Genomic DNA, 56731 nt, shown 5'->3' on the forward strand with positions numbered 1-56731 from the left:
CCCGATATGAAGTTTCACCTGATTGTTTCCTTTGCTAATTTGTTCGGTCGCTTCCTTCATCCGGATCAAAGGCAGCGTAATTAATCGCGATAACAGAAAAATCGTAATGATGGTCAGTGCGATTGCCACCAGACCGGCAACTAGAAATTGATTTCTTAAATGGCTGACTCTTTGTTTGATCGGTCCGGTATCGGAAAACATAAAAACATGGCCCCGATGCTCTCCTTCAATGGTGATAAGGCTATCAGTTGCGATAAATTTTTTTGCATTCCAGCTCTCTTCCGCGATTCTCCCTTTTTGTGAAGCTTCATGAAAATCGGTGTGCTGCAAAACTTCGTTCATTTCGGGTTCAATTGCATCCGAATGAGCTAGTAACTTGCCGGATCCGTCCGTAATGATGACTGTAAAACTAGAAGCCGATTCCATCATGGCTACATGATTCAAAGTTTCAGGTTCGAAACTGTCTTCCAATACGGCACTGTGTGTATTTCCTCTCGCAAGCAGATTTGCCATGACTTCATCAACTCGTTCATTGACGAACGTAATATATAAAGTTACAAATAAAACCGATTCAATAATAACGATGAACACAAAAAATAGAAGTCCAATTTTTAATGCTAACTTATTAAACATGGCATACCTCTTTACGAATTTCAGGTGAAAGCATCGATAAGATACGAGTCAGCCTTTGCATTCATCAAATTTTTCAATTTCAACTACTTTTCATCTGTTTTCTGTTAACATCTTATATCGTTACTGCAAAGATTCCCATAGTTTTCCGTGGTCGGTTGAGACGTGGATTCTGCCTTTGAATGTATAAAGGGCGAGTTCTGACTCGTCAGCGGGATTTTGCGAAATAAAAGCGATCGCGTCTTCCTGCATTTCCGGAAGAACAAGCGGCTCTGTCTCCTTATTCTCAACAGTATACTTCATAAGTGCGGCAGTAGTGCCGTAGCTGCCGAAATAAAGATGGTCTTCTGTAAAAAACACAGCCGTGCCTCTTTCATCTGTAATCCGATCAAAACTATCACCTGCGTCGCTTGAGAAAAAGACACCTTCCGAAGTTGCTGCCGCTACATAATTAGAATCTAGCGGGTGAAGCGCAAATCCAGCTATCTCTCCGATCAGCCCTACAGCTTTTACAGGTTTCCAGGTATCTCCTTTATCGCTGCTCTTAAAAAAACCTGTTTCGAGCAAAGAGTTTTTTGCCGGATTAAACAAAAAGATGTCGTGGCTATAATAGCCTACTGCCATGGCATGAAAATCCGTCTCTCCTTCAAAAGCAATTTCTTCAATTGTCTCGCCTCCGTTAAAGCTTCGCTGAATTCCAAGGGGATTGGGAAGGGCTGAATGTGCCTCCGGATGCCCTGAAGTATAAAAGCCTTTATCTACAGCGTTAAATCCCATATAGTCATGGAAATTTCCCTTTGTTTCCAACCATTCACCTTCGCGATATATTTTTAATCCGTGATGTGAAGCGAAATACAAGCCGCCGTCATTTCCAGCATAACCCATGCCGTGGACATGGCTTAACTTTCCATCAAATGGCACTTCAAATGATTCTGTTGATTCTGTTGCTTTCGTATTGTTTCTTTCATTGCTGTTGCATCCTGCCAGCAATAGACCGGCCAGCAGAATTCCTGCACTTTTTCTTCGTTTCTTCATGATTCAAACCTCCACATGCTTTTCTCATAGACATACGATTCTTGACATTGTACCAGAAAAGTTTTGATTTTTTGTGCAGAATGTTTCCTGGTACCGCACATGGTTTGTATAAAAAAAGAGTCTTATGAGCTTTCCTGCACATAATATGCAGAAATATCGAGTAAAGTAGAGTTATATCAACTTAACAGGAGGGAATAAGATGCCTAAAAGTAAGTGGAGCATGATGGTCCTGTCTCTTCTTGCAGCGCTGATGCTAGGAGCGTGCAGTACAGGCGGCGGGACAGAAGAAGGAAATCACGACATGCAGGGTTCTGAAGAAAACCAATCAAGCCACGCGCATATGGACCACTCAGGTTCCGCAGAGGTACCGGATGGTTTGGAGGAAGCTAAAGATCCAGCATTTAAAGTCGAAGACACTGCAATACTCAACGCCGATCATATGGAAGGCATGGACGGCGCTGAAGCGACAATCGTCGGTGCTTATGACACTGTTGCCTATTCCGTTACCTACACGCCAACTACTGGGGGCGAACCAGTAAAAAACCACAAATGGATTATCCATGAAGAGCTGAAAGATCCGGGTAACAAGTTATTAGAAAAGGGCGATACAGCGACTCTTGCAGCGGATCATATGGAAGGCATGAACGGTGCCGAAGCCACAATCGATTCATCTGAAAAAACGACGGTTTATATGGTGGATTTCACACCGACCAGCGGCGGCGAGAAAGTGACTAATCATAAATGGTTGACTGAAGATGAGCTGTCGCCTCAATAATCTTTGCGCTAACCCCCATTGCTGCAGAAGGCCAAAACGGAGAATCGTGTTTTGGTCTTCTGCGTTTATTTTATATCGTCCAATATTTTTCTAAGCAGTATTAATATTATGGTTAAAAACTATTGATTGGCACTGAACACCTTTCTTGTTTTTTATACTTGAAAAATTAAAAAAGTATAGTAGAATTTACAAAGTAAACTCTATATATCTTGTCTGTATAACCTTTAGAATATGGCTTAAGGGTCTCTACCAGGAACCAAAAAATCCTGATTACAGAAAACGACTTTTCGTTTTCTGTAATCAGGATTTTTTGTTTTTTTCTGAAAAATACCTTCGATTCATTTTCAATGACTTTATCAAAGAAAGGAAGAACAATCCATTATGAATTTAAAAGTTTATATCTTGGCCTTATCGACTGTGGCAGTCGGATTAGTTGAATTGATCGTAGGGGGAATTTTGCCGACAATAGCCAAAGAATTCGATATCAGTTTAGGATCTGCCGGGCAACTGATAACAGTCTTCGCGCTGGTTTATGCCATTGCCGGACCGGTCTTGCTGGTATTGACCAGCAAAGTTGAGCGCAAGAAATTATACCTTGCTTCATTATTCATTTTTTTCCTAGGCAATATTTTGACTTATTTCAGCCCGAACTTCGCTTTCATGATGGCAGCGAGAGTTTTGACCGCCATTAGTACAGCACTGATTGTCGTGCTTTCGTTGACTATTGCCGCTAAAATTGCGGCTCCGGCCTACCGGGCAAAAGCTTTGGGTCTAATCTATATGGGAGTCAGTTCCTCCCTTGTGCTGGGCGTTCCCCTTGGCATTTTGGTCTCTGACGCTTTCGGATGGAGGGTCATCTTTATCGGAATCGCTTTATTGTCCATAGGGTCTATGGTGCTGATTTCCCTATTTTTGGAACGCATCCCTGGAGAAAACTCAATTCCGCTTTCCCAGCAGGCAAAAGCAGTAGCGAGTGCAAAAATAGGCAGCGCCCACCTTGCGACAATGTTTATGCTAGCGGGGCATTATACAATTTATGCATATTTTACGCCTTTTTTGGAAACCGAACTTCATCTTGATTCTTATTGGATCAGCATCTGCTATTTGATTTTCGGCATAGCTGCAGTAAGCGGCGGCGCATTCGGCGGCACACTTTCAGATGCCATCGGCGCTCCCAAAAGCATTATCATTGTCATAAGCGCCTTCGCTATTGTGCTTTTCCTGCTGCCATTCGCCACGTTTTCATTGGCTCTATTCTTACCGGTAATGGTTGTTTGGGCCGCATTGAGTTGGAGCTTAGCTCCGCCACAACAAAGTTATTTGATCCAGACCGATCCCGCTTCCTCTGATATCCAGCAAAGCTTGAACAACTCCGCTTTGCAGATCGGCATCTCATTAGGGTCCGCAATCGGCGGCATTGTATTAAACCAAACCGGCGCTGTTTCAAGCACTGCATGGATTGGAAGCGTGATTGTTGTACTGGCTTTGCTGTGCGCTGTATTTTCCATAAGCAGGCCAGCCATAGCAAGAAGCATTACAGCTTTCCATAAATCGGCATAATGAAGTTATCAGTTGCTGCGTACAAAATACAGGAAAAAAACCGTTAATTGCATTAAGAATTAGCGGTTTTTTTATTAGCTTTAAGTGAATGCATTCTAGATCGAGAACCTAAGGAGAAAATAGGGTGGACTGTTAGCAGCAATAAATCAGTAAAACAAATGCATTTCTCAATTGCATCTTCAACAACTTGTTTAGATTTTCCGGTCTTTCTTTTCCGCTATTCTTTTGAGCGCTATTGCCCTATCAACAATAAAACGTCTCATATAATTTTCCAAGAACAATTTATCTGCCAGTTTTCCAATAATGCCAAAAGGCGACGTGTAGTCGAAGCGGTCGATCATAACCGTTCCTGAACCCTTTTCTATAAATTCATGCGTATGTGTAAAAGAACGGAAAGCTCCTTTTACCATTGTATCTGTAAACTTGAAAGGTTGTTCCATTTCGATTATTTTAGCCGTCAGCTTTTGTTTTACCCCAAGGTGTACAGCTTCCCATGTAACGCTATCCCCTTTTTCCATCAATCCCGTCATAACACCTCCAACAACTTGTTCTTTTGTCTTGGAAGTTGTTTCCGTATGAACATCTACATTTCTGGCTAAGTCAAAACAGATTTGTACAGGCGCCTCGATATATATCTTGTATGTAATAACAGGCATTGCTCTATCCCCTTTACCATTCCTAGTAGTTTCAAAAAAGAGAAGGCAGCAGATATATCCCCTCTCCGGCAAAAGCTCCATTCATTTTTCAGGCTCAAGAATAAGAACCATATAAGCTACATCTGTATCAAAATTCCAATCAAAAAAAGATTCTAGAATTTTGCGTTTTAAAACCGTTTCGAGTTTCACCGACTCGAACTCCTTTCGCTCTAAGGGGCGTTTGGCAATTCTCAATTCTTCCTCAAAACCGTTTCTAATAAGCTCCTTCTCAATTCCCACTAAAATTTTTGAGCGTTTGATCAGTACTGTCCGGTTGCTCAGCCAAAAAACTTCTGTCTCTCCCGGTACTTTTTCCACATTATTGCTCGATTTTTCGATTCTATTAATAAGGGCTTCTTTGTTTATTCCTTCCGGCCATATGTGAGATTCTTCTTGTATAGGTTGATTCACTATCGCAATGATCATTCCTGTTTCGGTGTTTAAGTTCCAGTCTTCACGTATTTCTGCTATTTCCAATCCAGTAATTTTTTTCAATTCCTCCATAAGCTCTTCCCTGATATCATTCATGAGAAAATCTCTGGTTTTTAAAACGCGTTGCTGTTCGTTTTGCTTGATCAGAACTTTTTCCATAGGTGCTAAAAATCCGCGTAAGTGAACAGTAAGAAAAGCGGAGTTAAGCGAGACGTATACAGATGTCGGCCCTTTTCCAAAATGCTCTCGCATAAGTGTAGAGATATATCCCCCTACTTCCGATTGCACCTGTTTCTCTGGATTCATCAAAAGACCTTCTTTCATTTAGTTTTTTTAAAAAGTTAAAAAATCCAGTTAGCGAATTATTCTTCTAAAATGAAAACCATATAAGCTTTGTCTCCCTTAAAATCCCAATCAACAAATAATTCGTTAAGCTTTCTGTTCAACAATTCTTGAATATTCATAGTTTCCATCATCCGATGTTCCAAAGGGCGCTTTGCCAACCGCAACTCTTCTTCAGAGCCGTTCTTTATCAACTCTTTTTCAATTTCGACCATTATACCTTTCCGTTCGATCAAAATCATGTAGTTGTTGAGCCAATAGATCTCCATCTCATCGGGTACTTTTTCTGTTTTACGGCTGATGAGGCTGATCCTTTCTTGCAGTGCACGTTTTGTTTTATCATCTGGAAACCTGGCAAGCTCAATTCCATCTTTTTCAGCCATTAAAGCAATCATCATTCCGGTTCGGTTATCAAGATTCCAATCCGCATAAACTTCTTCTACCTCTCCATCGATGATTGATGCTAGTTCCTCTTTTACTTCATCCTTCCAATCATTCATCAGTAAATCCCTTGTTTCCATGATCTGTTTTACTTCGTTGCGTTTAAGGAGGGCCGCCTCAGTAGGAAAACTGAAATCCTGTAAATGTATAACGATAAAAGGCTTTTTAATAATAACCTTTACCGATGAAAAGCTAGCATCATATTGCTGTTTTAAATTTCGAGATACAAAATGGGCGATTTCCGCCTCGTTATTTTTTTCAGATTCCATATACTTGTCCCCTTTATCTTACAATATAATTATTGTTAGCCTATATACTTCTACTCGAGTCTTATAAACACATAGGTTATTTTGTCCTTACGCCTATAACGCATGTTGTTCATTTCATACCCTAAATCTATGGATTCAATCCGGTGCATGCTTTTCTGCTCGAAGCTCAATGCTTGAAAGGAATTCGTTCATCTTTTTCCATCAAAGCCGCAGAAGGCTAAAAATCCCCTAAAGAAAAAGGAACGCTTTTTCTTTAGGGGTGCTAAAGTTCATCTCACATAAATAGTCTTCTCGATTGATAAGCTTCTGTCTTCTATGCGGTTGTGGCATTTTGAGCGAGACCACTAGTTAAAGACTTTTAACCGCTTCATCGTTCAACTTATAATTATATTGCACTTTGGCATTTATCGAATGGACTACTGTACAGTAAGTTTCACTTGATAACTTTATCGCCCGAATTACTTTTTCTTCCGGCAGATTGCCTTTAATGTGATAAGTTATAGACATTTCAGTAAATCGCTTCGGATGTTCTGTTGCACGCATACCGTCAATTTCAATAAAGAATGCATCGATGGTCAAACGCATTTTTTCCAAAACATATACGATATCCATCCCGGTACAAACCGCTGCTGCGTGTAGAAGAACTTCCGGCGGCCGCGGCCCTTTATTTTCCCCTTTGCTTTCTGGACCGGCATCCAATAAAAGCATATGTCCCGATTCTGTAAGCCCGCTAAAAGCCATTCCGCCATTCCAATTCAATGTCGCTTTCATCGTATCATTCTCCTTTTAGTTGAAGTATATGAAATAGTTCCAATAAAGATATGGTAAGTATTCCGCAGCAACCTTCTGCTTTCCTGCATCCCATTTCAAATATTAAAAATCTTGTACTGTTTTAAACAAAAAGCCTATCCGTTTTGGTTGTGCATTGATAACGCACGCCCAAATCGGATAGACACTCTACGGCTGTTTTACCACTTCTTCTTTTCCGCTTTCTTTTCTATCGCTTGATTTCAGCCAAAACTTTCTCATACATGCTTTCGATTCCGATTCCTGTTAACAAAGGCACCCCGTCAATCACTTTGTCTTTTATGTTGTTTGGTACAAGTGTAGTTGACAGGATAACATCATAGTCATCAATCCTGCCGATTTCATCGCTTACTTTAGACTGATAGATTTTTACTTCCTGGCTCAGGTTGTTTTCCTTGAGCCATTCTTCCACTTTCCCTTTGACGACGGTTGAAGTCGCAATTCCTGTCCCACACATGATCAATAATTTTTTCATTTAGCTTCCTCTCCTTCTAATCGTTCTTCTTTTTGCAACTCTCGTCTCGGTCTGATCTTGTTTTGATAAATGAGCCCCATCAGTATGATCAATCCTAAAGCGATCATTCCGTACCAGCTTAAAATTTTCGGAATCCAGACAAAGACGAAGGTTGTCCATACCGCCCCATCAATCAATGAAGAAATACTGGTATTGGCTCCCATTTCAAAATTTGCAGCTATGGCGGATTGAGTGAATAACGGAGCTATCCAGGTAGCTATATAAAGCCCTACTCCAATATAGATGGTCCCGCCGATTACCGTTCTGACAATGTTCCCTCTGAATATCGGGACCATTAAGCAAATTAAAAAAGGGATGGACGCTAAATCAGCGAACGGCAGTACCGAGTTTCCTGGCAGCAATACTGCAAGGAAAATCGTAATCGGTACAAGCAGCAGCGCGGAAGACAAGACCGCCGGATGGCCGATAGCCAGTGCGCTGTCCATGCCGATATAAAGGTCTCTACCCGGGAAACGCTTCTTGACAAACGCGCCCGCCGCTTCCGAAACAGGAACTAAACCTTCCATAAGAAGAGCAACCATTCTCGGAAGCAGCACCATGACTGCAGCTGTTTGAATTGCCAGCTGCAAAATGCCGGGAACATCATAGCCGGCTAAGATGCCGATCAAAATTCCGATCATCACACCGATTATGGTCGAATCACCCAAAATACCGAGTCTTTTTTGAATAGATTCCGGGTCGGCTTCCAGCTTATTGAACCCGGGTATCCGGTCAAAAACCCAGTTCATCGGGATGGCTACAAATGCTGATGGTGCCGACGTACCATGTGGAAATGTGATGTTCTGGAATCCATAAAACTTCTCAATATACTTCGCCAGCACATCTGCCATCAAATAAAGCAAAAGCAGGTGAACGATAATGGTCAGTACGCCCAGCCAGAAATCAGCTGTCAAGGCGTATACCAGCGAACCTGTCAAAGCCACGTGCCAAAAATTCCATATATCAACATTCAACGTTTTTGTTAAACCGAACGTCAATAACAGTACGTTGACCCCGACCCCAAGCGGTATCGCCAAACTTCCTAGTGATGTACCATAGGCAATTGCAGCAGCTGCCGGCCAACCAACATCAATTGTATTCAAGCTAAAACCGAAATTTTCGACCATCGCTTGAGCCGCCGGCCCTAAACTTTCTACAAGCAACCCAATCACCAAGTTAATCCCGACAAATCCGATACCGACGATCAATGCTGCACGCAGTGCCTTGCCCGGCTTTGTCCCAAGTATTAATGCAAAGATAAAAATTAAAATCGGCAACAAAACACTAGCGCCTAAATCAACGAACCATTGAAGAAATCCCATCATATTCCCTCCTTAATTCTTAATTTATATCTTGCACAACGAAGCCAAAAAAATATGGCTTTGCTGTCTATCCTAAGTTTGTAACCGATGTCTTCTTTTATGCAGTATCACTAATCAGTTTGTTCAGCGCATCGACATCTTTGGTTTCTGCAAGTTTCGTTACAGTTTCTGGATTTTGGAACATACCAACCAGCTTTTGAAGCATTTCTAACTGATCTTCCGGAGTTTTTAACGCGAGCATAAAAATCATTTTTACGGCAACCAGCTCATCATTTTTTCCCATCATATAAAACTTCACCGGTTCTTTCAGCAAAGCAAATGCAATTTTCGACTCATTCACCATGTCCCCATCAGTATGCGGAATAGCAACTCCAAAAGGGGCAGTGGGCAGTCCGGTTGGAAAGGCTTCTTCTCTTTTAAGAATGCTTTCTACAAATCCTTCTTTGACTACTCCGATTTCAAGCAGTTGTTTCCCTAGCACCTCCAGCGCCTCTTCTTTGGAATCGACTTCTAAATCAATAACGACCAATTCTTTATCTAACTTCACTGCCCATTCCCCCTACCAATAATTTCTGTATTAAAAACAAATAGATGATTAGGTTAAAATCAAGCTTTAAGCAAACGAAAGTATGTATTCAGGATTTTAAGACTCCTACATTTTCCTCTCCCGTACTTTTTACATATGTTCAACAACTGCACAAATGATAATATCACAATTATAAAAGCGCTTTCATATTTAATCAATACAATTTTAAGAATCTTTCGATAATGTGTTCTGCCGGCCATACTGCTTTATTCACCTTTTGCAGTCTGTTTTCCTCCCATAACTTTATCCAAGCTTATATAATCCGTCAGTTAAGAGCTTTTTGCCCAAAATATAAGAGGGAAGGATGCTGAACAAACAGCACCCTTCCCTCTTATGGATTTTGTATATATTAATCAACCAGAGTCTTTAAATGCTTGCTTTCACTACTCATGAGGAAGTTAAAGCTTTATCAAGTAATGGTCCGCAACGGCTTTTTTGTCCGGAACATAGGATGTTCAAGTAGAATGGCCGATATCAACTTTTTTACAGTTGGGTTCGTTGAGTTGAATATTTCCTTTTTATCAGGGCAATATTCCACCACTTCGCCCTTTTCCATTACAGCCAACTCATCAGCTACAGTATAGGCTGCCCGTATGTCATGTGTAATAAAGAGGTATGATAAATCATAATCTGCTTTCAACTCGTCCAACAAGTTCAAAATATTTGCCTGATTCACCATATCCAAGCTGCTGATCGGCTCATCCATAACAATAAGTTTTGGCTTTAAAGCGATAGCCCTTGCAATATTCAACCGTTGAAGTTGGCCTCCACTGAACTGCCGCGGAAACTTCTTCATATCTTCCGTCTTTAAACCGACGCGATCCAATAAACGAGCCACCGTTCTTTGAAGCTCAGATGGAGATAACTTTTCATAGTTTTCCAAAGGTTCCGCGACGATTTTCTCAGCTGTCATACGTGGATTAACCGATGAGTAGCAATCCTGAAATACTACCTGTAAATCTCTGCGAATTTGCTTCCGTGTCTGGGCATTTGCAGAATAGAGGTCCTGCCCTTCAAAAAGGATTTGGCCCTTTTTCGGTTTTTCTAATCCCAAGATAATTTTGCCCAATGTGCTTTTTCCTGCTCCGCTTGAGCCAAGTAGCCCTAAACAAGTGCCATGCTGCATAGAAAAAGAGACGTCTGAAAGAACCGGTGTTTCCTGGGTTGTACGCTCAAACAGACGGCGGGAACCGTATGTATGGCTAACATTCTTTACTTCCAACAAATCCATCGGTCTTACCCCCTCTTTTTAAAAAATCTATACAATGACTACTTCACGGTGCTCTATTACCGGCAGTAATGGTCTGGCGCGCAATAGCTGTTTTGTATATTCATGTTTTGGACGGTCGAACAACTGGAACACATCCGCATTTTCCACGATCCGACCTTCCCGCATTACGGCTACATCATCAGCAAGTTCCGAAATCACGCCCAGATCATGGGAAATGAGCAGGATTGCAGTTCCGCACTCTGTTCTCAAGCGGTCCAATTCGTTTAGCACTTGAAGCTGATTGGTTACATCAAGCGCCGTTGTAGGTTCGTCCGCGATGACAAGAGAAGGACGCAAGCACATCGATATGGCGATCATAACCCGTTGAAGCATTCCTCCGCTTAGTTGGAAAGGATACATGCCCATCAGCTTGGATGGCTGCTGAAGGTTCACGGACTCCATCGAGGAAACTGCCAAATCGAAAGCTTCTCTTTTAGAAAGATTCGAATGTGTCCGGATCGTTTCGATAAATTGCTGGCCAATCGTATAAACCGGCGTGAAAGCATTCATGGGATTTTGCATGATAAAGCCCACTTCTTTCCCCCGAATCGTTCGCATTTCTTTCGGTTTCAAGCCATTTAATTCACGTCCGTGCAATTGGACGCTTCCTTCTACAGACATCAACTTTTTGTCTAAAAGCTGAAGGAGGGACATACACGTAATGGATTTTCCGCTTCCGCTTTCTCCCACTAACCCAAGAATTTTCCCAGCCTCTATTTCAAAATTCAAGTCATGAACGAGAGGCAGTTCCTCCCTTTCGGACTTCACCTTGACATTAAGGTTGTTCACTTGTAAGACGCTGCGTGATTTTTCCATTTGCTTTCCTCCTTCTAATTGCGGCTTTTAACTCCAAAATGTTCGGATAAAGATTCGCCTAAAATATTGAATGATATTACGACGAACAATATCATAAGTCCTGGATACAGCATCAGCTCTGGATGGCTTCGGATAAACCCTTTCCCTTCATGGATCATAGCTCCCCATTCGGGTGTCGGCGGTTGAATGCCGAGCCCCAAAAATGAAAGGGCGGATATATCCATAATTGCCCATCCCATTTCCAATGTGCCCATGACCACGATCGGCGGAATAATATTAGGAATCAAGTGCGTTCTGATAATCTTGCTTGTAGAAGACCCGCTTATGCGTGCCGCCGTTATAAAATTCTGTTCTTTCATGCTTACTACCATGCCGCGGATCATACGGGCGTAATAAACCCACTGAACCATCGTCAATGCTAACACTACTTGCCATAATCCCGGCCCCAACAAACCAACAATTCCTAGAACCAGAACAAGGTTTGGAAAAGCCATAACACCCTCACAAAAGCGCATCAGCAAAACGTCGACCCATCCGCCTTTATAACCTGCAAAAGTGCCAACCAATAACCCGATCCCCAATGAAGAAATGAAGATCAACGAAGCAAATCCAAGCGATACACGGGCGCCGTGTAAAATACGGGATAGATTGCATCGGCCTAAATGGTCAGTGCCAAGCGGGTATTCCCATGACGGAGGTGAAAGCTTCTGCAGTAAATTCACTTGAATAGGATCATGTGGAGAAATCCATGGCGCTAAAATACTGATTGTGAAAAAAAAGAACAAAATAATCGAGCATATGACGATTGCTTTTTTGCTTTTTTTTACTGATCGTATACTCGAAATCAAGGTTCAGTCCTCTCTTTCCAAGAAATGCGGGGATCCATATACAGCTGCAGCAGCTCCACAATCAGATTGCATACGATAAACAAACATGCGGCTAAAACAACATAACACTGAATAACTGGAATATCCCGGTTAAAAATTGCCTCTATAAAATAACGTCCGAAACCGGGCCATGAAAATACTTGTTCCACAATAATCGTACCGGTCAAAAGTTTGCCTAGATTCATGCCTAAACCAGTCATCATTGGAGAAATGGCGATTTTCAGAACATGTTTCACCATAATCGCACTTTCCTTGATGCCTCTAGTTCTAGCGTATAACACGTAAAATTCCTGAAGTTCTTCAAGTACACTTGCTCGCAGAAGACGGGTATATATTGCAATCAATGCCACTGATAAGGTAACGCTAGGAAGAACCAAATGCTGCCAAGAGCCTCTTCCTTCCACAGGAAACAAATCCAATTTGACGGCAAAGAAAAATATCAGCAAGTAGCCTAGCCAAAATTGAGGAATGGAAGCGCCGAAATAGGAAAGCCCTTTGCTGAAATGATCGATCGGACCATTTTTGTAAATCGCCGACAAAAATCCGAGCGGTACACTTATTAAAATAGAAAGAAGAATACTGCTTGCTGCAAGCTGAAACGTTGCAGGCAGCCTAGCAGCAACTTCTTCCCAGACGGGCGAATTGGTCATATAAGAGTTGCCGAAATCCAGCAGCGCTATATTCTTTACAGTCTGTAAATATTGGACGAACAAAGGTTGATCCAAACCGAACTCATGTCTTTTCTCGGCCAGCAGCTCTTCTGTAGGGTGTATATTCGCTGCCGCGAGATAGGCTTCAGCCGGATCAACCGGAGACATGCGAACAAGCGCAAACATAAGCAGTATGGCAAAGAGAACAATAGGTATTACCGCAAAGATGCGTTTTGCAATATATGCGACCATAATTTGTCCTCCTTGTTAGATTACTGTTTGATTTTTATTTCATTGAAAGGGTGTTCGTCACGATTAGCAGGGAACTTGAATTCAGTAATATTGTTTTGATAAACAACCGATTTTTTAATATAGGAAATTGGCACGAAAACTGATTGTTCCTGCAAAGTACCTAAAATTGATCCATATAGCTGCTGGCGTTCTGCTTCATCTGTAGAAGCTAGCGTATCATTTACTTGCTGGTTCAATTCTTCTTTCATCGGCAACGCAGAATGAGCTTCTGAAACTCCCCACCCTTTTTCTGCAACTATATTGATGAACGAATGCGGATCATAAGGCGCTCCGTAGTTGTACCAGAAATCAATATCAAAGTTTCCGGATTTGCGTCGTTCGATTTGAACTGTCAATTCCAGACCAGTGATGTTCAGTTTAACTCCAATTGCTGACCATTCAGCTTGAAGGGTTTCAGCCATCGATTTTTGAATAGGATCGGTTTTGTCGTAAATCAATTCGAATTCAAGCGCCTGACCGTCCTTTTCCCGGACTGTCTTACCAGAAGGAAGTTTCCAGCCGGCTTTATCAAGAAGAGCCGCCGCTTTTTCAACGTCATATTCTACTGGATTTACGTCAACATTGGTATATGGGAAGTTCGTAGATAAAATATTATCCGCTTTTTCTTCAAGCCCCAATGTAATGCCTTCAACCATTGCCTGTTTGTTGAATCCATGCTGCAATGCCTGGCGGACTTGTAGATCAGCCAATTTTTCGTTTGTTGAATTTAAAAGCAAACTTCTCGTTCCTACAGGGTCTGACAGGTCTGTAGTATATTCCCCGGATTCCTTCAGCTGGTTGAAAGAGTCCATGCTGATAGCCCCTTCTCCATATATCAAATCCAGCTCGCCTTTTTCAAACGCCATTACCCGAGTTTCTGCGTCCGGTATAATTTTAACGGTCACTTGCTCAAGTTCCGGGCTCTCGCCCCAATAATCAGGGTTTCTTTTGAAAACAGCATATTCGTCTTTTTTGTATTCATCCAAAAGCCACGGGCCTGTTCCTACGGGATTAGTGATCCCTTTAGAAGTATCCCCATCTTCCGGGAAGCCGGCCTCGCCCAAAAAGCGTACTGGACGGACAACCGCCAAATCCTGCAATGCAGGATAATAAGGTTCTTTCAAAACCATTTTTAATGTTAGATCGTCTACTACTTCTGTCTTCTCAAGAACATTGATAACGCCAAGCCAACTGTGAGATGTTGCATTTTTCATTATTGCGTCAAAGTTTTTCTTAACGATTTCAGCATTGAACGGCGTTCCATCCGAGAACTTTACACCTTCACGCAGTTTAAATGTATATTCTTTGCCATCTTCCGAAATTTCCCATGATTCTGCAAGGTGCGGTTTCAATTCGCCGCCTTCTTCATAGCTCACCAAGGGCTCATAGATCATCGATTGGCCGATCAGTTGCGAAGGATTGTATACGTGGGGATTCATTGTTCCAATATCTCTTGGCCAAGACATTGTAATAGTATTCCCCTTCTCTTCTGTTCCCGATTCAGTTGTTGAACCGGAACCTTCACTGGAACATCCAGCTAAAAACCCACTCACTAATAACAACGCTGCTATAAATAAAAGCATTTTCTTTTGCACATTTTTCATAATGGGATAATTCCTCTCCAATTGATTAAAAGTGATAATGATTCTCATTCTTACTTTTGTAACTATAATAACATTAATGGATTTTGTCAATACAAACATTGACAGCAAGGCATTTTCAATAAATTTTCCACTCTATTCAATTATGAATATTAGAGCTATTGAATCAAGTATTATGAACGCAATTCAATTAACCTTCATTATTGCTGTACACAAAATTGACAACTAATGCTTCAGTGGTTGGAAACACCGTATAATTAAGAAGTTGCGATGGATAACTTTTTGCTATTTCGCAAAACCGCTCCATAGTTAAAGACAGAAGGAGAAAGCTGGCGACTACAGTGGAGCAGTGATAAAGTAAAGCAGGCAGCGCCCCTCTAAAGCATCCGTCTGAAGTGAAATGAAAAAAGCTGTCGAGAGTTTCTCGACAGCTTTGGCAGCTTCAATAAGCAGCTGCTGCTTTAGTGGGCAGGCTTAGTGTTATTAAACATCCTGCCTCATACTTAACTTTTAAAAGAAGATTAATAAAAGCACACCAACGATAAAACAGTAATATGCAAAATAAATCAGTTTGCCTTTTTCCATAATTCCCATGAACCAGCGCAAAGCATAATAAGACATAAGAAGTGTAGCGATAAACGCCGCTGCATATGGAATTGCCAGATCGGCTTTATTGGATTCGTTTAAAAAATCCGAAATTCCAAGAACGACTCCTCCCAAGCTGACCGGGATATAGAGCAAGAAAGAGAAACGTAAAGCTGTTTTTTGATCCAGTCCCACAGCAATTGCAGAGATGATTGTTGCACCTGAGCGGCTGATCCCTGGAGTAAGCGCCGCTGCTTGGCCAAGACCGACTAGAAAGGCATCTTTTGCAGTCATGGTGCCTTCACCTTTTGAACCGCGTCTGTTTCTGATCAACCATAAAGCGATTCCGGTAACAAACAGCATGATCGCGATGGTAGTCATACTGACACTTTCAGCGATAAGATCTTTTAAAAGTACTCCCAGCACTCCTGCTGGAATAGTGCCGATAATTAAATACAAGACGAAACGGAAGTCACTTTTATATGTAGATTCTTTTGTTTTTATGTATAGCAGAGAATTTGCAGCCAATCGTATAATATCTTTTCGATAAATGAACATGATTGCTAATAATGAAGCCGTATTGGTTAATATGGCAAATGTAAAACCTTGTTCTCCTAACCCTAAAAGTTCACTTGCTATCATAACGTGTCCGCTTGACGATACGGGAATCGGTTCCGTGAAGCCTTGTACAATACCGATAATAATCATTTTAATAATTAAAATAAAATCTAAATTTTCCATACTTCCTCCTTAGGTGACTCTCTTCTTTTTAGAACGATATTAACGTTCGCTTTGTTCCATTTTTCTTTTCCAATATATAACTTACAGCTAATGCTCACCTTATTTCCAGCAGAACATTACTTTGAACCTGAAATAATATGGAAAACTTGTGTAATTTAGAGATACGATTTTCGAGTCCATCCTAACCAATCTTCTATATTTTTGAGAGCACAAATTAGTTGTTAAACCTATTTTCTTTTGCCACTTTATGATATACTTCCTATCTTGAAGACTGTTATAACTTTCCGGTTTTAATTTTTCTGGAAAAAATCAGAAGTGAAGGAGGTAAAAAATTGATGGAAGGTCTTATCCTTCAACTTATGGATGCTCTAAAAGGGCTATCGTATTTCGGCATTATGCTGGCGTTGACACTGGAGTTCGTTCCTGCTGAACTGGTATTGCCGCTAGCCGGCTATTGGGTTTACCAAGGCGACTTGAATTTGTACGGCGCAATTCTAGCAGGTTCGATAGGCGGTGTACTCGGCCCCTTGACACTTTATGCACTTGGCCGTTATGGCGGAAGGCCAATGGTCTTGAAATTCGGGAAATACTTCTTAGTTACAGAAGAACATATCAATAAATCAGATGCGTTTTTTGAAAAGTACGGCGGTGGCGTAGCATTCCTTGGGCGTTTTGTCCCCGGTGTACGGACAGCCGTATCTATTCCATGCGGTATGGCCAAGATGAACATCTGGAAATTTATCTTCTATACATATATAGCCATGCTTCCTATTACATCCATCTATGTCTATTTAGGTTTCCGCCTCGGACCGCAATGGACGAAAGCCGGTGAAATGATGGGCCAATATGCAAATTTCCTGTTGTTGCCGATCGCATTGGTCGTCTTCTGGATGATTCTTAAAAGACGAAGAAAACCAAAAACAGCTTAAAAGCAAATCTGCTTCAAGTCTTTTATTAAAACAAGAAACTGTACAAAAGCCGTGAGATTTCTCTGACGGCTTTTTCTTTTTCCCTTTTTTCCTATTTAGTCAGCCTTCACAGTTATAACCCTATAATTCATTGGGCCGCTTAAAGGGATCAGCTCATATTCTATTATCAAGTTTATTTGCCGCTAATTGAATTGCCAAGCAGTCATCCAAATAGCCAACTGCAAACACATAATCATGCAGCAAATCCAATGGCAAAATGAAGTAAAGCAAAGCTCCTGCCATGATGGCTAATTCGCTTTTGCTTCCTTCCCTCTTTGAAATTTTCCGGTGCCACAATTGAAGCTGTTGGATATACGGTCCGATATTGCCGAAATTCTTTACTTTCGCTTCAAATCCTTCTTCAATTGTTGAAATTCCTTCGTTAGTTTCAGCGTACTTCTCGAACGTTTCCAACTCCGTGGAAAGTTTGTCAATTGTAATTGATTTGTCGTGCAGCTGGACTGATTTTTGCAAAAGATCCATCTCGTTTGCCAGAGGTGCTGCAGAGAAAGTTTTCTTATCGGCTTTTTTCTGCTTACTGGGTTCCGAGCCTAAATCTTGGTCGATAGCTTCCACTAGATCGTTAAAAGAAAGGTCAAGCGTTGCAGATAACTTTTTCAAATGCTGGAGGGTCGGTTTTCTTTTGCCGTTTACAATTCGTGAAATGGTCGCTTTATCGATAGACGTGAGGTCCGCTAATTGACGCACGGAGTAGTTTCGCCGTTCTATGGCTCCCCGGAGTAAAGATTCGAGGCTGTTCTGGTTTTCTTCCACCACGTTTGCTCCTTTCCTGTATTATTCAAGAAACTTTATAAGGCAAAAGCTGGCATTTAGAAATACTCTATCTATTAGTTGTTTTTTTGTCAACACAGCTGTCCGTTGACAAATTGTCAACATCCACCTAAACTTTTGTATGACTGCTATCTATTTTACAACACGCAAAGAGGGTAATGGAGTGACAAGAAGCAAAAACGTATACAAACGAGACAAAGCCAGCCATTTAAAAGTTGGCAAGATCATCTTGCCGCTGCTTTTGATCAGTGCAACGCTTATCTTCTTAGCATTCAATTTCAATAGCAGCAAAAAAATGCTTGAAGAAGAGGAACCGCGTTATAAAGAGCAAGAAGCGGATCTTTTGCTTGCAGACACCGACACATCGAATTTAAATGAAATTAATGTGTTATTGATCGGAACCGACAGAAGAGGCGATGAATACGGCCTTTCGGACACGTTAATGATGGCCAATTACAAACCTGAATCCAATGAACTCAAATTGGTTTCTTTTATGCGTGATACTTATGTTAGCATCCCTAATTACGGTATGCAGAAAATCAACGCGGCTCATGCCTTTGGCGGTCCGGATTTGGTAAGTGAAACGATTTACGAAAACTTTGGCATCCAAACAGATTACTACGCTTCTGTTGATTTTACGGGTTTCCCCAAAATTTTCGATTTGATCATTCCTAAAGGCATCGAAGTTGATATACCTTATGAAATGTCCCATGGCATCGAGATGACGCTTGAACCTGGAGAACAAACATTGCACGGTGACCAGTTGCTTGGATACGTCCGCTTCCGCCATGACAAAAAAAGTGATTTTGGCCGTGTGGAAAGACAACAGGAAGTTTTAACCGCAGCAAAAAAGCAAGGCGTTAATTTTCAAACTTTGCTGAACCTGCCTCAGATTTTAGATGCACTTGATACATACATCGATACAGATATCGATAAGCGAATTTTGCTTGCCATAGGCAAATCACTTATTCAAGGAGGATCAGAAGAGATGGAAACACTTCGCATTCCGGCTGTTAATGCTTTTACAGAGGAGCGCAGAAATGTCGGTGAAGTACTGGTTCCAGATATAGAAGCCAATAAAGATGCATTAAACAGCTTTTTAACGGATGAATTGGCAGTTGAATTAACGGCTGAATAACCGTGTGCTGTTTTGTTTTATTGGTAATTCCTTATAGAAAGTAGGTGTTGGTTTGCTCACTTGGACTTATGTGGATTGGGGAGGAAATATAGGCAGAGGACACACGAACTTAGGTTTCCCCTTTTATGAAGTGGAAATCAAAGGATGGAACGACAATCAGCACTATTCCGATCTCGAAGATTTGATTCTTGTAAAAGTTATAGAAACCTACTCTACTATAGAAGTTAAACTAAATTATCTGCATCCCGATGCGAGGAACAATTTAAAAGCCCGGAAACTGGCGAAAAACACTGAAAGTTACTTGATTAATGCGTTGAGAAACAAAGACTGACAACAACTCTCCATGTCTTTGGAATAATGAAGAATGAGTGGATAAAATGAAAAAAAGTAATGATGGAATGCGAAATACACTAATAAGCATCTTAAGGACAATTTGCTTTTTCTTCATAGGGTTATTGATAGTCAGTGGCTTTTTGTACGCGCTTGTCGGGTTGTATGATTTGATCACCTACTTGTTTTATAACTTGGTAAATGATTAAGTTTTAATGTTTCCGCAAAACGTGTAAAATGCCCATCCGTTGTTTCTCTAAACAATGGATGGGCATTTTTTATGTGCATAGCCTATCTGAAGTTTTATCTAATTTTTTTCAATATTGCTTCTGGACAGTTTCATATATCTTCAAAGCTTGTTCATGAATATCATTTCCGGAATGGATATATCTAATATCCATTCCCTTTTTTTCGATTCCGTGTTTGGTTTGGAAAACACCTTTGTCATCCATGACCAATATTCCTGAAATTTTGTCTTGATGGATAAATGTGAGCGTTATTGCTTTGGAATAATCGATATCTTCACTTGTTTGTTCTGCATACTCTAGTTCGTTATAGGCAGCTACAACTGATTGCACAACAGATTTTTCAACTTTATCCTTTCCTTCATACAAACTGTCTCCGTAAGCAATATCAATGTAATCTGCTTGTATCTGTTCGACTGAGTTATTGGCACAGCCGTTAAGAAAAAAGAAAACCATACACATTGCTATTGTTATTCTTTTGTTCATTATTCTCTCCTCCCTTTCAGATATTAAAGGTTGATAATGCTTAAACAAGTTATTCTCTATTCCCCTCTTATAAAGAGTATAAATTATTTTCAAGTTAAATAAGTAATAATCTGGAATTTTACATATAAAAAGCATCAAAATCAGAGATTGTTTATATCTCTGATTTTGATGCTTTTGCTTTTATTTATCATCCAGACCCATCGATTGTCTGTAGCCTTGCAGATATGGAATTTCTGAAGGGCTGCCCATTTCAAATGAATTCATGGCGCGATGCCAAAGCGGATAAATTGGCACTGGACGCGCGACCGATTCGATCCGGTCGTGCTCTTCCGGCGTCAACTGTATATCAAAAGAGGCAATGTTTTCCTTCAATTGTTCTTCGTTGCGCGCCGCAATTACAATCGGTCCGACATTCGGACGGTCTTTTACCCACGTATAAGCGATTTGTGGAACGGTGGCGCCATGATTCGCCGCCACTTCTTCCAGGGCATCAATCACTTGGTAAAGGCGTTCCTGGTCCTGGACCCACGGTTCCGGCCAACCTCCGCCTTGCCGCGTATTCGGCGCGGCTTGTTTGTTGCGCCCAATTTTACCATTCAAAAGCCCTTCCCCGAGCGGGCTCCAGATCATCGAGCCGATGCCTAGTTCCTTGCCAGCCGGAAGCAGCTCATATTCCGCTTCCCTGGCTTCGGGCGTGTAATAGATTTGCTGAGTGATCGGCGGAATAAATCCGGGCTGCTGCGCGACCGAGACTGTTCTTGCAAGCGCCCAGCCGCTGTAGTTGGAAACTCCCCAATGACGGATCTTTCCGGCCTTTACGAGGCTGGTCATGGTTTCCACAGTTTCTTCGACAGGCGTTTGTCCATCCCATAGATGCACGAAGTAAAGGTCCAGGTAATCGGTTCCGAGCCGTTTTAATGACCGATCTATGGAAGCCAGAATGTTATTGCGTGAAGCCCCGCGGGCATTCGGCTCATCCCCTAGAGGGAACCCCGTTTTCGACGTCAGCAGCACTTCATCGCGGTGCCCCCGGATTGCGGCTCCAAGTACTCGTTCAGCGTCTCCTTTTGAGTAAAGGTTTGCGGTATCGAACATATTGATTCCGGCCTCTAAAGACAAGTCGACCATTCTGCGCGCTTCGTCTTCCTTCACGTTGCCTGCCGCTTCAAAGCCATTTGTCCCGCTGAACGGCACTGTACCCAATATGTATTTCGGGACTCGCAATCCTGAATTTCCTAAGTAGATATATTCCATAGAATCCTCCTAATATGAGTATTGTTTTTTTGAATAAGACACATTAGTAGATTACCCGACAGGCCTATTAGTAAACGGAGCTGTCAGAATGAATGCAGCTGTAAGTTCAGGTTTAAACTTGTAGCTATGTACACAGAAAAAAGCCATGTGAATGTGTTCTACCTGGAGTTCCACTTTTAAATATATGCGCAGTTCCTATAAAACTTCAAAAACCGTTCCTGCTGGATGAATGCCAATGTACTCCTCGTTCTCATCCAGAAAAGCGATTTTCACATTTTCCAGTAAATTCTCCTCAGTTAGTTCCTCGAGTATGGTCTTCAACGCTTTTTCTACATCAATTACATAATTGAAGATATTCGTCGTGCCACTACCGATGTCTCCACCATCGCATGCACCATTTCCAGTCCACCCTAAACAATTATTCACCAAGTCTTCGACTTGGTGTCTTTTTTCAAGAGCTTTTTCCATGTGCTGTTCTTCGTATGGATATTGGAGCACGAGTTCAATCAACTCGTCTTCGTCCAGATAGTCATATCCTTCTGCCAACTTCTCTTCCGCCAGTTTATCCATCACTTTTTCTGATCTCTCGAACATCTTTAGTTTTAATTCTTCTGTATCACCCGTTTCACCTACAAAACCTGAGTGAATCGTCAACAATTTCCCGTCATTCCAAACTTCCCAATAAGCCAGTGTGCTATTGATTTCTTTAATTAACTTAATCATCTTTTCCTCCTGTCAACTGTCTCCTATATTGCTATGAAGAGAATCTGGTTTTATTCGATTCAACAATGGTAAATCATCTTCAGAAATTCGTAATTGCCTCCATTAGTCGCTTGAATAAATGTGCCATTTTCTTCAAATCCTATCTTTTTATAGACTTTTATCGCTCTTTTATTAAAGGTGGCTACTGACAGGGTAACTTTTTCTGGAAGAAATCGTGATTTTAAAAAAGCCATTCCAGCTTCCAAGAATTCTACCCCGCTTCCATTTCCAGTTAAATCGGGCTTCATTCCGAGACCCATATCAATTGTTTTCTCAGTGATTTGATGAAAACAGTAGAATCCTATAGTCTCATTATTTTGGATTACCATGAAATAAGAATTACCGCGTATTACTGGATTAACGAATTCCTGCAAATCTTCTTGATCTGCTTCCATATCGTAAAAGGAATACTCAGTGTCATAATGCCATTGATAAGCGATTTCTTCTGCTATTTCTTGCGTCATTGGGTAAAATGCATATTCCATCACTGTTACTCCTCTTCTTCTATTTTGCTATTTTTATAATCTCTTCGTATTTGATATGCACCAACCACAATAAACACAAGAGAAATTATGAGAATTATCTCTCGGGAAATTTTCGTAAAAGCAAACAGCACGATGATAAAGAAGAATGAAAAAACTGCTAATTCAATACTTCTTTTTAACTTTCCTCTATGATTCAAACTTTGATATGTCTTAAACACTATAAGTGCACCTCCACTATAGCGGCAGATAATCTTATATGAAATTATAAATGTTGAATGTAGTTTAACTCGAAAATACACAAACCAGAATTTCTTAAAAAACCACCTATCAAATATAACCCTCCAACTCTTCTTTTTGGCGCAAGTGATGGCGGGAGTGCATCTCGATCAGGTCGTACCATTCTTTCGCAGTTAACCAGCCGAATCCACCATGTTCCACTTTATGATTCGGATTGATAGCGTCCACTTTCATTTCCCATTGCTCCAGCCTTTCGATAAGCTTTTCTATTCGGTTCCGCAGCTCTTCTTTGCTGTCAGAATTATTGGGTGGAGCATTCATTTCATCTGGGAGCCTAATTTTAATAGGCGGAAATCCACCAGTTTTGAATAACTGCTCACCAGTCTGGGTTTTTCCGAGAGGTTGTTCTTCATCAGCTGTTGCGCAAAGCTCTACATTATCGAGATACTCATGCGCGACAAGGATAATGTGGTCATACATTTGGCCAATAGACCATACACCTCCTTTTGAAATATGCCGCAGCTGCTCTGGAGTATATTTGTCGAGTTCATTTTTATACGCTAAAAACAATTCTTTACCGCTCATTCATGGCCTCCTTAAAAAGTTATCGCTTCAGCGTTTTAACCAATAAGATGTACAATCGTTGCTGCGCTCCATAAATCCATACTCGATCAAGTAGCGGCGGACTGATACATGATCGTGGTAAATAGGTTTGAGAATAGCATTAACTTCTTTTTCCGTATAGCTTTGTTGCGGGAGGAAGTTTTTTGCAATATGCTGTAAGATAATGATTTTCTTCTTTTCCTTGCTGGGAAAAACCTCAAGCCGTTTTGTACCTTCTTCCTTAAAATAATTGGCTAACACTCTCTCTTTTTCTTCAAGTGTAATGCCATATTGCTCATCCATTTTATTCAGCTCCTTATTCATAAGGGTATTAAGAAAATACATAAGTTTGTTTTAGTATTGATTTCTATATTCTACCAATAATTAGAAACTGTGAAAATGCACATATGAGAATTATTTAATTTTTCAATAAGATTTATGCAGTCCTAGATTCGCTTTAGAACTGTTCATTAAGATCCAGGTTAGCTTCTTCTGTTTCTGTTAGAGCACTTTAGTCCTGATTGTTGCTTTTTCCTTGTTTATCATAAAACTATTCATTGATTTCAAGATTAGCGCTTTCTGTCTCTTGGCCCAGATGATGCTTTTTATCTTTTGCCATTTTAAGTCTCTTCGATATGTTGGTTAGTTTTCCATTCCCGTCATCTCATTTCTCACATTCCATATGTTTTCTTAACCCTTATGCAGAATAGTTCCAGTATATTTTAATCTGATTAAGTAAAAATCAGTAAACATCACCAACATATACGGTATATTCTATAAGGATTTTTTCTCTTAAAAGATACAAATAGGACATGTGTCCTTTTCAAGCTGCCTTTACCCTTGTAAATTGATAGTATTAGAAAGGTGCGTGAATGGCATGAAAGGAATAATGTTTGCGCTGGCTGGCGGATTTTTTCTGACATTCCAAAGTGTCGCCAATGCGACAATCAGCAAAGAGATCGGCACATGGCAAGCGGCTGCGATGACCCAATTGACCGGTTTTGTAGTAGCAATTCTCATTGTTGCCTTCATAAGGGATCAATCCTATCGGCAATTAAATCAAGTGTCGCCTCTCTATGCGTCGGGCGGCGCACTGGCAGCCATTGTTCTGTTCAGCAATATGACAGCGGTGCATCGGATGGGCGTAACGCTCACCATCGGTATTTTCTTGATTGCGCAACTGGTCATGGCCATTATCATTGACACCAAGGGCTGGTTTGATATGTCCAAAAAGAAAATCAACCGGATGCAAATTGCCGGAGTCATGCTGATGATTGCAGGCGTAATCATTTTAAAATGGTAAGGAGGAGCAAAATGGACCGGCGAGTAAAAGATTATCTTCAGCACTTTCAACTCTCCGATTTGTTCCCTGAGTATGTTCAACGGGACATGATTGTCGCTACCTATGAAAGTGGTGAACGTCTGTTTTCTCAAGGCGACGATGCCCATACGCTTTATTTTCTTGTTGAGGGAAAACTGAAAATTTCCATGCTTTCTCCTGAAGGAAAACGCCTGATTTTGGCTTTCAAGACGCCTTTAGATATTGTAGGAGACATCGAATATGTGAGAGATTGCCGTTTCATCAATACGGTGGAAGCCGTGACGGATATTGTAGTTATCGGTATTTCGTACACTATATTGCGTAAAGATATGTCGGACAATGCAGCCTGGCTGCAGTTTCTTCTTGAAACCGTCACAAAGAAGTTTGAAACGAAAACCAGGGCGATGAACTTCAGCCTGCTGTATGCGGTGGATGTCCGGGTAGCAAGTTACCTTCTTTCCATGACACCTACTCAGCCAAAGCTCGATTCCACTTCGCTTATTGATATGGCAGATTTGATAGGCACGAGTTACCGCCATCTGAATCGGGTTTTGCAGCAGTTTGAAAAAGCCGGATGGATCTCAAAAAAACGCGGAAAAATCACCTTGCTTGACCGGGCGGCCTTGTTGGAGCAGGCTGGCCAGAACATTTACGAGTAGGAGGAAAGCAAATGGCAATCGGCATTTTGCTGGCATTAGTCGGCGGCGCTTTCGTCTGCCTTCAGAACACATTTAACGCAAACGTCAAAAAACGGGTCAGCGTCTGGTCCACCACCGCTCTTGTGCTTTTTCTCGGATTTGCCGCATCATTTGCTGCCGGGCTCGCAATTGAAGGAGCCGGACTATTCAAGTTTCAGGCAGAACCGTGGTTTTGGTTTAGCGGAATCTTAGGTGTCGGCGTGGTTGCCTGTGTGACGCAAGGCGTGCAGATCCTTGGTCCGAGCCGGGCCATATCCCTTATTATGGTTTCCCAAATTTTTTTCGGATTAATGTGGGATACACTTGGCTGGTTCGGACTTGAGCAAGTTCCGTTCACATGGCAATCGCTTCTCGGCGTCGTCCTGATCAGCAGTGGCGTCTTATTATTCCAGCTAGGCCCAAAACTGGAACAGAAGCGGTTCATGAATGTAGACACTAACACGTTGAAGGCGGATAAATGATGCTAACTAAAAAACTGGCAAGCTTGTAAAAAGCTTGCCAGTTTTTAGGCTGGTGAAAATCACTTAGTAGGTAAAGAAATGAGAGAAGACCTAAACAAGTCGGGGCTTTCTTCTTTTTTTCTTTACCTATTTACCTTTAGCTATAGAGCTAAACAGCGAAGACGCCATCGGGATAGCGAAGTGCCGAAATCCACTGGGGCGTTCGGCGCGAGTTAGTTTGGCGCGAGCCCGAGGCAAGCGGAGCTGTTTAGCGGAATAGCAAGAGCGATCTTAATTTCCAATTCAATATCGAAACCAGTTTATCAACAAAGCACAAAAACTAGTGAGACTGTAAAAAGCTCGCTAGTTTTTTGTGTAATACATAACCGCGCTCAATCCATGTAACGGTATTTTCTCAGGCTATTCAAAATCGAAATCTCCTGCAATAATTCTTCCCCTATATTTGTTTCTCTTACTTTCTGCCGCTCCAATTCTTCATCCACCAATCTTTTAACAGACAAGACATCGGTTCCATCACGTAAAACATCTTCTTTCGAATTAAAGCGCTGATGGGCGACAAGCTGCATGCCATAGGAATTATACAGCAAGGTGTATCCAGCTATCCCTGTCGTCGATTGATAAGCTTTAGAGAACCCGCCGTCGATCACAATCATCTTGCCATTTGCTTTGATCGGGTTTTCTCCATCTCTTTCTTTAACAGGTGTATGGCCGTTGATGATTCGGCCATGATCCGGATCCAATCCAAAATCAGCGAGAATTTTCCGGCACATCTCCTCGTCTTCACGCAAATAATAGTACGGATTTTTCCTTTCTTTATGAGTTTCTTTTTCTTGTATAAAATACCGTTCAAAAGTGGTCATTTCTCGTTTTCCAAATAACGAAGAATATTCCCCTGTCCATAAATACCAGACCATATCCGTTGCTATGTCATCGGTTTCCTCAGGATGGGCAAAAGAATAGCGCAAGTATTGTTCAAACGTATCCAGCAAATCACGTCCTGCATAAGTTTTGCCTTCAATCTCCATTTTTTCCATATTGCCGTCTTCGTCCAACGGAATGCATCCGTGGATTAAAAGATTCCCGTTGTACTTCAAGTAAAGGCGCCCTTTTTTCATAAGGAATTTCATATGTCTCGCAAGTTTCTCAGAATGCTGGACTGAGAACAACAATTTATCGATAACTTGCTGTTCTTCCTCAAGTAATTCAGCTGGCCGTTCTGGATCTACTGTCGCAAAACATGCGTTTTCCAGAGAATATGTTTTTCCGTTCAGGGTAACTTCGTTATTCTCATAGTCCACTTTCTCCAGCAACAACCGGTTCGACATATCAAAGCACGGCCGCCGCTTGATAATCGGGCTTTCCAACTTAAACTGAATGATGGAAATCGCTTGATGGATTTTGGTGATTTGCAGCTGCTCCTGTTCAGTCAAGGTCACATCTGAACTTCTCTTCGGACGAAAAGCAGGGTTGTCTTCGTAATATTTTTCAGCTAGATTTAAAAGCGGCCGAAGGTTGATGCCATATACGTCTTCGATGATATCCAGGTTGTTATAGCGTGCACAAATCCGGATAATGTTCGCGAGGCAGACCTTTGAACCTGCAAAAGCGCCAATCCATAGGACGTCATGGTTTCCCCACTGGATATCTACGGAATGGTAATCGATAAGCGTATCTACGATTTTGTGGGGATCGGGGCCGCGGTCATAAATATCCCCGACAACGTGAAGATGGTCCACAACCAACCGTTGCGTGGTATAGGCAAGTCCAATGATAAGCTTGTCGGCTTGGCCTAGGGAAATAAGCTGCTGCACTATTTTCGTGTAATAGTCTTTCTTGTTTTTAAATTCGTCTGTCTTATAAAGCAGTTCCTCAATGATGTAAACAAACCGTTTAGGCAAAGCTTTACGCACTTTTGAGCGTGTGTACTTGGAAGATGCGTAAGATATAAGCTGCAGCATACGCTCGATTATTTCGTTATACCATTCATGCAGTTCCTGTTCACTGCTAAAACTGTTTTTTATTAATGGCAATTTCTCCTCAGGATAATAAACCAACGTCGCAAATTCATTCAGTTCCCTTTCATCCATTTCACTTTCGAACAGGTCCCTGATTTTCACTTTGACATTTCCAGAACCATTTCTCAGCACATGCTGAAATGCCTGATATTCTCCATGCAAATCGCTGACAAAATGTTCTGTCCCCTTCGGAAGATCCAGGATCGCTTCAAGATTGATGATTTCAGTGGCCACTTTTTCTTCACTATCGTATTTTTGCGCTAACAAATCATAGTATTTTGAACTTAACATCGAGTAACCCCCTCAGGTTTTGTTATTCGTTCTACATTAGAATATGTGTAATACTTCCATTATAAAGGAAGAACTCAAGGGAAGTTACAAGAATCAAAATATTTTTAAGCGTTTTCTTTATTAACACCTTTAGAGACATATGATGTCTCTAATTATTACAAAAAAATATTCGTCAAAACCTCTTCTGGCAGTAAAATCACTTTTAATGCCGTGCAAGATAAAATCTGTTAATCACTTAAAGCGCTGACTGGAGACATAAAATTCTCTTCTATAAATGCAGCATTTACGCCAATTGCGGCTTTACTGCCTTCAGCAGCGGCAATAATCAGTTGGGAGGCACCTGTAATGAGCGCGTCTCCGCAAGCAAATACCCCTTCAATATTCGTCCGCCCCATGCTGTCCACTTCTATTCCGCCCAAGGCGTTCAGCTTGCAGCCTAAAGACGCGCCAAAATTAGTCGCTGGCACCCACTCCGGTGTGATAAAACCGCCTTCAACTAAAACAGCCGTTCCATCTTTGAACTCGATTTTTTGGAGCTGGCCGGTTTCTCCAATCAGTGATTGAATTTCTTGTTCAAATGTTTTGATCCCTTTCGATTCCAAAAGAGTTTTTTCGATTTCAGATAGACTTTTTTTGCCGTTGGTGCAAACAATTAAATCTTCTGTCCAGTTATAAACTACTTTTGCCATATGAACTGCCTTTGGGTTTTCAGAAATGACTGCCAGCGGCCGGTCTTTCAATTCCCACCCATCACAGAAAGGGCAACTAAATAAACTCGTTCCATAATAACGCTCTACTCCTTCGATATCGGGAAGTATCTCTTTAAAGCCGGTTGCCAGTATGACTTTTTTGGAAAAGAAGACTGAGCCGTCTTCTGCTTCGATCTGAAATTGATCATCCACTTTATTGATGGCAGCAACCCGCTGTTTTACAATGGAAACGTTGGGATACGCTTTCAACTCTTCTTGACCAATCCGTTTTAGTTCTTGCGGATTGATGCCGTCACGCGTAATAAATCCATGAGCTTCAGCAACTACTGCATTCCTTGGCTTGTTGTCATCAAACAATACCGTTTTCCTTTTCGACCTTCCAAGAACCAGCGAAGCATTCAAACCTGCTGGTCCTCCTCCAATAACTGCACAATCAAGTACCATTCTATCATCTCCGTTCAATTTAATGGTTAGTTGGCTTCTTTGCCAGATAAGTGTTCAGGGGATTCTTCAATTCTTTTAATCAAATCGACAAGAAGTTGGTTGGCAAGCTCCTCTTTCATCCTTTCTTCAGCCTCCCTCATTACCTTCTCAATCTGGCAACCTTCATGATGTAATGTGCAATTAAATAAATTTGTATCTCCTTCTATAGCGTTAATGACATCAAGGAATGAGATGTCTTTTTGGAAACGTGCAAGCTTATAGCCACCTTTCACTCCAGGCGTAGACTCAATCAGTCCACCTTTCGTAAGCTTAGTCAAAATTTTGGAAAGGTACGTAGGTGAAAGTTTCTGCATCTCAGCCAATTCCTGTACGCCTATTGTGTTCCCTTCTTGCAATCGCATTATATGGATCATTGTGTGAAGCGCATAGTTTGTAGCATTAGAATATTTCATTGGAGCCTCCTGTTTAATCAAAGATATAATAGACTCTCGTTGTCTTTGATTGTTTTTAATTTATCATTTCCGTTTATTAAAGTCAATGGATTGCTTTTAACCAAACAAAAAGAACAAGAGAACTGGATAAGAGTTCTTTTGTTCTTTCTATTATTTGATGGCTGTTTTATATAGTAACGCAGCATAAATGTGATACGGATAATCTTCGATGTTATATAGCTTTAAACTAATTTTTGCTATGCCATACTTTTTTATCTTCTTTTGAAATCCAAAAATGCAAAATCACTAAATGACACAATACAAGTAATGGCAATAGCCATAGCAATGTTAGATAAAACTCAGGAAATAAAAATATCCATAAACTAATTGTAATCAACAAATACGAAGTAAATAAAATAAATCTTTTTTTCATATGCATATTATTTTGCGACCCCTTCTTTATACCAACTATGTATTTTACTTTCCAATTATTTTAAACTTTATCATATCTATTCTTTTTAAGAAGGCGAAATCTGATTATACTCTAAAAAAGCGATTAAATTACTACCTTCTCCCCTAAGAAGAAGTCTGTTTTCCCAAGCAATAGAAACGAGAAAAACCTCGAATGTGGGCACTTGTTCTAAGTGCCGATCATTCGAGGTTTTATATAACAGAATTCTCTAAGCTTTTCTTTCACTTAAGACCGCTCATTATCATTTTTCTTGCCGAGATTGTTGGTGTCTTCGTCAATATCAGCCACTTCACGGCGGACCGTTTCGTCTACTCGCTCAGTATCCTGGACTTTTCGTTTAGTGATAACAATTTCCTCAGTGACAACTTCCTTTTTCGAAACATTGACGCGCTCTTCCGAAATAGGCACATTAATCGTGTTATTTTCTTCGATAGGGTCCATGGAGGCTGCTTCTTCGTTTACCGGACGGCGCTCAACGTATACTTCTTCGCGTTCAACCGGTACTTCGACCGATTGGTTTTCTTCGACAACGTGTTTGCCGACGTTTACTTCGCCAGTCTGTACGCGCTCTTTGCCGATGCTCAACCGCTCTTCATGAAGGCGCAAGCGTTCTTCTTCAGTTGCACCGTGTGTGGATTCTAATCCATTACCAGTGGTACTTGAAGTGGAGCCGGCAGTATCAGAAGTCGAGCCAATTGTTCTGTCCCTGTCGGATGTTGAACGCATAGAGCTGCCGGTTGATTCACGATCCGATTGTGTTTTTCCGGAAGCCAAATTAGATGCGTTGTTGCTGTGAGGCGTTGAACCAAATGAATTGCCAGAAGTTCTTGAAGCTGTTTCATATGAACTTCCATCTGCAGTAATTGATTTGCCAAAATCACTGTCTGCATCCTCTAGTGATCGATAAGAGGCGGCGGAGGTATTAGTTGATGCAGAACCCGAACCAGATGTGCGGCCGGAATCTTTTGAAGAGTTGTTTGCGCCGCTTGAACCGGAATTGCTGCTAGGAGCAAAAGTCGCGCCTGTTTCAATCGAGGCGGTCTCCTCTATACCGGCTGAGTTGCTGAATCCGGTTGTATCGTTAGTGCCATATTGTTGATAAGTATCGTTGTAGTTACTGTCTACATAAAGTACTAGCTTGCCATTTTGGACTTGTTCATAATATTCCTTTGATTCATGGCGTTCAAGCCCCATGCCTTTGAATGCAGCCAACGACGAATCACCTGAAAGAGCCGACATAACTTTCCCCACGTATCCTCGGCTTTTCTTTTCATTAGTTGCATCTACATGCACATCTGTCTGAGTATCAACCGTCGAGAATGAGTTATGGTCCCGGCCAATCACATACATATCGCTTTCGTTATAGCCTTGTGACTTCAGTTCTGCCACTTTGATTAAAACTTCTTCTTGGTTGTCAAAAACTCCAAGAAACGTATTTTCTTTTCTAGCCATTGAAACTCCTCCTTTTAGTGGTAACTCTCGAGAAAGTCGATAATGGTAATTTACCCGTCCTCACTAAAGGAATAAACATTAAACCTTGATATGTGATGGTAAGCAAATTGAGATTCACCTTTATTCATTTCAACTAGCACTAAAATTCCAATTCAGATATCGGATATTCTTTTTCCTTTTTCTCTCTTCTATTAAAAATACTGATGAAAAGCCCAATATCTCTACAAAAAGGCAGAGAAATTGAGCTTTTCATTAGTTCATCTAAGCTTGTAAGCACGTTCAATCTAAATTTGACCATATATTGATTCAATTGAAGGCCTAGTCATTTAGTCTTTTCTAAACGACAACCCTTCTTTTGCAAGCCATGATCTTAATACTGGCAAAGAAGCTGGTCCAATGCCATGAAATTTCAGGATTTCTTTCTCGCTGTACATTGATAATTTTTGCAGAGAGTCAATTTCTTGGTGAATCAAAGCATTTCTAGCAGGTGAACCTAGTTTTGAAAGAAAACTGCTTGCAGGTTGAATTTCTTCTCCAGAACCATTCAACACCTTTTCTCCAGCCACAATCGCCCCTCCTATAAAATATTAGTTCAGATTTTTTCAGATAGCTAACATCTTACATATTTGCGTTTAAAACCAAGTCTTCCTTTATCAGCTTCTTTTTGAATCTTTTCAAACGGATTTAAGAGGCTCCTTTGTTTATTGTCCCTTTCGACTTCTATAATTCCTACTTCTTTTGCAGTCTCTAGAGCCTTTTTATAGAGCGGCAAATATGACACACCTACTGTATAGAGGAAGTTGTTCATGGCAGATTTTGTCCGTTGAGGCGACTCATGAACTGAATCTTTCACCAAATCCAACATGCCGGAAATTTTGGTTTCGGAGAATTCATGGTCTTTGCGGTTGCCCAAGAGCCAGCAATAGCAGCTCCAGCCTGCCGACATTTCCAGCTCACGGCCGCTCGCAATCCACTTATCGGAAACTTCTTGTGCAATGTCCGACTCAGATAAAGTCACAGCCACTACATAGTCGGACAGCATATAAAAATACGCGCCGTCCATCCATCGATCAAAGTCTGCCTCCTTCATCGTTTTTGGTTCTGCGATCACTCCCGCAAAATACATGGCATCATAGTTCCCTGTGGCATAAAGCTCTTCTGCTAAATCCTGGTCTGTTTTTATCTTCTTAGCTATCGGTTTCATCGCTCCGGTAGCAACTCCAAAAAGCGGTTCCCGTGCCCCGTTGCTCAGGTAAATCTTTTTCGTCCGTTCCTTTCCTAGCGCTTCAAGCTCCTGCATCACCTGTGCATAATCCATCGATTTTCACTCCTTCTTGTAAAGTGTATTTCCCTAAAAACTTGACCCTCCCTGGAATGGTATTATTGAAAAAGCTTCATCGGCAGAAAAGAGGTTCCACTTTCTCAAAACCAGCTATAGTTTGCTTTGGCTTATCCTTTTGACTATCTGATAAGTGCCAGACGTACACGAGTTTCCTTAACTTCTTCCCATCAATCTTCTGCACTTTTTACAAGAGTTCTTGTAATTCTATTATAAATCAAAGCGCTTTTTAATAAGCTTGGCTACATCTTCCGCTTCCAAGAAAGTGTTATCAATACGTATATAATTTTCTTCTTGGATCTCGTTTGGCAGTAAATTTAATCGGTTTTTCTTCAATGTCTCAATCAAATGCACTTCAGATTCTTCTATGTTTCGCTTTGTTGGTTTGTGTTCAAGTCGGTGTGTCATCCGGTTTCGCTGAAGGCGCACCTCCGTTTCAGCTTCTAATTCCACAAAACAAACTTTTCCTCCTGCCGTTTCGAAAATGGAGCGAGTTTCAGATACAAATTCCCAATCTCTCTTTTGATCAAATGCCCAAACAAATGTAAAAATCAAACCTTCTGCATCACTTTTAGCTACAGCTTTAAATATTTCATTCCGAAACATATCCGAGAGCCGCCACATTTCCTGGCCAAAGCCAAACAATGGGTGCAGCAAGTCAATCGTCATGTGATTATGCACTAGCTTAAGACCTGTTAGTTTTTCAAGTTCGTGGCCAACTGTCATCTTCCCGACGGCTTGAGGACCAAAGATTAAAATAAATTTCATACTGCCTCCTTGCGTTGCGGTTTTCATAGGTTTGTAGCTTATGAAAGATTATGGATTTTGTATCAAACTAATTATGTAGAGCGATCACCAGCTTTTAGTATTCCTGATTATTTAACAGCCTCTTATATTTTTCAGCTCTCTGTGTTTTAGCTGCTAAAAGCGCTTCTTCAGTACACATGTTCATGCAATCCAAGGACGAGTTTTCGAAAATTTTATGAATGCGCAGTTCAATTTCAAATTCCCAATCTCGGATTTTGCAACCTAGTGGGTATTCTACTTCCCCGACATTTTCTTCTGCATCCACTTGAATAAAGCTGTTATGGTCGAGAAAAATTCGGTAGCTCAACTCTTCCGTATATAGGCCTTTTACTTCGTCAAGTTCTCGATGAACAATCTTAATTATCTCTGCGTAAACTTTTTTATTCTCTTCACTTGCATCCCCTTTAGCAAAAGCATTTTCATTTTTTGAAAGATAGAAATAATCGATGTCGCCCACAATTACTGTCTGATCTAGTCCGTACCATTCAGGTCTCCATGTAATTCTCATGCTTCAGCTCCCAACTTCTTTATCAATAAAATGACTTAAGCTGTCAGTTGGCCGGTGACCGTCTTCATATCCTTAACCCAATTTATTTTAAGTCTCTTAAATACTTACTTAGGCGCAGCTAAGTAGACTTTTTTGCTTTTAAATAAAGCAGTTCTAAGATCTCTTAGACTTTTAGAAAGCACTCGCAATAATCCAGAACAGCGCTAAAATATTCAGCCAAAAATTAAGTTTGAATAGCGTCAATGATAATACCGGATTCTCTACTAAAAATATTGTATTAATCGAAGTCAACAAGGTTGAGAATCCTATCATGTGTAATCCATTAAATTTTTCGTACCCTAAATTTAAAACATGGGTGGATCCCAGCATCAAAACCGTAATTAACACTCCAAATATGTAGTGTAGGTGTTTATTCTTGCTTCGCGGCTCTTCTTGTAATGACTTCATCTTCCTTTCCTTTCTGTGCTTTCTATAAAATTTTGTTTAACTTTATTCTTCCCAATCTCTTCTGCTTCTTTATTCACTTTATGGTTTTACATATTTAGTAGTATGTTTTCGTAAAAATCGCACCCGTAAAATAAAGAATGGCAAAAAAGAAATCATAGAAATACATATTTTTTTCTTTAAGAATAAGCAAGCGATCCAATCCTTCTATTAAAGCAGATAAACCTTGTAAGAATAATAACGATTGGAGAATTAAAACGTTAAAGTCTTTAAGTAACAATAAAGCCATTAATATTAGCGCCACAACACTTAGTACTCTCTTTATTATACTTACTGGTTTTGTACTTTTATCCTCTTCAAAAAATAAATTCATTTCCAATCTCCTTTTTGATATCCATGTATTTTATTTCATAGTTAGGTTTGACTCTTTAATGGCTATTTTAAAGTGATGCTTATCTTTCTTATTAACTTTCATTTAAGTAATACTATATACTCATCAAAGTGTAATATTCTTCAATATAGCGTTATTAAAGAAAAATAGCTATCTAATTTTTAAGTGTTGGATTTTTAGATAGAAGAGTTTAAAGGAAAATCAATAAAGACGTAATTCCGTCTAAAATTTATAAGTTAACTATTTATATTATACTTACAAAAAAAGAGACCAATTCCAGGTTATGAAGATAGAGCAGATATCAAGTAAAGACAGGAATTAAAGAAGGAAAGAGGTAATTTCATTGATTAAGTAACTAATTTGCTTATGCCATAAAAAAAAGAGATTTATCTTTTCCTTCCTTGTAATTACTGGATAAAAGAATTCAAATGCATCGTCAGTCAAAAGACTAACAAGGTAAATAATGCATAGAAAGAAAGGTGAAACAGATGAACAAACGGGATGAAGTGAAATTGAGTTCGTTTATAGCCAAAATTCTCCGTCATTCGCCTCAAAAGTTCGGACTGGAGTTGGACGATTACGGATTTTGCGATATTACTGAATTGACAAACGCTATAAAATTTCAGCCCAATTGGAAACAGGTAACCGAAGAAGACATTCGCCAACTTGCTGCTACGAGTCCTAAACAACGTTATTTAATCAAAGACAACCAAATTAAAGCGCGGTATGGCCACAGTATTCCGGTTCTTCAAGAAACCTTATCCAGGCAAGTGCCTGCACATCTTTATCATGGAACACACGAAGCTGCATTGGAAGCAATCAAGAAGGTTGGGATTCTTCCAATGGGCCGCCAACAGGTTCATCTTTCCGAAAGCCCTTCTTTTGCTACGCTTGCGGCAAAAAGGAGAAAAAATCCTCTTTTGTTGAAGATCAGTACAGAAATAGCGATAGAAGCCGGAGCGACTTTTCAGTTTGCAGGCAATGAAGTATGGCTGTCGACTTCGCTTCCTCCATCTTCTATAATCGAGGAAATCCAATTAAAATAACCCCAAGTTTCTTTTAAAAGAACTTGGGGTTATTCTTCATTTTAGAACCAAACTATTCTTAGTCATTCTGCTATTTCATCTACATCTTGAAAAGCTGGATAAAAGACCATGTCTGCAAAAACAACCAAAAATGTTCTTCGGTAAACCCATCGCTTTTTCTTTCTGTCCATCCTCTGATTGCCTTGTCCATAATATTGTAATATCAGATGGAAATAATGGAAATATCCGTTAGTTTCTTATGATAGAATTTCATAGAGGTGTTTAAGATGGAAAACGTAACCATACTAATTGCATTAGCTGGCGGCTTTTTAGCCTTTATTTCCCCCTGCTGCCTGCCCTTATATCCTTCCTTTATTTCATACATCACTGGCATATCAGTGAATGAACTGAAAGAGAACAAACACGTTTCTTTCAGGAAAAAGGTGCTGATCCATTCGATCTTCTTTTCTCTTGGATTTTCAGTAATTTATTACATATTAGGGTTCTCATTGAGCACAATAGGTGGATTATTTACGACCAATCAAAGACTCATACAGATGCTTGGTGCCATTTTCTTAGTATTTATGGGTTTATTTTTAATGGGGATTATTAAACCCGAGTTCATGTTCAAAGAAAAACGGTTGAACTACAAAAAGAAATCAGCTACCTATCTCAATTCTTTTGCAGTCGGCTTTATCTTTTCGGCAGGGTGGACACCCTGCATCGGACCAATATTTGGTGCCATCATTACATACGGAAGCTTAGTGAACCCAGCCCAAACGGTTTCTGTGGTTACGGCCTACTCTCTTGGATTTTGCATCCCATTTATTATCATGGCCTTCTTTATTGGCAAAACGAAGTTCATCTTAAAATACTCTGCCAGCTTGATGAAATTTGGCGGTGCCATTATTGTGTTGCTAGGCATCATGATTTATTTTGACAAGATGTATTATTTGAACATCTGGACAGCTGATCTTCAGTATTTTATTGAGTCTTGGTTGACTTAACTAAGAGCTAATGCAGCTTAATCTTCAAATTCGATAAATTCGTTTGGGAGAGAAACGTTGGAAGCGAAATAAAGTAATTGAAGCTGTTATCCTTATCGGGATAACTGTTGGTCCCACAGTTTTATTGTTTCATGTGGATTTTAACTCCATAAGGTTGGTGTTTCCCTACCTATACCTTCCCCTTCATTGGGGCTTAGATAGGACATAATTTAGGTGAGATCATTTAGAATCAGCAATTTATAGAAGAAACGAAAACATGCAGGAAGCCTTGTCCAGCCACTGTATTTTTAGTTAAAAAAGCAACTGAAATAAACAGAAGAAAACTCTTAGTTCAATAAACTAAGAGTTTTCTATTTTAATTAAAATCGCCTCTAATAGGTATAACACTTTGGTAATAAATGAATTAGTTCCTTTTTTATTTCTTTCTTCCTTGTTCAACTTGATAATTACAGCTTCCGCGAGAGAGTTTTAAGAACTTGGGAAGTAAGAAGTGAGGTCCTGTATTTCAACGAGAGCTCGTTCATCGGATATTAAAATTTCATAAGTATATTCTTTTCCTTGCTGATTCTTGACGATGACCATATATCTCCCTTGGCCGAAATCATATCTGGTACCTCCGTGAAATAAGGGCTCATTTTCATCGTAAGATTTCAGCACTTCTACTGCTGCATAATGAAAGGCTGCCATTTCGTTTTCTTTGTGTTCACTATACAAATAGATTGCACCAACGATTATCCCAATTGTAAAAAGTGAAAACAAAAATATGGTTAATATTCTTTTCATGAAATATTCTCCTAGTTTTTATTACCTGCCTGTTTAAAATATAGGCTATGTAATGAGCTAATCTTTCAGTTACTTTTTAAAACCAGATTTTCTTTTTGTCCGTTCCACTCTATTACTCCAGAAATTCCATCATTTTCATCAACGATATTACATATCTTGCACGTTCCATCATCCGTAATAGAATAACTATGAAGACTCAGTCCAAGTATAGGAACCTCCCGGTAAAGAAAACAGAAAAAATCCGTTGTCTCCTTGTAATTGCCACCCTTCAAAATAAGCGCTTTCATGAAACACTTCAAGATAAGTATTCCCTTCAAATTCAATTATTAAATCGGCTATTTCTTCAAAAAGAAGGATATTAATTATTTTCTTTCCCAGTAGAACCTTTTCTACATCTTTATGCGAAAATCTTTTTGGAGAGTAGAGACAATCTGAATACCCGACCACTATTTCTTTAACAACTTTTAATCTCCATGGACATTCAATTATTGAGGTTGCTCTTTCAAAAGTCATTCCCAGAGGCGCGTTCTTTTCTGTATTCACTTCTGTAACCTTCTGGCCAATAAAAAATTCAAAATCAATAGCACTTATTTTCCTATACACATTTACCCTCCTCTAGAGAAAGCCATTTACTCAAAAATACCGTTTACTGCTTGTTAAAATACTTCATGGGAATACTCTTTATCTCTACTCATTCATAATATTTGCTTCAAAAGAAGGAGCGAATTCTTTATTTAAACAAAGTATTTACGGCGCGAACCCGTAATAGAAAAAGACGTGCAAATATAAACCGATGAATGAGACTATCAAACAATGGAGAACAAACATAGCCATCATAATTACTTTAGACATTTTACCCACTTCTAATTTCCATATCTCCTTATAGACTTGAATCCATAAAGAAACTACGAGCGGTACAACCAGTAAAAAATAAAAAATAACCACTCCATCTCCAAAAGCAACAGCATACTTAAGAGCAAAGCTTTCATCGACTTTAAAAGAGTGTTCCATCCAAGCGACTGATGAGAGAAAAGCAAGCTGCATGGCAACTGCGTAGAAAAACATAGGCATTCGATATTTCCCTAAATTGCGAAGCTTCCAGAAAATGAAACAATAAACGATAGCAATACACAGACCAACGATCAGATTAAACGAATAAAACATAAGAGCACCTCTTCTAATTACTTAACTGCATCGTCTAACGATTTTATATACATATCGAACTGAATAGTTGTTCCTGTCAAATTGCAAAACTCAATAACCTCTTCATTAAATCCTATACAAGGTGGCTCTTCACCATAAAGACTGGGAACAATCATAATGACAAAATTCACGTCGTATTGTTCCTTAATTTGCAGGAGTTGCGAAATTTTATTTTTTAAGTTTTTATAGTGTCTCTGCATTGTGCTTCTACATCTAATCGATCGACATCCGATTTTTCGGTATCCCATGTAGAGAAGCGGCGGGTAGAGCCCCCTCTTCTTTTACTGCTATAAGCCCAACTGTTAAAAGGCTGAATACCTAATAAAGATGTAATGTCTTGAGGATTGAATATTCCTTCCTTGTAAGCCACTAAACCATTCCGGCCAACTTTACCATTGCTTTCAATTCCAAAATAAGTATAGCTATTTGTTTTTCCATTAAGTGCTCCTTCAAAATGAATTTTAGTTTTTTTAGCAATAGTTCAATGCACTCTACTCAAAATCTCCTAAAGGTTTATGGAAATAAGGACCACAATTTTCTTCATGAGTCAGAACAAAGGTCCAAGTAAAGTGTTCATCGACAATATAGAGATCACTTCCTACATGAGTAACATCTTTTACTTTTAGTCGATTAGCTTTCGGTAGATGTATGGCATCTTCACTGGATGTACAAATAAGATAGCATCCCGCCTTTTTCTGCATTTCGAACGCATCTATCGCCCGCTGACCATGGAAACAGTCGATTTTACCCATGCTGAAAACATTCCACATGCATTGCTTAAAGGCTATCTTTCTCTTTTGGGATTTGCTTAATTTTTTTGCAAAAGCCTCTTCCCATCGGTGCTCTAGCTCATTTCCGTTGTTTGGCACTAATGAAAATCTGATGTTCATATTCTGCAATCGAGTTGTTTGCTTATTTAAAAATTCATCCATTATATATGAATCCTCTTTTCTAGATAGCAACTATGTTTGCTACTAAATACATTTTTCAAAAAACCGATGATTTAAAACAAACCTTTTTTCATCTTTAATTTACCTCGTATTATTAAGGTATAAGGAATTATACTTAAAAAAGAGAACCGGCAATATGATAATCAAGTTAAACAGTATTTTAAGAAATGGAGGTGAAATAGTGGAATTATTAGAACTCACCTATTCTCCCCTTTATTTAGTGATGGCAGTAATGTGCTCTCTCTATCTGATTCTTTTTCGAAAAGAGAAAGGATGCATGGTTCTTGCAGGAAAAATCTATTCAATTTTCATTCTTGCTGTTTATTTAATTGCGTTTAGTTTATTTTTAAGATCTGTCCTTTAAAATTCACTTTTATTTTGTACGACTTATAAATTTTCTAAAATGTTACTTGGTCATCTCAAATGGATAATTTAATTTAATACAACAATTTTCTCAGCAATTTCATTAGCCGGACCTTGTACTTTGGTCCACACATTTACATAATCGCCTTCGCTCAGATCGCTCATACTCGTTTTTGTACCTTCTACTTTAGTTGTTTCTTCAATAAATAATTCGTATGCAGGATAAGAAGCCGTTGGGTCTGTAGCGGGAGGACCTATCATAATATGCCCTTCCTCAATTTCAAGGATCCGTAAATTTTTATAATTAGGCAAATATGAAGTTTTTTTGTTTACCTTATTCGGAATATACGATTGCTCTTTTACTGCTTCGCTTTCTTTTGCACAACCATATAAAATAAGACTCAAAATCAAAAATAAGAACAAAAGTTTTTTCAAACAAACCCCTTCTTTCAACTTGTAAATTATGCATTTTGAATGGCAAGAAGTTACAAAACTCTCCTCTATTTTTATATCTCTAACCCATGTAAAACCTAAATATCGGAACCAAAAAGAAAAGAGGAAACTTATTGATAAGTTCCTCCACTAATAGATATGGCATGGCACCATGTAAATAAGTTTTCTTCACATTTGGTCAATCGTTTATTCTACAGGCATATAAAAATGGCTATCTACCCAAACGAATTCTCCGTCTTCTTTATCAATTCTAGAAGGCTCTTCTCTAAATACGAGAAATTTTGTTGTTTGATAGTCTTTTAAAGGATTATTTATAGCATAAACCTTCAATATTTCTCCACTTGCTTAACTTTTTACTTTGAATAACATTAACTTTCCGTTTTACTTAACAGCAGTCCCAATTATATAGAATATTCGAGAAGTCACCGTTCTTCAAATCTTCTTTTTTGATAAAGAAATTGCCGACACCAGAATCTCCCCACATGATACCTGCCTCATCTTCCGAATCAATCTGAAGCAGTAAAATATCGTAATCATCATAAGTTTCATCTTCTCTTGGATCTGCTTGTGTAAAAAATGCATATCCGCCAATCTTGTGGCCGTCGTTAGTGAGCGTTTCAGCGTAAATCTCCCATAACGTGATATCCTCGTTGTCTTCTGTTTTTACTATTTCCTCGAAGTCTAAATTGCCGAAAGCATTTTCAAATGCATGATCTGCCACTGACACTGCTTCGTGTTCCAAATTGAATGTTAGAGAAAGTTCGTTTGTCACAGGGAAATACTCTTCCTCAGAATGATTTTGATAAGAGAAGTCAGTAACGAGTTGGCCCTCAGGTAAAAGTTCTTTATGATAAACCACTTTGAAATTGGTTTGTTCTGTTTGGTCATCAAAATTAAGCCCCATCACATCATCCTCGGCAGCAAGGAAAAATTGCAGGATCCCTTTCTTTGGCAGATCTTCTAAATTACTTGGCAATTCCTCAAAATTAATCTGAGCAAGCAACTTCATCGGATTTCCAGCAGCGTCTTTTGGATGCTCCTCGGTTTTCGGCAAATAAGGAAGGCCGGAGAACTTACTTTGATATAAAGTTGTTTGTTCTTCTTTTGTCGTAATTTTTATTGTAGGCTTTAAAGTTGCTTCAATCTCTTTCCGGACTTTCTCTAATTCTTTAGGTAGTAACATTTTCTCCATAGCTAATCTCCCCTTCAAATTGTTATAGTCGTACCTTTAACTATTTCATATATGTAGACAAATATGAAAATCGATTTTTAGTTAAACCATGATTTACGGTTGATTTAATTGAATCTCAAAATCTTTCGCTTTAAAATCTCTGCGCTTTTTCTTAACTTTCCTTCTCAAGGAGTCAGCTAAGCACTCATCCTCCAAGATCATTCTCATCATAATAGTCGAAATCATCAATCTCAATCTCTGTAACATTTTTAAAAGCGCTATTAAAATCTTTGGTCGCTTGAGTTTCGTTTAATAGATCCAGTATGACTGTGTCGCCGTATGTATGAATTAGATGCCGGACTGCTATATACGACTGCAAATAAATATTGTAATTGGAATCTAATCTATTGTTTCGCCATTGTTCCGCCGTCGTGACTTCTTTCAAAGGCAATCGTTCCTGCTCCATTATAGTAATGCTCATTTCTTCGTTCCCGATGTATTCGGCAAATCCCTCATTAAACCAATACGGTATATCTTCTAGAGACAGTCCCAGCTCACTAAATTTATGCCCCATGACAAAATGCGTGTACTCATGCATCACCGTTTTATTGTATTCCCAAATCACAGGAGGAGAGCCATTAGCTAATGCCTCTCTGTCTTCTGGTACTATACCGGTCATATTCATTTCCATCGAATGGAATCCACTAGCATGATCTAGCCCGGATACACTGTCCATCTCTTCACTAGTTTTAAACAGTACAATATCGTTCGGTTCACTGTAAGAGCCGATAAACTTGCTGTTTAATTCTATCCCCCGATTTATTGCAGCTTTAGTGAGCGGCAATAAGTTCTTATCTTGATCTGAATAATGTAAAGTAAAATGTTTATATTCTATACTGTTGTAATTTTTTAAGGTCTCGTTCCTTATGTCAGATGCAATTACCTTGAGCATTAAAGAGAAAGCCATTTGGTATGCGGGTTCTTTATATTTCTGAATAACGAATACAAGGGTGCAGAAAAAGAAGATTACCACACCGGAAATGATTAATGCTTTTTTCACTAATTGCTTCCTCCTTATTCAAGAGAAGAAAGTTTACTTTATTTCCATCTCTTATACAGTTAATTTATAGATCTGTTTACTTAACTATAATGATTAACTAATGGAATTACTAGATAATTTTGGGAATTCGTCTTAATAAAAGTATTTTTACAAAATGCAAGGAAGAGAAGCAATGCAGTGCTCTATACTTTATTATTTATATATACAGTTAAGCTTATGGAGGGTTTGTTAAAGACTGCGTAAGTTTTCTAATTGGATTTCCAAAATGATTAATTCGATAAAAGAATTTGCATTAAAATTGAAAAATAGAATAACCGTGAAGAAAGAGAGGATTTAGTGAGATGGCAAATCCGTATGAACGATTTGAAGGTACACCTTTATGGAAAAGTCTCGATAAAGGCATAGACAATCTGGCGAAAAACAACGATATTGAAGAAACGGCACGCAGAGAATACATAGTAGGATACCTTTGTCAGTTGATAGATGAAGCTAAATGGAGGACCAGAAATGAAAAAAGTAATTGATAAGATCAGTTCTAGTTCAAAAGCGAAAGGTGTTTCATTGCTGGATTTAAAAAAAGCAGAAAAAGAGCTCGGTGCACTTTTCCCAGAAGAATTCAAGGATCTTTATGTAGAAACAAATGGCGCTGAGTTTGGTGAGTGGACTTTGTTTCCGGTTGCGACTGCTCAAGATGGAACATTAAGCAGTGATCTTGTTAGTCATAATCTGCACAACAGACCCGAGAACTTACCTGCTGACATGATTATTGTTGGCGAGAATAACATTGGAGATAAGCTTTGTTATCGCATCCGGAAAAGGTGGATGCAGGAGTACCTCTTTCTGTGGAATGAAAAAAATAACCGTTTAAATAAATATACTTCCCTTTTAAGCGAACTTATTGAAACCACCGTTCGGAAAGACACCAATGGAAAGCCTCGAAACATGGGTGACTTTACTGTCAAAAGTGGAAAGCTGATTGTAACGGATCCTTGTTACTCAGCCGAAGATACAGGCATTCAAGTTCACTTATCGAATGTAAAAAACGGACGGTGGACAGCCACGGTTTCTTATACAGATGATGAAGTTGTCGAGAAGTTAACTGCGTATTTTGCAGAAAAGAAACCAAGTGGAAAATGGCATAGTTGCGATAAACTTATCGCTGTAGATTCTGCACAAGCTGGTATATTTGATGCTGCTTTATTCGGGAAAGATGAAGCTATTCCATATGAAGTAGAAAATGTATATGGCATAGGGATGGATGAAGAGGGATTGAAATACTATGTTGCATGTTCAGATGCTGTGGCATCTGATGATCAGGGAGGCGTAATTCCTGGAGGCGCAGTCGCCATGTCAGGCTATGGAGACGGGATGTATGAAGTGTACTTAAAATACAATATTCATAAAGAAATAGTAGGTGTGATGATCGGCTTTGGCGAGGAAGAATAACTAGTGGACTAAGTTCATTTTTTAGATAGGGAAAGCATAAAGAAATAAATTAAAGAAACGGCCTAACAAGAGCATCTTTATTTCCTCTCGTTAGGCTTTTTTAGTTTATAGATTTTACAACTAATGATACGCATTAATCGGTACTAGATTGTAAATAAGGTTACCTAGACGGCCATGCCAGAAAACAGGATGCTTCCCATCAAGCTGCCGATTCACTTATTCAATCCACTTCCCAAAAGATCTTGCTATTGGCTAAGAAGGCAACAACACTCTATTTTTGCATTGTAGCTTCGGATCAAAGCTCAATAATTTTATTATCTTCAACTGGTATTAGTCCCACCAGAGGAACAATTTATTCGTATTTTTAAGTTCTTCAATAAGGCCATCTATACTTTCCGTACCTTGATCTACGATATCAGGACAAAATTCGTACATTTCATGTGCAAAAGATTCTATTTCGTTATTCTGGATCTCCTCTATAAAAATTGCTTCAACCCAATCATAGTCAGCGCCTACTATAGTGAACGGATAGCGGTTGTTCCATTGCATCAGTCTTGAAATAACTTCTTGATTGCTGATATCGTAATTTTCGCCATTTGTTTGCACAACCTTTAATATGTCAAACTGATCGCTGCCTTTAATTATGCCTATCCTACACTCACTATTGAAATTAAAATTTCTTTCGTTAATAAAAACCAGGTATCCTGTTTGATGAAATTGAGATTGAAGCTTTAAAACAACTTCCTCAGATTTTTCTTCTGAAATGCTAAAAGAGATTCCAACTGTCTCAACCAAATCATTTTCCAGGTTACTGATGTTTAATGGCTGTAATCCAGCAGGAGCAACTTGTTTTATAATTCTCACCACTTTGTCCTCAAAGCCTAACTCCTTAATTAGCCCATCGCTTATCTTTTCAGTTTTTTTGCCTAATCCGAAAAAACGTCTAAAACCCATAAAACTACCTCTCTTTGTCCTTTTGAACTTCTAAACTATTTGTTATAAGAACGTTACTCCAGCAAGGTGTTCTCCTAGTTGCTTTCTAATAAATCTTTAAGTTCACCTTTTTTATACTTATTCGTCCATCTCCAGCAATCTTGAACGCAGTACGGGTAAGAACCCATGTAATTCATGAATCTCTACCGCTTCATCTGTAAAGTTATATCGTAAACTGTTTTTAACGTTCCATTGATTTAGAGTAACCAAAACATTCTCTAAATAATTTCCTCCCAATATAGTGGTGAAATTTATAGTAGTTAGGTCTGTAAAATTCGTTCCAATAGCTAATCATCCTACTATAACTCTTACAAAATTCCTCTCTGTTTTCACTGCAAAAGAACTTAATTCGTTCCGTGTCTTGATCTTTTAAAATGCCATAAGTCATTTCTAAGATTTCCACGACGTATTCGTCACAGATTTTAACGATATAAGGAATCGCCCAGTCTTCATAATCCATTTGAAGCAGCGAACGCAAATGCTTTTGCCGAACATAGCCATCACTACTTCTTGAATAGATGCAATGCAGAATCATTTTTTGTCGTTCATTTAAGATATCTTCTATTTCATTTGAGTTATCAATAGAGTAAATACGGTAGGGAAACACAACTGCCCTATTGTTCTGCCAATAGTGAATAAAATCTTCAGAAATATCATATCTGGAATTATTCCAGGTTTTATCAGCTGTCAATCCAATCACTTTAGCAACATCATCTTTCAAGTATTTTGGAAACCCTAGTTGAAACACTGAATCACTTCCTTAATATATGTAATTTACAAAGCAGGTAAAGAAAGCTCCAAAAGGAAGATTATAAATTTATCTAAATAGACCTCATCTACATACTCAAATTTTGTTAGCAGTAAAAGACATCGCCTTTCGTATCCCGAAAAGAAAAAAGAAGCGAGTTTCGCTTCTTATTCTTCGAAATACCCTTCCCAATCATAATCCTCAATCTCGGCAAATTCCCCTTTATCATTTCTTTCATATGCACATAAAGGTGGTTTTTCCAGAAACTCCAGTATGGAGTCATCCATGTTTAAAATGACTGCAACGGCAATAATTTGGAAGTTTTCTAAATCACTCAGGAAATCCTCTTCTTCATACCCGCTCAATATAGCCCATCCCGAGTCGCCATCTTCTGTCGAGTTGTCACGAAGCATAAAGTTAAACTCTTTTCTTTCTAGAACATCATTGCTAACTGTAACCAATGTATCAAAGTAAATATCCTTGTCGTCAATATGCGGATCTTCGTATTCCGTATCGCAAATGTTTTCATAACCAAAAGAGACTCTTTCCCCTACTTCAATCGGCAAACTATATGGTTCATTATTCAATGTACCAGTAAATCTTGACCCATCGATCTCAGTGATCTCCACCCACATTCTCTCGGCTCCGAACTCTCCTTCTTCTGCTTCATTTGCCACAAAAATTAGTTTTACCAGATCACCAATTTCCAGCCAGCTAAGCACTTCTTCGCTTGGTCTTTGGAAAGTGTACGGAAACTCTTTGTTCAACTCATAGACGTTATCTAAATACCATGACATGCGTTTTCCTCCCATATTGCTTTTGAAATATGCTTTATGCCTTTCCCAATAACTCTTTACTTTAAACTGAGACATGCTTTAACAACTGTTTCTCGATTCTTAAAAGCTTTTTTGATTGAGCAAATACTAAAACACAGGTATCTCATTCCATCTAACTTATCCTTTATTTTATCGAATACGAGCACATTAAACTATATGAAATTCTTTATAGTAGTTAGAGGACTCCTTAGAAAGGTCTTTCATAGTAGCTATTTTCAAGTACTATCATGCAGTCAAAAAGCCATTCGGTGGGTTAAGTGAGATCATTTCGTTACTAAAATAAACCCGTTATGTTTTTTATCGATCAAAAACCAAAAAATAAAAAAACCGCAGCAGAATCTGCCGCAGTTTAAAAGCTAAACTATTTTTTTATTCCAGTTCTTGCACTGCATAAGAAACCATTTCATATCGTGGACCTACCCGAACCACCGTGAACGTTAACCTAAGATCATTTCGGTCCGCCAAATGCTGGATCGGAGCGTTTCCTTGATACAGATTTATCGCATAATAATCGTTGCCCACCTTCACTTCGATTACGCGGCCATCTGCTAATCCAAAAGGCTCTTCTGTGGTAATTTGCAGTACTTCACCTGAAACTTTAAGCTCCTGAAACACCTGCAAGGTACTAATTGGCAAAGCGATCGTGCTGCCAAATTTGTTTCGTAACGTGTGCTTAGTGTCACCCGACTTCACGACGTAAGTTGCAGAAGTTCGGTAGATTACCCCAGTGTCAGGATAAAGCGTTAAGATTTGCCCAACTTTGATAATGTCAGATGTAAGACGGTTAAGTCTCTTGATGCTATCGATTGAAACACCTGTTCTTATGGAGATGGAATACAACGTATCCCCTTTTACCACCCGGTAATTTCTGTTTTCCAGATTTTCCTGATTTCCACTCCACGATTGGTCTTTGTGCGGAATTGCGATTTTTTGACCGACTATTATCTTGGTGCTTTTGGTGAAGTTCGCCGCCATCAACTGTTCAACAACCAAACCGTATTTTTTCGCTATACTGTAGAATGTGTCTCCTTTTTGGACAATGTAATAACTGGCCACGTCACTTGCTGCACTAGGTGTAATCACTGGACTCGCAACTGCAGCAGACGAAACTAACGCAAACGACAAAAGAATTTTGGCCATTCGGTTTTTTCCTTCCGACGATTGAGGCTTTTCGTTTTTGGCTTGAGGGACAGGTTTTAACTTGAATTCCACCATCTTTTCCCCCTACTTTCTGGTTTTAATTTACTGCTATTAATACTTAATTTCCCCATAATGAAAATAAATAATCATTTATTTTTAATTTTCTGATAATTTAAATGCAATAATTACTTCTAAAAAAGCTACCCTATTAAAAGCCTAGTTCAGTTTCAGCAACTCTTCTCCTTTTTTTTATAAGGACCCAATATTGATGAAATGTAAGCTGATTATAACTCCTTCGTAATAGAAAACATTGAGATTATCTAATTTAGGGTCTCATGCCTTTCCTATAAATCAAGGGTTAGCAAGGGGTTGCTCAAGGAGCAATTTCGAAAAATTTCCCATTGTCCGGAATAAAGAGCAGTGAGATATTCTCTCCGCTTGATGGCACTGTTCCCAAAAAGGCATAGCCCCAACTGGGAGCGAAGGGATGCCAAACATCGCTCCTATCGAGAGGCAAGTTGTCCTGCTCCGTCAGCTCCAGGTCCTGGTTGTAGTTGGCCAAAATATGTTCTTGGGCTTGCTGATGGGTGAATTCTGGCATCGAAAAGAAGATTGATGCTCCCACCACAAAGACAAAAAAGAAATAAGCCCCATATCTCTTCTCCGGAATAAGGTGTTTATGGACCATGACATGAAGCGATAAAAAGAGAATAGGAGCGTGCAATGCCATCACATTATGATAAATTTGCTCATTCACGACAAAAAGAAGAATCAAGATAAAAAGAGATATGGTAAAGCCACCCTTGTATTCTTTCAACCGTTTCCGACCTCCTTTAGTGTAATGTGGACGAACGAATTTTCTTTAGGATAAATTATGTAGTGACTTACTTGAAGAGTTTAACTAAAAGTAAAAAGAGAACCGTCATGTAACAGCGAGCCTCGTTGAATCAATAAGTTTCTATTTCGACAGCAACTTAAGTTTTATTAAGTTGCTGTCAATTAAAGCGATATCGATTTCTCCTGCTAATGTTCGTATGTCTGAGTCAGTGTTTTGCAAGAGGTTGGCTATACTTTTATTTTATTCCTTTTCAGCTGTATTACATAACTTGCATCCGTTCCGGAATCGTATCGTCCCACCTCAAATTCCTTGAAGTTGATCAGATCCCTGAAATAGAAGGGGACATCCGCCTCCCAATCGATATTCTCAAGCATTAGAGGAAAATTATCTTCAATTGGGTTTGGCGTATGGATGTAAATAGCGTCGGATCCTGCGTCAGCAATATCCACTGATACCCATGACTGAAAAGACATCTCGGAGGCTTCGAGCTTTACCGCCAACCCTTTATATAGCGTTAAATGAGCTTTTATGTGCGCCCTTCTTAATTTTATGCTTCTATTTCCATTCCCCTTAAAATCCAGGTGGATATGCCAAAGGTTAAACCAGCTAGCCTTTCCAAAGTCTAATTTAGAATGTTCGGCAGTGACCTTTTGCTGCAGATTGCGAAAATGACGTCTTTTGCCTCGGAATTTTTTCAATATGCAGCACCCCCATTTGCTTAGATGGAACGATTGAAGGTCATTCCCTTATCAATGTGATGATGTGTTCTCTAAATTCAATCTCTTCTTCAAATTCATCAATAAGTTTCTCTATATTTTCGATAGTCCTTTTTTTGGACATTTCATCAAGATTATTCAAATAGGGTTCAAGGAGATTGTAGGTTTCCCTGCTCACTTCATAGCTTCGATCGGCTAATAAAGGCAATAACTCCTCAATGGATTCTTCATAATCCAGATATCCCAAAGCATACAACAGCGTTCCTCTAGAATTTTTTGTATTTTTATGCTGAATTAGTTCGATCAAGCTTTTTGCAGCCTGTTGGTAGCGGCAATCGGCTAACGCCAGGGCAATTACATTTCGTAAAAAGTTGTTATTGGTCTCTCGCAATTGGGAATGCAGGAAATCGGCTATATCCAGCGTCTCTTCTAGAGAAAGGTTTTCAATGGCCTCGCTCGCCTTTTCGATCTCGTTGCTTTCAATCCATTCTTTTATTAAAGATTTCTCCATGCTTCCTCTCCTTTTCGGCTTTTAATCTGCTAGTCAAGATGATAGGTTAACTCTTAAAAGATTCGAACCGTATCCCTCTACTTTCCACTTCTTTAATACTCTCTTTCTATAATGTCTCCGCCTAATTTATAGATGAGAGAATGCAGGGCACGAATGGCACTTGTGGCATGCTCACCCCAGTGCACTTCAAAACCGAACTTCCACTCCCATACCGCTTCGCTGCTATGGCCTTGCTCATATAAAAGGAGCCCTATCTTAATGTTGCTGTAAATGTCGATAATATCGTCTTCTAAGCACCCATTTACTTGAGTTTCATTATGATAAGGATCGAATATTTCTGAGTAAACGTTATGATGTTTGATTCGGCTTCCGGCAGCAAAAAATCTAAATTGATCGGATGCTCTTCTTCAGCTTAGACTTCTGGCAGGTCCAGCGCTTTTGTATACAGGTGGGACAAAATCTTGAGCAAGATGCGGAAGCTTTCTTCTTCCTCAAAAAGACGGCACGAATCGATCAAATCACAATAGGCGGCAGCGGCGGAACGAAATGCTGCCACTTCCAGGCTTTGTATCTCTTCACTCCTTTGTTATTAACTTTGATGCATCCTTTAGAAAGCACACTGATTACCTTATTAGTGATTTCGCCGAAATTACTCGTATTCCTTTATATTTGCCTCTCCTGCCTTTTTCAAGCGTTCATTATGTTTCCAAACAAAAAAGGATAGAGGCTTGAATCAAGCTCTTCCCTTCCTAACTTACGATATGAAGTCCATCAGTATTCGGCATAGCTAAAGACGGTTGTCGTACTGCCGAGCTATTTATGCGCAGCATTCTTCTTTGTAACCATAAACTCTCTGTCTTCTAATCAGATTAAATAAGCCCTTTTTCATTCAACAGCTGTAAATACAGGACATAGTCTTCGTTTTCCAGTGTGTAATTGGAAGGGTTTATTCCTTGTAAGTAAATCATCTTTTTTAAAAGTTTTTCCGATCCCCCTTGAATCGTAAAGTTGTCTATATAGCGTCGATCCGCAGACTCCAATACGATTTTAATACTTTTCTCTCCCTGGATTATCTGTTCTTTATCTTCAGCGGATAAAGAAACCCACTGGAAAATCAACTTGATGGACTCTTCGGCTTCAATATTTTCTGAAGCAGAACGCAACTGATGGACCACTTCTTCCGGTATGGAAAAGCAAGCCCTTATTTGATCAAAGCGGACACAAGGGTCTTCTTTCATCTCTTCCACTGCTTCTTTGCCGATTAGTTTTGCCTGGTACACTTCTATGAGATGCTGGCTAACTTCCTCCAATGTCAGCCTTTTGGACAAACTGGAACGCAAAAATCTTTCATGCAAAGTTTTCATAGTTAACTTCCTCTCTTTGTCGAAAACGAAGGGTGATGGTGACCCCGCTTCACTCTAAAGCACTCTATTTTAAGATTTATGTTTTCAACATCTAAATGCTTATGAGAAAGCGTAAAATGGACAACGGAAGAGCAGGAAGAGAACTGACTTAATATGAAACACCTACGTTCCTATAAGTTGTGTTACCTAAAAGGTCCATTCAGTCTTTTACATTACTGTCTTTTCAAACGATACTGTCTCGATGAAAATCAGTTAAATCGGGATCGACTATTTCAAGCAACTCCTCAAACTGTTCCCATCCGAACTCTGTTATATAAGCTGCCTCGTTTTTAGTAATTGGCACTAACCAGACCATAATGACTTCTTTTTCTGAAGACTGCTGAAAAACATAGAATTCCTCATTGAAATAAACCGGCGATGTAACATATAGCGCTTCTAGTTTAGAGCTTTCGAATAACGGTCCAGCTGGACCAATCACATTTCCTCTGAGCATCAAATGCTTAGAAGCAAGCAAACGATCAGCAACTTGCATAAGAATACCGGGAATATTTTCAACTCCGAACTCTTTTTTTGATATTATAATAGCTTCTTGAAAAAATCTCGTATGCTTTGCATCCCAAAGAGGATATTCACTAACTCCGATAGTTGAATAGGTTGTAGCACCTTCGAATGGGACATCATCAAATAAATTTACTTGAAAATCATGTTGGCAATCCATTTCCAAAGAAAGCCAACCAGCTTCCAACTTACCTAGGTGTTCCTCTAGAAAACTGATAATAGATTTCATAAACTTACCACTCCTTATTCAAACTTTGCTTTTAGAATACTTTCTTATAAGGAAATCAAATATAACTTATCTCAAATTATGTTGTATTCGTTCATTAAGAAAAAGATCACTTTTTTAGATGAGCGCTTCATATGCCTTTCAAATAGTAGAAGCAGCTTTTTTCTTTTTTCCGCATCTTTCACATTCGTAAAGAAACATTGCTGGAATTTCACTATCTCGACTAATCCGTTCGTACCTATGTAGGCCAATTCTGCATAACAGGCTCTCTTCTTTATTGGTAGCCAGCAATGAAACGATAAGAAATATAAAACCAAAGGCGATTAAAATATAAGGTATGTTGTACAACTTGAATGTTTCTTCGACTTTTGCGAGAAGAAGAACTGCACCAACCAAAATAGAAAGTGAAGCGATTGTTTTCAACTTAGCAAACAAAAAATCCCTCCTTTAGTTTTTTAAAACCTTCAATAATTTTTCTTATTTCGCCTGCTGGATTTATTTTGGAAAAACGAGTAAATCGACACCACAAGAAGAGCAGTTACAATGTCCTGTTCAAGCAAAGGGCGTATGAATAAAACAAGCAGTACCCCTACTACTCATATGAATAATTGATCTATTTCATCTCTGTCGTAATCTAAAATCCAATCGTTGTATTTATGGTACATTCCTTTTATATTTTCAGTTGAGGCGGCTATTAAATCACAACCTCTGTCATCGTAAACGTGAAAGATGGTTTTATTTTTTATGTTGATAAAGAACACATCATGATAAATGTTCGGTTTGATTCCCATGTCTTGATTGCATATAGCTTTCAGCAACGGGATGTATTTGATATCCGATGTTTTGCATTTGAGAATAAAACGGTGCGTTTTGTACTTGCCGTCTTCATTATCTTCTGGAAAAACGTACGGAATGGTAACGTGCTTCAATTGATTCAAAACGGATTTCTTCTGTACGTATCGAGAGAAAATTTTTAACTTGCGGTTAAACGTTGCACCTTTTCCGAAGTCGTTTACGTTTGCTACCATAAAAATCTCATCTTCCTGTGAATGTAAAGATTTAAACAGAGTGATAGCCCTTTGGTAAACGCCTTTTAAATAAGGACTGTTTTCTCCATCATTCTGCCAATCGTAGTTCACGCCTAATTCGAAGCGAATGCCGATCTCCCAGTCATAAAACAATGGAGGTTTTAATTCTAAGTTGGAGAAATTCTCTTTCATAAAGTCAGTAAGGTTCATTTTGTTCCTCTTTCCTTTTCTTGATTTATTGCTTCTTTCACATATCCATCTTCTCTTGCTGAATACAGAACTAAAATAGATTTGTTGTTAAATGGTTCTTGTAAATATCCACTTTATTTGCAGTAAAATTCAAAAAACGTATTTGCTCATTAATCTGAAGACTAATAGTGATCAATAAAGGAAAATTAATCTCTTTAACCCTATCTTCTATAGCGTGATATTCATCTTGTTCTTTGTCGTATAAAATGATTGAACTAATTGACACTGTAGCGTTTTCCATATCGACGCTGCACATTATCGGAAAAGGCTCTTCATTGTTTATTTTTGCTTCACCTAATACAATGGAACCGTTCAGTTCTACTGTGAAATCTTTTGTTTCAGCAGGTCTTACCCAAGTCTCGTCTTGTTCTTCATTTTCTTCTGAATCTATTGCCCATTCCCAAATCGGACTTTTTTTCAAATCGTCAATGGTTAACTCATTAACCGGTTTAGTTTTCAACATATATTCCACCCTTCATTTATTTTCCGTTAAAATTCTTAAAACTTATCTCGACTGTTTGAATGTTAGAGTTCAATTAAGAGGATCGATGAAAATCAAGGGTTGAATGTGACTTAATTGTACTTAAGTTGCATTTAACTCCTTAGTCTCATTGCCATGCGCTCAATCGAAAATCATAGCTAATTAATATGTTATTGTTTTCATTATACTAAAAATTCCCATTTTATAAATCGTAATAAATGAAAACTAAAAGTAATAGTCTTTGTTGAAGTACACTTCTACAAATAAAAGAGAGAGAAGAGGCTCTTTGGTCAGTCTCTTCTCTCTTCCTATTCAAGCACCTTTCGATAATTTAGTGATATATAAACTACCTATGCTTTAATTTTTTTCTTATACATGTGCGACTATATCTTTTACATTATTCAAGATTTGAGGTTTGAAACAAACAAAAAGACCCTATGATATTAACTGGTACGTTCCTTATCGCAAATATTAAAATTACACTATTAAATGTATCTAGATTTGCAAAGGGAATTGCATCTCTTTTTTAAAAAATGTTCAATTCAAAATTTAAAAATTTCGGTTATTTGATTTTCCTTCTATTTTCATTCAGTATCCCCAATCATCGACGCGCCACTTTCCTGAACTATCATCCCTGATCAAAATCCAGTTCCAATCGGTGTATAAAAAGTCAGGTTCGAAGCTGCCGTCGCCACCTTTAGCATCCGTTTTAAGATTAGATACGAGAACGATTACATTTTCTTCCTTTATTCCATTTGTTGAACCCTTGCCGTACTTCAGGTAGTCTTCAACCACTCTGTCGGATTCTTCTTCTGTATACCATAATTCTTCAAGTTCTATGCTCTTAAAACCTCTGACCTTTTTCTTTACAGCTTTTGCAGCATTAGTTAACTCCTCATCAGAAAACTTAACAGACTCTCCCAAATTCACTTGCACATCAGTAGCTTTGCCAGATTGGCTGTAAAATACACCGGCTAGTAACACCACAACCAGACAAAGAACAACTAAAACCTTCTTCACATGCTCCACCCCAGTATTCAGTTTTTGGCACTTGTATATATTATTTAACGAGAATTACCTAAAATTGGTTCCTCCACTTTCTTCTTACCGATATACAACTTTCGATCGAAAGGTTGAACATTACCAATTCCTGGAATCCAGATTCGTTATTAAATATTCTTGGAAACTTATGGGATTTTATTAATTAGAAAAATGACACCATATCCTTTGCTTTGTCTTCCGAACAAACTTTCGCTAAATAGCCGCTTACGCTCAATTCGCTTTTATTTTCCCTGTATTCTCCTTATTCACTAATATTCCTAGCAGTACATGCTTACATAACAATAGAAGAGACAAGGTGTTTCAACCAGTCAGGAGTCTTTTGTAAGCTCTTGCGGAGAATTATCTCTTTCGGTAAATTTCTAATCTTAAAATTTTTACCTATCTAAAAAGCTAAACCCGCATTATCTAATACCGTTAACAAAGATATCCATATATGATTCCAATTAAATTTTTGATTTAAAATAGAACAAACTAGAGAGATTTTGAAAATCCTTAAACTTCTATGTAATATTTAATTAATTTGCCGATATAATTTATACAAGGAATATTGCTTTCTTATATAAGATCTTATTTTCTTAAACTCCATACTTTCAAAAGATTATCATAATACGTTCCTTGAAATTTTAATGGTTCACGTTCCATCATTTTAAAGGGACGGTTACCTCCTTCGTTTCGAATGATTATCACAACACATGCGGGAGGACATTCAATGTTAAAAACTAGCAAGTTACCTATCCTATCATTAATTGCAATTATCTCTACATATTTTATGTGGAATACCACATTCAATGAACAAACATGGCTAAAATCAGCAGGAATAAACGGGATTCAGCTTTTTGCCGCAGCCCTCAGTTTTATCTGGTTGTTTGGAGCTTATATCCGCCAGACAGACCGATACAGAAACTTCTGGCTGCTGCTAAGTTTAGGGATGTTATGTTCCATAAGCGGTTCTTTGATTTCCCTTTTGGTTCAGGCGAGCCAAAAAGTCATTGCCACTCCGGCGCTTGCTTCTTTCTTCTGGGTGTTCTCCTACCTTTTTTTATTAGCTGCTATGGTCTACAAAGCTAAAGAAATAGGCGCAGTTTTTTCAAATAAGACATACCTTTTCAATATTATTATTTATATGATCACCGCTATTGGCATTAGTTATTATTTTTTGATAGGTCCGCTGCTCTTTTTACCGGAAA

70 protein-coding genes and 1 riboswitch (2 of these 71 only partly in view) are annotated in these 56731 nt (G+C 39.1%); of the genes, 15 read left to right on the forward strand and 55 right to left on the reverse strand.

Features of this window, described 5'->3' with window-relative positions:
* Together B0H99_RS04750 and B0H99_RS04755 are read right to left on the reverse strand one after the other, a co-directional pair.
* Positions 1–633: the 5' end (the start) of a sensor histidine kinase gene (locus tag B0H99_RS04750; RefSeq protein WP_106532499.1), read on the reverse strand. Its footprint begins 774 nt before the window's first position; only the first 633 of its 1407 coding nucleotides appear in the window; the start codon lies at positions 631–633; its stop codon lies off the left edge, out of view.
* A 120-nt stretch (positions 634–753) separates the two neighbouring features.
* Entirely contained in the window at positions 754–1665 is a 912-nt protein-coding gene (locus tag B0H99_RS04755; protein ID WP_106532500.1) for a F510_1955 family glycosylhydrolase, read from the reverse strand.
* Positions 1666–1864: 199 nt separating this feature from the next.
* Between B0H99_RS04755 and B0H99_RS04760 the strand changes: the two genes are divergently transcribed.
* Together B0H99_RS04760 and B0H99_RS04765 are read left to right on the forward strand one after the other, a co-directional pair.
* Positions 1865–2440 carry a YdhK family protein gene (locus tag B0H99_RS04760; protein WP_106532501.1) on the forward strand — a complete coding sequence of 192 codons (576 nt, stop codon included), beginning with the start codon at positions 1865–1867 and terminating at the stop codon, positions 2438–2440.
* Between the two features lie 193 nt (positions 2441–2633).
* Positions 2634–2733: riboswitch (purine riboswitch) on the forward strand.
* 88 nt (positions 2734–2821) lie between these two features.
* Positions 2822–4000, forward strand: coding sequence for an MFS transporter (locus B0H99_RS04765; RefSeq protein WP_106532502.1), 1179 nt, complete (start codon positions 2822–2824; stop codon positions 3998–4000).
* Positions 4001–4191: 191 nt separating this feature from the next.
* Here B0H99_RS04765 and B0H99_RS04770 read toward each other — a convergent pair whose 3' ends face one another.
* The 13 genes from B0H99_RS04770 to B0H99_RS04830 form a co-directional block, all read right to left on the reverse strand.
* The gene (locus B0H99_RS04770) at positions 4192–4656 is read right to left on the reverse strand and encodes an SRPBCC family protein (RefSeq protein ID WP_106532503.1); all 465 of its coding nucleotides are present in this window, start codon (positions 4654–4656) and stop codon (positions 4192–4194) included.
* Between the two features lie 81 nt (positions 4657–4737).
* Positions 4738–5433, reverse strand: a complete 696-nt coding sequence (locus tag B0H99_RS04775; RefSeq protein WP_181313572.1) for a Na-translocating system protein MpsC family protein — start codon at positions 5431–5433, stop codon at positions 4738–4740.
* A 56-nt stretch (positions 5434–5489) separates the two neighbouring features.
* Positions 5490–6179 carry a Na-translocating system protein MpsC family protein gene (locus B0H99_RS04780; protein ID WP_106532505.1) on the reverse strand — a complete coding sequence of 230 codons (690 nt, stop codon included), beginning with the start codon at positions 6177–6179 and terminating at the stop codon, positions 5490–5492.
* Between the two features lie 348 nt (positions 6180–6527).
* Positions 6528–6950 (reverse strand): OsmC family protein, encoded by a 423-nt coding sequence (locus tag B0H99_RS04785; RefSeq protein WP_106532506.1) that lies wholly within the window; start codon positions 6948–6950, stop codon positions 6528–6530.
* 226 nt (positions 6951–7176) lie between these two features.
* Positions 7177–7461 (reverse strand): PTS sugar transporter subunit IIB, encoded by a 285-nt coding sequence (locus tag B0H99_RS04790; RefSeq protein WP_106532507.1) that lies wholly within the window; start codon positions 7459–7461, stop codon positions 7177–7179.
* Entirely contained in the window at positions 7458–8822 is a 1365-nt protein-coding gene (locus tag B0H99_RS04795; RefSeq protein ID WP_219905814.1) for a PTS galactitol transporter subunit IIC, read from the reverse strand. The genes B0H99_RS04790 and B0H99_RS04795 overlap by 4 nt, the downstream gene beginning before the upstream one ends.
* A gap of 97 nt (positions 8823–8919) precedes the next feature.
* Positions 8920–9369, reverse strand: a complete 450-nt coding sequence (locus tag B0H99_RS04800) for a PTS sugar transporter subunit IIA (protein ID WP_106532509.1) — start codon at positions 9367–9369, stop codon at positions 8920–8922.
* Positions 9370–9817: 448 nt separating this feature from the next.
* The gene (gene nikE / locus B0H99_RS04805; RefSeq protein WP_106532510.1) at positions 9818–10639 is read right to left on the reverse strand and encodes a nickel import ATP-binding protein NikE; all 822 of its coding nucleotides are present in this window, start codon (positions 10637–10639) and stop codon (positions 9818–9820) included.
* Between the two features lie 27 nt (positions 10640–10666).
* Positions 10667–11494 (reverse strand): nickel import ATP-binding protein NikD, encoded by an 828-nt coding sequence (gene nikD / locus B0H99_RS04810; RefSeq protein ID WP_106532511.1) that lies wholly within the window; start codon positions 11492–11494, stop codon positions 10667–10669.
* A 14-nt stretch (positions 11495–11508) separates the two neighbouring features.
* Positions 11509–12342 carry a nickel ABC transporter permease subunit NikC gene (gene nikC, locus B0H99_RS04815; RefSeq protein WP_106532512.1) on the reverse strand — a complete coding sequence of 278 codons (834 nt, stop codon included), beginning with the start codon at positions 12340–12342 and terminating at the stop codon, positions 11509–11511.
* Positions 12339–13283 carry a nickel ABC transporter permease subunit NikB gene (gene nikB, locus B0H99_RS04820; protein WP_106532513.1) on the reverse strand — a complete coding sequence of 315 codons (945 nt, stop codon included), beginning with the start codon at positions 13281–13283 and terminating at the stop codon, positions 12339–12341. The genes nikC and nikB overlap by 4 nt, the downstream gene beginning before the upstream one ends.
* 20 nt (positions 13284–13303) lie before the next feature.
* Entirely contained in the window at positions 13304–14926 is a 1623-nt protein-coding gene (gene nikA, locus B0H99_RS04825; protein WP_106532514.1) for a nickel ABC transporter substrate-binding protein, read from the reverse strand.
* Between the two features lie 507 nt (positions 14927–15433).
* Positions 15434–16249, reverse strand: coding sequence for an undecaprenyl-diphosphate phosphatase (locus B0H99_RS04830; protein ID WP_106532515.1), 816 nt, complete (start codon positions 16247–16249; stop codon positions 15434–15436).
* A 335-nt stretch (positions 16250–16584) separates the two neighbouring features.
* Between B0H99_RS04830 and B0H99_RS04835 the strand changes: the two genes are divergently transcribed.
* Complete coding sequence (locus B0H99_RS04835) at positions 16585–17178, forward strand: DedA family protein (RefSeq protein WP_106532516.1); 594 nt, start codon at positions 16585–16587, stop codon at positions 17176–17178.
* Positions 17179–17331: 153 nt separating this feature from the next.
* Here the strand turns inward: B0H99_RS04835 and B0H99_RS04840 are convergent, their stop codons facing one another.
* A complete protein-coding gene (locus B0H99_RS04840; protein ID WP_181313573.1) occupies positions 17332–17991 on the reverse strand; it encodes a helix-turn-helix domain-containing protein in 660 nt (219 codons plus the stop codon).
* 181 nt (positions 17992–18172) lie between these two features.
* Between B0H99_RS04840 and B0H99_RS04845 the strand changes: the two genes are divergently transcribed.
* From B0H99_RS04845 to B0H99_RS17765, 3 genes are read left to right on the forward strand one after another with little or no spacing between them, the layout of a single operon-like run.
* The gene (locus B0H99_RS04845) at positions 18173–19147 is read left to right on the forward strand and encodes an LCP family protein (protein WP_245894396.1); all 975 of its coding nucleotides are present in this window, start codon (positions 18173–18175) and stop codon (positions 19145–19147) included.
* Positions 19148–19199: 52 nt separating this feature from the next.
* Positions 19200–19478 carry a hypothetical protein gene (locus B0H99_RS04850; protein WP_106532518.1) on the forward strand — a complete coding sequence of 93 codons (279 nt, stop codon included), beginning with the start codon at positions 19200–19202 and terminating at the stop codon, positions 19476–19478.
* Between the two features lie 46 nt (positions 19479–19524).
* Positions 19525–19686: a hypothetical protein gene (locus tag B0H99_RS17765; RefSeq protein ID WP_181313574.1), complete on the forward strand. Its 162-nt coding sequence runs from the start codon at positions 19525–19527 to the stop codon at positions 19684–19686.
* Between the two features lie 108 nt (positions 19687–19794).
* Here the strand turns inward: B0H99_RS17765 and B0H99_RS04855 are convergent, their stop codons facing one another.
* The 6 genes from B0H99_RS04855 to B0H99_RS04885 all read right to left on the reverse strand — a co-directional run bounded on the left by B0H99_RS04855 (position 19795) and on the right by B0H99_RS04885 (position 23852).
* The gene (locus tag B0H99_RS04855; RefSeq protein ID WP_106532519.1) at positions 19795–20208 is read right to left on the reverse strand and encodes a hypothetical protein; all 414 of its coding nucleotides are present in this window, start codon (positions 20206–20208) and stop codon (positions 19795–19797) included.
* Between the two features lie 180 nt (positions 20209–20388).
* Entirely contained in the window at positions 20389–21462 is a 1074-nt protein-coding gene (locus B0H99_RS04860) for an aldo/keto reductase (RefSeq protein WP_106532520.1), read from the reverse strand.
* Between the two features lie 195 nt (positions 21463–21657).
* Entirely contained in the window at positions 21658–22185 is a 528-nt protein-coding gene (locus tag B0H99_RS04865; RefSeq protein ID WP_106532521.1) for a hypothetical protein, read from the reverse strand.
* Positions 22186–22244: 59 nt separating this feature from the next.
* Complete coding sequence (locus tag B0H99_RS04870) at positions 22245–22709, reverse strand: GNAT family N-acetyltransferase (protein WP_106532753.1); 465 nt, start codon at positions 22707–22709, stop codon at positions 22245–22247.
* A gap of 327 nt (positions 22710–23036) precedes the next feature.
* Positions 23037–23531, reverse strand: coding sequence for a DinB family protein (locus B0H99_RS04880; RefSeq protein WP_106532523.1), 495 nt, complete (start codon positions 23529–23531; stop codon positions 23037–23039).
* 27 nt (positions 23532–23558) lie between these two features.
* A complete protein-coding gene (locus tag B0H99_RS04885) occupies positions 23559–23852 on the reverse strand; it encodes a DUF2087 domain-containing protein (RefSeq protein WP_245894398.1) in 294 nt (97 codons plus the stop codon).
* Between the two features lie 574 nt (positions 23853–24426).
* Here B0H99_RS04885 and B0H99_RS04890 point away from each other — a divergent pair.
* From B0H99_RS04890 to B0H99_RS04900, 3 genes are read left to right on the forward strand one after another with little or no spacing between them, the layout of a single operon-like run.
* Entirely contained in the window at positions 24427–24852 is a 426-nt protein-coding gene (locus tag B0H99_RS04890; RefSeq protein ID WP_106532525.1) for a DMT family transporter, read from the forward strand.
* An 11-nt stretch (positions 24853–24863) separates the two neighbouring features.
* Entirely contained in the window at positions 24864–25529 is a 666-nt protein-coding gene (locus B0H99_RS04895; protein WP_106532526.1) for a Crp/Fnr family transcriptional regulator, read from the forward strand.
* Positions 25530–25540: 11 nt separating this feature from the next.
* On the forward strand, positions 25541–26029 hold the full coding sequence (locus B0H99_RS04900) for a DMT family transporter (protein WP_106532527.1): 489 nt from the start codon (positions 25541–25543) through the stop codon (positions 26027–26029).
* A gap of 371 nt (positions 26030–26400) precedes the next feature.
* On the opposite strand, the gene B0H99_RS04905 is transcribed toward B0H99_RS04900, so the two are convergent.
* From B0H99_RS04905 to B0H99_RS04955, 9 genes are all read right to left on the reverse strand, one after another.
* On the reverse strand, positions 26401–28335 hold the full coding sequence (locus tag B0H99_RS04905) for a fructose-1,6-bisphosphatase (protein ID WP_106532528.1): 1935 nt from the start codon (positions 28333–28335) through the stop codon (positions 26401–26403).
* Positions 28336–28562: 227 nt separating this feature from the next.
* Positions 28563–29489, reverse strand: a complete 927-nt coding sequence (locus tag B0H99_RS04910) for an NAD(P)/FAD-dependent oxidoreductase (protein ID WP_106532529.1) — start codon at positions 29487–29489, stop codon at positions 28563–28565.
* A 26-nt stretch (positions 29490–29515) separates the two neighbouring features.
* Entirely contained in the window at positions 29516–29941 is a 426-nt protein-coding gene (locus B0H99_RS04915) for an Rrf2 family transcriptional regulator (protein WP_106532530.1), read from the reverse strand.
* A gap of 676 nt (positions 29942–30617) precedes the next feature.
* Positions 30618–31844: a YsnF/AvaK domain-containing protein gene (locus B0H99_RS04925; protein WP_106532532.1), complete on the reverse strand. Its 1227-nt coding sequence runs from the start codon at positions 31842–31844 to the stop codon at positions 30618–30620.
* Positions 31845–32170: 326 nt separating this feature from the next.
* Entirely contained in the window at positions 32171–32410 is a 240-nt protein-coding gene (locus B0H99_RS04930) for a helix-hairpin-helix domain-containing protein (RefSeq protein ID WP_245894399.1), read from the reverse strand.
* A 44-nt stretch (positions 32411–32454) separates the two neighbouring features.
* Entirely contained in the window at positions 32455–33162 is a 708-nt protein-coding gene (locus B0H99_RS04935) for a DNA alkylation repair protein (protein ID WP_106532533.1), read from the reverse strand.
* Between the two features lie 231 nt (positions 33163–33393).
* Entirely contained in the window at positions 33394–33951 is a 558-nt protein-coding gene (locus B0H99_RS04940) for a DEAD/DEAH box helicase family protein (RefSeq protein WP_106532534.1), read from the reverse strand.
* A gap of 94 nt (positions 33952–34045) precedes the next feature.
* Positions 34046–34498, reverse strand: coding sequence for a hypothetical protein (locus B0H99_RS04945; protein WP_106532535.1), 453 nt, complete (start codon positions 34496–34498; stop codon positions 34046–34048).
* A gap of 541 nt (positions 34499–35039) precedes the next feature.
* Positions 35040–35315, reverse strand: coding sequence for a hypothetical protein (locus B0H99_RS04955; RefSeq protein ID WP_106532537.1), 276 nt, complete (start codon positions 35313–35315; stop codon positions 35040–35042).
* Positions 35316–35821: 506 nt separating this feature from the next.
* Between B0H99_RS04955 and B0H99_RS04960 the strand changes: the two genes are divergently transcribed.
* Entirely contained in the window at positions 35822–36379 is a 558-nt protein-coding gene (locus tag B0H99_RS04960) for an RNA 2'-phosphotransferase (RefSeq protein ID WP_245894401.1), read from the forward strand.
* Between the two features lie 266 nt (positions 36380–36645).
* The gene (locus tag B0H99_RS04965; protein WP_106532539.1) at positions 36646–37365 is read left to right on the forward strand and encodes a cytochrome c biogenesis CcdA family protein; all 720 of its coding nucleotides are present in this window, start codon (positions 36646–36648) and stop codon (positions 37363–37365) included.
* A gap of 468 nt (positions 37366–37833) precedes the next feature.
* On the opposite strand, the gene B0H99_RS04970 is transcribed toward B0H99_RS04965, so the two are convergent.
* The 5 genes from B0H99_RS04970 to B0H99_RS04995 form a co-directional block, all read right to left on the reverse strand.
* Positions 37834–38148 (reverse strand): hypothetical protein, encoded by a 315-nt coding sequence (locus tag B0H99_RS04970; protein ID WP_106532540.1) that lies wholly within the window; start codon positions 38146–38148, stop codon positions 37834–37836.
* Between the two features lie 186 nt (positions 38149–38334).
* Positions 38335–38751, reverse strand: a complete 417-nt coding sequence (locus tag B0H99_RS04975) for a hypothetical protein (RefSeq protein WP_245894403.1) — start codon at positions 38749–38751, stop codon at positions 38335–38337.
* Positions 38752–38895: 144 nt separating this feature from the next.
* Entirely contained in the window at positions 38896–39312 is a 417-nt protein-coding gene (locus tag B0H99_RS04980) for a hypothetical protein (RefSeq protein WP_106532541.1), read from the reverse strand.
* Positions 39313–39526: 214 nt separating this feature from the next.
* Entirely contained in the window at positions 39527–39721 is a 195-nt protein-coding gene (locus tag B0H99_RS18250) for a DUF4279 domain-containing protein (protein ID WP_483878498.1), read from the reverse strand.
* A 121-nt stretch (positions 39722–39842) separates the two neighbouring features.
* A complete protein-coding gene (locus B0H99_RS04995; protein ID WP_106532544.1) occupies positions 39843–40283 on the reverse strand; it encodes a DUF4275 family protein in 441 nt (146 codons plus the stop codon).
* Between the two features lie 199 nt (positions 40284–40482).
* Here B0H99_RS04995 and B0H99_RS05000 point away from each other — a divergent pair, with 199 nt between their 5' ends.
* On the forward strand, positions 40483–40665 hold the full coding sequence (locus tag B0H99_RS05000; protein ID WP_146137243.1) for a hypothetical protein: 183 nt from the start codon (positions 40483–40485) through the stop codon (positions 40663–40665).
* A gap of 68 nt (positions 40666–40733) precedes the next feature.
* Here the strand turns inward: B0H99_RS05000 and B0H99_RS05005 are convergent, their stop codons facing one another.
* From B0H99_RS05005 to B0H99_RS05015, 4 genes are all read right to left on the reverse strand, one after another.
* Positions 40734–41099, reverse strand: coding sequence for a hypothetical protein (locus B0H99_RS05005; RefSeq protein ID WP_106532546.1), 366 nt, complete (start codon positions 41097–41099; stop codon positions 40734–40736).
* A gap of 204 nt (positions 41100–41303) precedes the next feature.
* Complete coding sequence (locus B0H99_RS17770; RefSeq protein WP_181313575.1) at positions 41304–41447, reverse strand: hypothetical protein; 144 nt, start codon at positions 41445–41447, stop codon at positions 41304–41306.
* 55 nt (positions 41448–41502) lie between these two features.
* On the reverse strand, positions 41503–42309 hold the full coding sequence (locus tag B0H99_RS05010; RefSeq protein ID WP_106532547.1) for a YwqG family protein: 807 nt from the start codon (positions 42307–42309) through the stop codon (positions 41503–41505).
* Positions 42310–42493: 184 nt separating this feature from the next.
* Positions 42494–43348 carry a peptidase MA family metallohydrolase gene (locus B0H99_RS05015; protein WP_106532548.1) on the reverse strand — a complete coding sequence of 285 codons (855 nt, stop codon included), beginning with the start codon at positions 43346–43348 and terminating at the stop codon, positions 42494–42496.
* Positions 43349–43689: 341 nt separating this feature from the next.
* On the opposite strand from B0H99_RS05015, the gene B0H99_RS05020 reads away from it, so the two are divergent.
* Both B0H99_RS05020 and B0H99_RS05025 read left to right on the forward strand, forming a co-directional pair.
* Positions 43690–43872, forward strand: coding sequence for a hypothetical protein (locus tag B0H99_RS05020; protein ID WP_106532549.1), 183 nt, complete (start codon positions 43690–43692; stop codon positions 43870–43872).
* Positions 43856–44794 carry an SMI1/KNR4 family protein gene (locus B0H99_RS05025; RefSeq protein ID WP_106532550.1) on the forward strand — a complete coding sequence of 313 codons (939 nt, stop codon included), beginning with the start codon at positions 43856–43858 and terminating at the stop codon, positions 44792–44794. Before B0H99_RS05020 ends, B0H99_RS05025 begins: the two co-directional genes overlap by 17 nt.
* Positions 44795–45124: 330 nt before the next feature.
* Here B0H99_RS05025 and B0H99_RS05030 read toward each other — a convergent pair whose 3' ends face one another.
* The 15 genes from B0H99_RS05030 to B0H99_RS17920 all read right to left on the reverse strand — a co-directional run bounded on the left by B0H99_RS05030 (position 45125) and on the right by B0H99_RS17920 (position 55502).
* The gene (locus B0H99_RS05030) at positions 45125–45748 is read right to left on the reverse strand and encodes a DUF4253 domain-containing protein (protein WP_106532551.1); all 624 of its coding nucleotides are present in this window, start codon (positions 45746–45748) and stop codon (positions 45125–45127) included.
* Positions 45749–45968: 220 nt separating this feature from the next.
* Positions 45969–46535, reverse strand: a complete 567-nt coding sequence (locus tag B0H99_RS05035) for a hypothetical protein (RefSeq protein WP_106532552.1) — start codon at positions 46533–46535, stop codon at positions 45969–45971.
* Between the two features lie 167 nt (positions 46536–46702).
* Positions 46703–47332 (reverse strand): immunity protein Imm33 domain-containing protein, encoded by a 630-nt coding sequence (locus tag B0H99_RS05040; RefSeq protein ID WP_106532553.1) that lies wholly within the window; start codon positions 47330–47332, stop codon positions 46703–46705.
* Between the two features lie 408 nt (positions 47333–47740).
* Complete coding sequence (locus tag B0H99_RS05045; RefSeq protein WP_181313576.1) at positions 47741–48583, reverse strand: LysM peptidoglycan-binding domain-containing protein; 843 nt, start codon at positions 48581–48583, stop codon at positions 47741–47743.
* Between the two features lie 301 nt (positions 48584–48884).
* Positions 48885–49328: a hypothetical protein gene (locus tag B0H99_RS05050; RefSeq protein ID WP_106532555.1), complete on the reverse strand. Its 444-nt coding sequence runs from the start codon at positions 49326–49328 to the stop codon at positions 48885–48887.
* A gap of 248 nt (positions 49329–49576) precedes the next feature.
* Positions 49577–50047, reverse strand: coding sequence for a hypothetical protein (locus tag B0H99_RS05055; RefSeq protein ID WP_106532556.1), 471 nt, complete (start codon positions 50045–50047; stop codon positions 49577–49579).
* 40 nt (positions 50048–50087) lie between these two features.
* Positions 50088–50576 (reverse strand): HEAT repeat domain-containing protein, encoded by a 489-nt coding sequence (locus B0H99_RS05060; RefSeq protein ID WP_106532557.1) that lies wholly within the window; start codon positions 50574–50576, stop codon positions 50088–50090.
* Positions 50577–50668: 92 nt separating this feature from the next.
* Positions 50669–50938, reverse strand: a complete 270-nt coding sequence (locus tag B0H99_RS18210; protein ID WP_106532558.1) for a DUF5063 domain-containing protein — start codon at positions 50936–50938, stop codon at positions 50669–50671.
* A 50-nt stretch (positions 50939–50988) separates the two neighbouring features.
* Positions 50989–51132, reverse strand: a complete 144-nt coding sequence (locus B0H99_RS05070; RefSeq protein WP_181313577.1) for a hypothetical protein — start codon at positions 51130–51132, stop codon at positions 50989–50991.
* Between the two features lie 313 nt (positions 51133–51445).
* Positions 51446–51940 carry a hypothetical protein gene (locus tag B0H99_RS05075; RefSeq protein ID WP_106532560.1) on the reverse strand — a complete coding sequence of 165 codons (495 nt, stop codon included), beginning with the start codon at positions 51938–51940 and terminating at the stop codon, positions 51446–51448.
* Positions 51941–52163: 223 nt separating this feature from the next.
* A complete protein-coding gene (locus tag B0H99_RS05080) occupies positions 52164–52727 on the reverse strand; it encodes a suppressor of fused domain protein (RefSeq protein ID WP_106532561.1) in 564 nt (187 codons plus the stop codon).
* Positions 52728–52865: 138 nt separating this feature from the next.
* Positions 52866–53159: a hypothetical protein gene (locus tag B0H99_RS05085; RefSeq protein ID WP_106532562.1), complete on the reverse strand. Its 294-nt coding sequence runs from the start codon at positions 53157–53159 to the stop codon at positions 52866–52868.
* Positions 53160–53320: 161 nt separating this feature from the next.
* Complete coding sequence (locus tag B0H99_RS05090; RefSeq protein ID WP_106532563.1) at positions 53321–53962, reverse strand: DUF3885 domain-containing protein; 642 nt, start codon at positions 53960–53962, stop codon at positions 53321–53323.
* Positions 53963–54032: 70 nt separating this feature from the next.
* Positions 54033–54464 (reverse strand): hypothetical protein, encoded by a 432-nt coding sequence (locus tag B0H99_RS05095; protein ID WP_106532564.1) that lies wholly within the window; start codon positions 54462–54464, stop codon positions 54033–54035.
* 606 nt (positions 54465–55070) lie between these two features.
* Positions 55071–55502 carry a DUF4829 domain-containing protein gene (locus tag B0H99_RS17920; RefSeq protein ID WP_219905815.1) on the reverse strand — a complete coding sequence of 144 codons (432 nt, stop codon included), beginning with the start codon at positions 55500–55502 and terminating at the stop codon, positions 55071–55073.
* Between the two features lie 751 nt (positions 55503–56253).
* Between B0H99_RS17920 and B0H99_RS18015 the strand changes: the two genes are divergently transcribed.
* On the forward strand, positions 56254–56731 hold the 5' end (the start) of the coding sequence (locus tag B0H99_RS18015) for a GGDEF domain-containing protein (protein WP_245894404.1). The gene runs 986 nt beyond the window's last position; only the first 478 of its 1464 coding nucleotides appear in the window; the start codon lies at positions 56254–56256; the stop codon falls past the right edge of the window.

The sequence above is a fragment of the Planomicrobium soli genome, from assembly GCF_003014655.1.
Taxonomy (GTDB): domain Bacteria; phylum Bacillota; class Bacilli; order Bacillales_A; family Planococcaceae; genus Planococcus; species Planococcus soli_B.

Excerpts from the sequence above, each read along its gene's own strand:
- B0H99_RS04755 (WP_106532500.1), bottom strand. The coding sequence starts at position 1,665 with ATGAAGAAACGAAGAAAAAGTGCAGGAATTCTGCTGGCCGGTCTATTG.
- B0H99_RS04760 (WP_106532501.1), top strand. The coding sequence starts at position 1,865 with ATGCCTAAAAGTAAGTGGAGCATGATGGTCCTGTCTCTTCTTGCAGCG.
- B0H99_RS04765 (WP_106532502.1), top strand. The coding sequence starts at position 2,822 with ATGAATTTAAAAGTTTATATCTTGGCCTTATCGACTGTGGCAGTCGGA.
- B0H99_RS04770 (WP_106532503.1), bottom strand. The coding sequence starts at position 4,656 with ATGCCTGTTATTACATACAAGATATATATCGAGGCGCCTGTACAAATC.
- B0H99_RS04775 (WP_181313572.1), bottom strand. The coding sequence starts at position 5,433 with ATGAATCCAGAGAAACAGGTGCAATCGGAAGTAGGGGGATATATCTCT.
- B0H99_RS04780 (WP_106532505.1), bottom strand. The coding sequence starts at position 6,179 with ATGGAATCTGAAAAAAATAACGAGGCGGAAATCGCCCATTTTGTATCT.
- B0H99_RS04785 (WP_106532506.1), bottom strand. The coding sequence starts at position 6,950 with ATGAAAGCGACATTGAATTGGAATGGCGGAATGGCTTTTAGCGGGCTT.
- B0H99_RS04790 (WP_106532507.1), bottom strand. The coding sequence starts at position 7,461 with ATGAAAAAATTATTGATCATGTGTGGGACAGGAATTGCGACTTCAACC.
- B0H99_RS04795 (WP_219905814.1), bottom strand. The coding sequence starts at position 8,822 with ATGGGATTTCTTCAATGGTTCGTTGATTTAGGCGCTAGTGTTTTGTTG.
- nikE (WP_106532510.1), bottom strand. The coding sequence starts at position 10,639 with ATGGATTTGTTGGAAGTAAAGAATGTTAGCCATACATACGGTTCCCGC.
- nikD (WP_106532511.1), bottom strand. The coding sequence starts at position 11,494 with ATGGAAAAATCACGCAGCGTCTTACAAGTGAACAACCTTAATGTCAAG.
- nikB (WP_106532513.1), bottom strand. The coding sequence starts at position 13,283 with ATGGTCGCATATATTGCAAAACGCATCTTTGCGGTAATACCTATTGTT.
- nikA (WP_106532514.1), bottom strand. The coding sequence starts at position 14,926 with ATGAAAAATGTGCAAAAGAAAATGCTTTTATTTATAGCAGCGTTGTTA.
- B0H99_RS04830 (WP_106532515.1), bottom strand. The coding sequence starts at position 16,249 with ATGGAAAATTTAGATTTTATTTTAATTATTAAAATGATTATTATCGGT.
- B0H99_RS04835 (WP_106532516.1), top strand. The coding sequence starts at position 16,585 with ATGGAAGGTCTTATCCTTCAACTTATGGATGCTCTAAAAGGGCTATCG.
- B0H99_RS17765 (WP_181313574.1), top strand. The coding sequence starts at position 19,525 with ATGAAAAAAAGTAATGATGGAATGCGAAATACACTAATAAGCATCTTA.
- B0H99_RS04855 (WP_106532519.1), bottom strand. The coding sequence starts at position 20,208 with ATGAACAAAAGAATAACAATAGCAATGTGTATGGTTTTCTTTTTTCTT.
- B0H99_RS04860 (WP_106532520.1), bottom strand. The coding sequence starts at position 21,462 with ATGGAATATATCTACTTAGGAAATTCAGGATTGCGAGTCCCGAAATAC.
- B0H99_RS04865 (WP_106532521.1), bottom strand. The coding sequence starts at position 22,185 with ATGATTAAGTTAATTAAAGAAATCAATAGCACACTGGCTTATTGGGAA.
- B0H99_RS04870 (WP_106532753.1), bottom strand. The coding sequence starts at position 22,709 with ATGGAATATGCATTTTACCCAATGACGCAAGAAATAGCAGAAGAAATC.
- B0H99_RS04880 (WP_106532523.1), bottom strand. The coding sequence starts at position 23,531 with ATGAGCGGTAAAGAATTGTTTTTAGCGTATAAAAATGAACTCGACAAA.
- B0H99_RS04885 (WP_245894398.1), bottom strand. The coding sequence starts at position 23,852 with ATGGATGAGCAATATGGCATTACACTTGAAGAAAAAGAGAGAGTGTTA.
- B0H99_RS04890 (WP_106532525.1), top strand. The coding sequence starts at position 24,427 with ATGAAAGGAATAATGTTTGCGCTGGCTGGCGGATTTTTTCTGACATTC.
- B0H99_RS04895 (WP_106532526.1), top strand. The coding sequence starts at position 24,864 with ATGGACCGGCGAGTAAAAGATTATCTTCAGCACTTTCAACTCTCCGAT.
- B0H99_RS04900 (WP_106532527.1), top strand. The coding sequence starts at position 25,541 with ATGGCAATCGGCATTTTGCTGGCATTAGTCGGCGGCGCTTTCGTCTGC.
- B0H99_RS04905 (WP_106532528.1), bottom strand. The coding sequence starts at position 28,335 with ATGTTAAGTTCAAAATACTATGATTTGTTAGCGCAAAAATACGATAGT.
- B0H99_RS04910 (WP_106532529.1), bottom strand. The coding sequence starts at position 29,489 with ATGGTACTTGATTGTGCAGTTATTGGAGGAGGACCAGCAGGTTTGAAT.
- B0H99_RS04915 (WP_106532530.1), bottom strand. The coding sequence starts at position 29,941 with ATGAAATATTCTAATGCTACAAACTATGCGCTTCACACAATGATCCAT.
- B0H99_RS04925 (WP_106532532.1), bottom strand. The coding sequence starts at position 31,844 with ATGGCTAGAAAAGAAAATACGTTTCTTGGAGTTTTTGACAACCAAGAA.
- B0H99_RS04935 (WP_106532533.1), bottom strand. The coding sequence starts at position 33,162 with ATGGATTATGCACAGGTGATGCAGGAGCTTGAAGCGCTAGGAAAGGAA.
- B0H99_RS04940 (WP_106532534.1), bottom strand. The coding sequence starts at position 33,951 with ATGAAATTTATTTTAATCTTTGGTCCTCAAGCCGTCGGGAAGATGACA.
- B0H99_RS04945 (WP_106532535.1), bottom strand. The coding sequence starts at position 34,498 with ATGAGAATTACATGGAGACCTGAATGGTACGGACTAGATCAGACAGTA.
- B0H99_RS04955 (WP_106532537.1), bottom strand. The coding sequence starts at position 35,315 with ATGAATTTATTTTTTGAAGAGGATAAAAGTACAAAACCAGTAAGTATA.
- B0H99_RS04960 (WP_245894401.1), top strand. The coding sequence starts at position 35,822 with ATGAACAAACGGGATGAAGTGAAATTGAGTTCGTTTATAGCCAAAATT.
- B0H99_RS04965 (WP_106532539.1), top strand. The coding sequence starts at position 36,646 with ATGGAAAACGTAACCATACTAATTGCATTAGCTGGCGGCTTTTTAGCC.
- B0H99_RS04970 (WP_106532540.1), bottom strand. The coding sequence starts at position 38,148 with ATGAAAAGAATATTAACCATATTTTTGTTTTCACTTTTTACAATTGGG.
- B0H99_RS04980 (WP_106532541.1), bottom strand. The coding sequence starts at position 39,312 with ATGTTTTATTCGTTTAATCTGATCGTTGGTCTGTGTATTGCTATCGTT.
- B0H99_RS04995 (WP_106532544.1), bottom strand. The coding sequence starts at position 40,283 with ATGGATGAATTTTTAAATAAGCAAACAACTCGATTGCAGAATATGAAC.
- B0H99_RS05010 (WP_106532547.1), bottom strand. The coding sequence starts at position 42,309 with ATGGAGAAAATGTTACTACCTAAAGAATTAGAGAAAGTCCGGAAAGAG.
- B0H99_RS05020 (WP_106532549.1), top strand. The coding sequence starts at position 43,690 with ATGGCAAATCCGTATGAACGATTTGAAGGTACACCTTTATGGAAAAGT.
- B0H99_RS05025 (WP_106532550.1), top strand. The coding sequence starts at position 43,856 with ATGAAAAAAGTAATTGATAAGATCAGTTCTAGTTCAAAAGCGAAAGGT.
- B0H99_RS05030 (WP_106532551.1), bottom strand. The coding sequence starts at position 45,748 with ATGGGTTTTAGACGTTTTTTCGGATTAGGCAAAAAAACTGAAAAGATA.
- B0H99_RS05040 (WP_106532553.1), bottom strand. The coding sequence starts at position 47,332 with ATGTCATGGTATTTAGATAACGTCTATGAGTTGAACAAAGAGTTTCCG.
- B0H99_RS05060 (WP_106532557.1), bottom strand. The coding sequence starts at position 50,576 with ATGGAGAAATCTTTAATAAAAGAATGGATTGAAAGCAACGAGATCGAA.
- B0H99_RS05075 (WP_106532560.1), bottom strand. The coding sequence starts at position 51,940 with ATGAAAACTTTGCATGAAAGATTTTTGCGTTCCAGTTTGTCCAAAAGG.
- B0H99_RS05080 (WP_106532561.1), bottom strand. The coding sequence starts at position 52,727 with ATGAAATCTATTATCAGTTTTCTAGAGGAACACCTAGGTAAGTTGGAA.
- B0H99_RS05090 (WP_106532563.1), bottom strand. The coding sequence starts at position 53,962 with ATGAACCTTACTGACTTTATGAAAGAGAATTTCTCCAACTTAGAATTA.
- B0H99_RS05095 (WP_106532564.1), bottom strand. The coding sequence starts at position 54,464 with ATGTTGAAAACTAAACCGGTTAATGAGTTAACCATTGACGATTTGAAA.